Annotated in this window: 42 protein-coding genes and 2 pseudogenes (1 of these 44 running past the window's edge); 36 read left to right on the plus strand and 8 right to left on the minus strand. The window is 63.3% G+C overall.

What is annotated here, in order from left to right; all coding sequences use genetic code 11:
• From mutL to FGM15_06000, 9 genes and pseudogenes are all read left to right on the plus strand, one after another.
• A partial coding sequence (gene mutL, locus FGM15_05960) for a DNA mismatch repair endonuclease MutL (GenBank protein MBU3665408.1) occupies window positions 1-1,710 on the plus strand: 1,710 nt, incomplete at its 5' end.
• A 51-nt stretch (window positions 1,711-1,761) separates the two neighbouring features.
• On the plus strand, window positions 1,762-2,238 hold the full coding sequence (locus FGM15_05965; protein MBU3665409.1) for a GNAT family N-acetyltransferase: 477 nt from the start codon (window positions 1,762-1,764) through the stop codon (window positions 2,236-2,238).
• Window positions 2,235-3,212 (plus strand): hypothetical protein, encoded by a 978-nt coding sequence (locus FGM15_05970; protein MBU3665410.1) that lies wholly within the window; start codon window positions 2,235-2,237, stop codon window positions 3,210-3,212. Before FGM15_05965 ends, FGM15_05970 begins: the two co-directional genes overlap by 4 nt.
• Window positions 2,993-4,162, plus strand: coding sequence for a hypothetical protein (locus FGM15_05975; GenBank protein MBU3665411.1), 1,170 nt, complete (start codon window positions 2,993-2,995; stop codon window positions 4,160-4,162). Before FGM15_05970 ends, FGM15_05975 begins: the two co-directional genes overlap by 220 nt.
• A gap of 11 nt (window positions 4,163-4,173) precedes the next feature.
• Window positions 4,174-6,108, plus strand: a pseudogene (locus FGM15_05980) (DUF3416 domain-containing protein).
• A gap of 76 nt (window positions 6,109-6,184) precedes the next feature.
• Window positions 6,185-7,150 (plus strand): cysteine synthase A, encoded by a 966-nt coding sequence (gene cysK, locus FGM15_05985; protein MBU3665412.1) that lies wholly within the window; start codon window positions 6,185-6,187, stop codon window positions 7,148-7,150.
• A 3-nt stretch (window positions 7,151-7,153) separates the two neighbouring features.
• A complete protein-coding gene (locus FGM15_05990) occupies window positions 7,154-7,834 on the plus strand; it encodes a tetratricopeptide repeat protein (protein ID MBU3665413.1) in 681 nt (226 codons plus the stop codon).
• A 43-nt stretch (window positions 7,835-7,877) separates the two neighbouring features.
• Window positions 7,878-8,672, plus strand: coding sequence for a hypothetical protein (locus FGM15_05995; GenBank protein MBU3665414.1), 795 nt, complete (start codon window positions 7,878-7,880; stop codon window positions 8,670-8,672).
• Between the two features lie 9 nt (window positions 8,673-8,681).
• On the plus strand, window positions 8,682-9,602 hold the full coding sequence (locus FGM15_06000) for a carbohydrate kinase (GenBank protein MBU3665415.1): 921 nt from the start codon (window positions 8,682-8,684) through the stop codon (window positions 9,600-9,602).
• On the opposite strand, the gene FGM15_06005 is transcribed toward FGM15_06000, so the two are convergent.
• Window positions 9,535-10,689 (minus strand): class I SAM-dependent RNA methyltransferase, encoded by a 1,155-nt coding sequence (locus FGM15_06005; protein ID MBU3665416.1) that lies wholly within the window; start codon window positions 10,687-10,689, stop codon window positions 9,535-9,537. The genes FGM15_06000 and FGM15_06005 overlap by 68 nt on opposite strands.
• Before the next feature lie 55 nt (window positions 10,690-10,744).
• Here FGM15_06005 and FGM15_06010 point away from each other — a divergent pair, with 55 nt between their 5' ends.
• The 5 genes from FGM15_06010 (at window position 10,745) to FGM15_06030 (ending at window position 14,788) form a co-directional block, all read left to right on the plus strand.
• Window positions 10,745-11,176 carry a DUF5069 domain-containing protein gene (locus tag FGM15_06010; GenBank protein MBU3665417.1) on the plus strand — a complete coding sequence of 144 codons (432 nt, stop codon included), beginning with the start codon at window positions 10,745-10,747 and terminating at the stop codon, window positions 11,174-11,176.
• 116 nt (window positions 11,177-11,292) lie between these two features.
• Complete coding sequence (locus FGM15_06015; GenBank protein ID MBU3665418.1) at window positions 11,293-12,426, plus strand: MlaE family lipid ABC transporter permease subunit; 1,134 nt, start codon at window positions 11,293-11,295, stop codon at window positions 12,424-12,426.
• A 2-nt stretch (window positions 12,427-12,428) separates the two neighbouring features.
• Window positions 12,429-13,190, plus strand: a complete 762-nt coding sequence (locus tag FGM15_06020; GenBank protein MBU3665419.1) for an ATP-binding cassette domain-containing protein — start codon at window positions 12,429-12,431, stop codon at window positions 13,188-13,190.
• A gap of 9 nt (window positions 13,191-13,199) precedes the next feature.
• The gene (locus FGM15_06025; GenBank protein MBU3665420.1) at window positions 13,200-14,183 is read left to right on the plus strand and encodes an MCE family protein; all 984 of its coding nucleotides are present in this window, start codon (window positions 13,200-13,202) and stop codon (window positions 14,181-14,183) included.
• Window positions 14,180-14,788 (plus strand): hypothetical protein, encoded by a 609-nt coding sequence (locus FGM15_06030; protein ID MBU3665421.1) that lies wholly within the window; start codon window positions 14,180-14,182, stop codon window positions 14,786-14,788. Before FGM15_06025 ends, FGM15_06030 begins: the two co-directional genes overlap by 4 nt.
• Window positions 14,789-14,816: 28 nt before the next feature.
• On the opposite strand, the gene FGM15_06035 is transcribed toward FGM15_06030, so the two are convergent.
• From FGM15_06035 to secG, 4 genes and pseudogenes are all read right to left on the minus strand, one after another.
• A complete protein-coding gene (locus FGM15_06035; GenBank protein ID MBU3665422.1) occupies window positions 14,817-16,361 on the minus strand; it encodes a hypothetical protein in 1,545 nt (514 codons plus the stop codon).
• Window positions 16,362-16,493: 132 nt separating this feature from the next.
• Window positions 16,494-18,083 (minus strand): L-aspartate oxidase, encoded by a 1,590-nt coding sequence (gene nadB, locus FGM15_06040; protein ID MBU3665423.1) that lies wholly within the window; start codon window positions 18,081-18,083, stop codon window positions 16,494-16,496.
• On the minus strand, window positions 18,070-18,915 hold the full coding sequence (locus FGM15_06045) for a pantoate--beta-alanine ligase (GenBank protein MBU3665424.1): 846 nt from the start codon (window positions 18,913-18,915) through the stop codon (window positions 18,070-18,072). Before FGM15_06045 ends, nadB begins: the two co-directional genes overlap by 14 nt.
• Window positions 18,916-19,092: 177 nt before the next feature.
• A pseudogene (secG, locus tag FGM15_06050) lies at window positions 19,093-19,362 on the minus strand (preprotein translocase subunit SecG).
• Between the two features lie 167 nt (window positions 19,363-19,529).
• On the opposite strand from secG, the gene argA reads away from it, so the two are divergent.
• From argA to FGM15_06080, 6 genes are all read left to right on the plus strand, one after another.
• A complete protein-coding gene (gene argA, locus FGM15_06055; GenBank protein ID MBU3665425.1) occupies window positions 19,530-20,810 on the plus strand; it encodes an amino-acid N-acetyltransferase in 1,281 nt (426 codons plus the stop codon).
• 363 nt (window positions 20,811-21,173) lie between these two features.
• Window positions 21,174-22,637 carry a chromosomal replication initiator protein DnaA gene (gene dnaA, locus FGM15_06060; GenBank protein MBU3665426.1) on the plus strand — a complete coding sequence of 488 codons (1,464 nt, stop codon included), beginning with the start codon at window positions 21,174-21,176 and terminating at the stop codon, window positions 22,635-22,637.
• Between the two features lie 76 nt (window positions 22,638-22,713).
• On the plus strand, window positions 22,714-23,814 hold the full coding sequence (gene dnaN / locus FGM15_06065) for a DNA polymerase III subunit beta (protein ID MBU3665427.1): 1,101 nt from the start codon (window positions 22,714-22,716) through the stop codon (window positions 23,812-23,814).
• A 14-nt stretch (window positions 23,815-23,828) separates the two neighbouring features.
• Window positions 23,829-24,605 (plus strand): hypothetical protein, encoded by a 777-nt coding sequence (locus FGM15_06070; GenBank protein MBU3665428.1) that lies wholly within the window; start codon window positions 23,829-23,831, stop codon window positions 24,603-24,605.
• Window positions 24,602-26,344, plus strand: coding sequence for a DNA polymerase/3'-5' exonuclease PolX (gene polX / locus FGM15_06075; protein MBU3665429.1), 1,743 nt, complete (start codon window positions 24,602-24,604; stop codon window positions 26,342-26,344). The genes FGM15_06070 and polX overlap by 4 nt, the downstream gene beginning before the upstream one ends.
• Entirely contained in the window at window positions 26,341-27,231 is an 891-nt protein-coding gene (locus FGM15_06080; protein ID MBU3665430.1) for a polyprenyl synthetase family protein, read from the plus strand. The genes polX and FGM15_06080 overlap by 4 nt, the downstream gene beginning before the upstream one ends.
• A 26-nt stretch (window positions 27,232-27,257) precedes the next feature.
• Here FGM15_06080 and FGM15_06085 read toward each other — a convergent pair whose 3' ends face one another.
• Complete coding sequence (locus FGM15_06085) at window positions 27,258-27,563, minus strand: hypothetical protein (protein ID MBU3665431.1); 306 nt, start codon at window positions 27,561-27,563, stop codon at window positions 27,258-27,260.
• Between the two features lie 89 nt (window positions 27,564-27,652).
• Here FGM15_06085 and FGM15_06090 point away from each other — a divergent pair, with 89 nt between their 5' ends.
• The 5 genes from FGM15_06090 to aroC are packed head-to-tail and all read left to right on the plus strand — an operon-like array spanning window position 27,653 to window position 31,992.
• Complete coding sequence (locus FGM15_06090; GenBank protein MBU3665432.1) at window positions 27,653-28,627, plus strand: KpsF/GutQ family sugar-phosphate isomerase; 975 nt, start codon at window positions 27,653-27,655, stop codon at window positions 28,625-28,627.
• A 29-nt stretch (window positions 28,628-28,656) separates the two neighbouring features.
• Window positions 28,657-29,214, plus strand: coding sequence for an elongation factor P (efp, locus tag FGM15_06095; protein ID MBU3665433.1), 558 nt, complete (start codon window positions 28,657-28,659; stop codon window positions 29,212-29,214).
• Between the two features lie 14 nt (window positions 29,215-29,228).
• Window positions 29,229-30,014 (plus strand): hypothetical protein, encoded by a 786-nt coding sequence (locus FGM15_06100; protein MBU3665434.1) that lies wholly within the window; start codon window positions 29,229-29,231, stop codon window positions 30,012-30,014.
• A 44-nt stretch (window positions 30,015-30,058) separates the two neighbouring features.
• Window positions 30,059-30,883, plus strand: coding sequence for a 1,4-dihydroxy-2-naphthoyl-CoA synthase (gene menB / locus FGM15_06105; protein MBU3665435.1), 825 nt, complete (start codon window positions 30,059-30,061; stop codon window positions 30,881-30,883).
• A gap of 23 nt (window positions 30,884-30,906) precedes the next feature.
• Window positions 30,907-31,992 (plus strand): chorismate synthase, encoded by a 1,086-nt coding sequence (gene aroC, locus FGM15_06110; protein MBU3665436.1) that lies wholly within the window; start codon window positions 30,907-30,909, stop codon window positions 31,990-31,992.
• Window positions 31,993-32,046: 54 nt separating this feature from the next.
• Here the strand turns inward: aroC and FGM15_06115 are convergent, their stop codons facing one another.
• On the minus strand, window positions 32,047-33,054 hold the full coding sequence (locus tag FGM15_06115; GenBank protein MBU3665437.1) for a hypothetical protein: 1,008 nt from the start codon (window positions 33,052-33,054) through the stop codon (window positions 32,047-32,049).
• 278 nt (window positions 33,055-33,332) lie between these two features.
• Window positions 33,333-33,647, minus strand: a complete 315-nt coding sequence (gene rhaM / locus FGM15_06120; protein MBU3665438.1) for an L-rhamnose mutarotase — start codon at window positions 33,645-33,647, stop codon at window positions 33,333-33,335.
• Between the two features lie 185 nt (window positions 33,648-33,832).
• On the opposite strand from rhaM, the gene FGM15_06125 reads away from it, so the two are divergent.
• The 11 genes from FGM15_06125 to FGM15_06175 all read left to right on the plus strand — a co-directional run.
• On the plus strand, window positions 33,833-35,014 hold the full coding sequence (locus FGM15_06125; GenBank protein MBU3665439.1) for a GntR family transcriptional regulator: 1,182 nt from the start codon (window positions 33,833-33,835) through the stop codon (window positions 35,012-35,014).
• A 67-nt stretch (window positions 35,015-35,081) separates the two neighbouring features.
• The gene (locus FGM15_06130; GenBank protein MBU3665440.1) at window positions 35,082-37,862 is read left to right on the plus strand and encodes a glycoside hydrolase family 38; all 2,781 of its coding nucleotides are present in this window, start codon (window positions 35,082-35,084) and stop codon (window positions 37,860-37,862) included.
• 176 nt (window positions 37,863-38,038) lie between these two features.
• Window positions 38,039-38,770, plus strand: coding sequence for a hypothetical protein (locus FGM15_06135; protein ID MBU3665441.1), 732 nt, complete (start codon window positions 38,039-38,041; stop codon window positions 38,768-38,770).
• Window positions 38,771-38,782: 12 nt separating this feature from the next.
• On the plus strand, window positions 38,783-42,913 hold the full coding sequence (locus FGM15_06140) for a hypothetical protein (protein ID MBU3665442.1): 4,131 nt from the start codon (window positions 38,783-38,785) through the stop codon (window positions 42,911-42,913).
• 30 nt (window positions 42,914-42,943) lie between these two features.
• Entirely contained in the window at window positions 42,944-46,321 is a 3,378-nt protein-coding gene (locus FGM15_06145; GenBank protein ID MBU3665443.1) for a hypothetical protein, read from the plus strand.
• 192 nt (window positions 46,322-46,513) lie between these two features.
• Window positions 46,514-49,978, plus strand: coding sequence for a hypothetical protein (locus FGM15_06150; GenBank protein MBU3665444.1), 3,465 nt, complete (start codon window positions 46,514-46,516; stop codon window positions 49,976-49,978).
• 49 nt (window positions 49,979-50,027) lie between these two features.
• Window positions 50,028-50,258: a hypothetical protein gene (locus FGM15_06155; GenBank protein ID MBU3665445.1), complete on the plus strand. Its 231-nt coding sequence runs from the start codon at window positions 50,028-50,030 to the stop codon at window positions 50,256-50,258.
• Complete coding sequence (locus tag FGM15_06160) at window positions 50,255-52,792, plus strand: hypothetical protein (GenBank protein ID MBU3665446.1); 2,538 nt, start codon at window positions 50,255-50,257, stop codon at window positions 52,790-52,792. Before FGM15_06155 ends, FGM15_06160 begins: the two co-directional genes overlap by 4 nt.
• Window positions 52,789-55,494: a hypothetical protein gene (locus FGM15_06165; GenBank protein ID MBU3665447.1), complete on the plus strand. Its 2,706-nt coding sequence runs from the start codon at window positions 52,789-52,791 to the stop codon at window positions 55,492-55,494. Before FGM15_06160 ends, FGM15_06165 begins: the two co-directional genes overlap by 4 nt.
• Complete coding sequence (locus FGM15_06170) at window positions 55,491-56,201, plus strand: hypothetical protein (GenBank protein MBU3665448.1); 711 nt, start codon at window positions 55,491-55,493, stop codon at window positions 56,199-56,201. Before FGM15_06165 ends, FGM15_06170 begins: the two co-directional genes overlap by 4 nt.
• On the plus strand, window positions 56,194-57,671 hold the 5' portion of the coding sequence (locus tag FGM15_06175; GenBank protein MBU3665449.1) for a hypothetical protein. 1,078 nt of this gene lie beyond the right edge of the window; only the first 1,478 of its 2,556 coding nucleotides appear in the window; the start codon lies at window positions 56,194-56,196; its stop codon lies off the right edge, out of view. The genes FGM15_06170 and FGM15_06175 overlap by 8 nt, the downstream gene beginning before the upstream one ends.

Genomic DNA, 57,671 nt, shown 5'->3' on the forward strand with positions numbered 1-57,671 from the left:
GTCGTGGAGCGTCCCGCCTCGGTGCTCAAGGAACTCCTCGAGAACAGCCTCGACGCGGGTGCGCGGCAGATCGAGGTCGAAGTGCGGGGCGCGGGAACCGCGCTCGTGCGCGTGACCGACGACGGCGCCGGCATGGACCGCGAGGATGCGCTGATGGCGATCGAGCGCCATGCCACGAGCAAAATCACGTCGGCGGCCGATCTCTCCGCCGTGCGCACGATGGGATTCCGCGGGGAGGCGTTGCCGAGCATCGCCAGCGTGAGCGAGTTCCGCCTGCTCACGCGGCCCGCGCAGAGCGAGTGCGGGACGGAGGTGGCGGTGCGCGGCGGAAAACTTTCGTTCGTGCGCGATGCGGGATGCGCGGCGGGCACCACGACCGAGGTGAAGTCGCTCTTTTTCAATGTTCCGGCGCGCAGGAAATTTCTCCGCAGTGCCGCGACGGAGACGGCGCACCTCGACCGCGCGATCGAGACGCTGGCCCTCGCTTTTCCCTCGGTGGCGATCCGCTACCTGCGCGACGGACGCGATGCGCACCGCTTGCCGGCGACCGAAGATCTCGGTGTCCGCGTGAAGGACCTGTTCGGGGCGGAAGAGCGGGCCGCCATGGTCGATGTTCCGGAATTCGAGCAGGACGGGATCCGCGTCACGGGTCTCGTCTCACGACCGGGTGCGACGCGCGCCGACAGGACGCGCCAGTTCTTTTTCGTCAACGGCCGCGCGGTCGAGAGCGGTTTTCTCGCCGCGGGTTTGCGCGAAGCCTTTCACCAGATGCTCGATCCGGGGCGTCATCCCTCGGTGGTTCTTCATCTCGCCATCGACCCCGGCGAGGTGGACTGCAACGTGCACCCCGCGAAACGCGAAGTGCGGTTCCGGCGGGGCGGTGCCGTGCGTGATGCGGTGAGCGCGGCCATCGGCGGGGCTCTGCGCGCCGCCCGGGCCGAGTGGTTGAAGCCGGCCAAAGTTCACGTGATGGCGCGGATCGAGACGCGACCGCCGGCGCCGTCCGTTCCAGCCGCCGCGCCCGCCGCCCATCACCAGCCCGCGTTGCCGGTTGCTTCGGCGCCCGAGGCGCGCTCCGCGGAAATGGTGGTTTCGGGTGCGGGGCAAAGCGGCGAGGCCGCCGCGCGGGGGGGCTCGGAAAACTTCCGTCTCATCGGAGCGTTGTCGCTGCGTTATCTGTTGCTCGAGGGGGGTGAAGGACTGGTCCTGCTCGACATGGCGGCGGCGCGACGGCGCATCCTTTTCGAGCGTTTGCAACGCGGCGCCCAAGGCGTGCCGGTTTCCTCGCAGCGCCTTTTGCCGTCGGTGGTGCTCGAACTCGGACCCCGGGAGCACGAGGTCGTGGCTTCCAATGCGCGTATCCTTTGCGACTCGGGGTTTCTCATCGAGCCGTTCGGAACGCAGGCGCTGAAAGTCGAGGCGTTGCCCGATTTTCTTGCGGGGCGCGACCCGCGCCGTGTGCTCGAGGAATTTGCCGCGGAGTGCCTGCACGGCGAGTCGCGGCCGCGGGGACCGATGCCGCACGAGGCGGTGCGGCGGGCCGTGGCGCGGATGGGCGCCCGCGACGGGGATGTGCGCGACGAGCGCGAGCAGCGCGCGCTGGTGGTGCAATTGCTCGCCTGCGAGCTGCCGTATTGCGATCCCGACGGAAGGCCGGTGATGCTGCAATTTTCCTGGCGTGAGCTGGACCGCAAGTTCGGGCGCGACTGACGGACGCGTGGCGCCTTGCACGCGGGGGCATGCCTTCATTACAAACAAACGATGTCAGGTTTGCGCATAGAACCCGCCACACTCGATGATTTGCCGCTGCTGGCGGATTTGTTGGCGGATCTTTTCACCAGCGAGGCGGAATTCAGCCCCGATCAAGCCAAACAGCTGCGCGGCCTTCGCCTCATCCTCGAGCAGCCGAACCGCGGGAGAATTTTCGTCCTGCGCAACAACATGCGCATCATCGGCATGATCAATCTGCTCTTCACCATCAGCACGGCGGAGGGCGGCTTCGTCGTGCTCCTTGAGGATCTCGTGGTGCATGCCGATCACCGGGGGCAGGGGCACGGGAGTCGTTTGCTCGAGCACGCCATCGCCTTCGCGAGGGATAAAAATTTTCTCCGCATCACGCTGCTGACCGACCGGGCGGACGATCGCGTGCTCGACTTTTACCGCAGGCACGGTTTTGTCGCCTCGGGAATGTTGCCGATGCGTCTGCTGCTCGGCTCCGCGGGCGGCGGTGCGTTGTGAGCGCGAACCCGCGCACCGCTTTTCTGCTTTGTGCAGGATGGGGACAGCGGTTGCAGCCGTTGACCGATCAGATCCCCAAACCGCTCGTTCCCATCTGCGGTGTCCCGCTTTGCGAGTTCGCCTTGGCGCGGATCGCCGCGCTCGGTGTCGAACGCATCGTTATCAACACGCACCGGTTGCCCGGGGAATTTGTCCGCCTCTTTCCCGACTATCCGCGTGCCTCGCGTTATGCGCAGGCGGAGGTTTTCTTCCGCCACGAGCCGGATTTGCTCGAAACGGCGGGCGGGCTCAAGAACGTCGAGGATCTGCTGCTGCCGGGGCCCGTGCTCGTGCACAACGGTGACATACTTGCCGGGCTCGACCTCGCGAGGCTCCTGGCGGTGCATGCATCGGCAGGCAACCTCTGCACACTCGCGCTGCGTTCATCCGGCGGTCCGTTGCAGGTGGGTTTCGATGACGCGGCCGGCCGCGTGACAGACATCCGCGGCGAACTCGGATCGCCCGCGCCGCGTTTCCTCTACACGGGAATTTGCGTGGTTGATCCGGCGCTGCTCGCGCGCGTGCCGACGAAGACCGCGATTTCTTTCGTGCCCGTGTGGCTCAATGTCATCCGGTCCGGCGGGAAGATCGGCGGCGTCGTTCTGGACGAAGGTGTTTGGCGGGATATCGGCACCGTCGAGGAATACCTGCGCATTCACCGCGATCTTGCGGCGGGCACTGTGGTGCTCGATCCGCCGGCCGGCGCCCCGGAAGGATGGCCGGTGTGGAGGATGCCGGGCGCGGAAGTGTCGCCCGACGCGAGCTTGTCCGGTTGGAACTGGGTCGGTGCGGATTGCGCTGTCGGGGCGGGGGCACGGGTCGGGAATTCCATCCTCTGGCGCGGCGCCCGCGTCGCCGACGGCGCGAGTGTGGTATCGTCCGTCGTGCGCGAAGGCATGGTTGCCGAGGGCGAAATGGAAAATACCGTGGTATGAAAGAACTTTTCGATTGGGCTGCGCGGGTGTGTCCGGCGTCCGCCGGCGGGGACTGGACGGAAATCCGCCGCGGCGGGTCGGACCGCCGATTCTGGCGCGGCGCCGGCGCGGCGGCCGGCCTTGTGGCGGTCTGCTACGGAACGGAAAAAATCGAAAACGCAACATATGCCGCGTGTGCCGGGTTTCTTCTGCGCAGCGGCGTGAATGTGCCGCGGGTTCTGGGCCATGAAGCGGGACGGCGCTTCCTTCTCCTCGAGGATGAGGGGGAAGAGGATTTGTGGTCGAAGCGCGGGGCCGCTTGGGACGAGCGCCGGGGTCTTTATTGCCGCGCGCTGGAACAAGCCTCGCGTATTCACGCGGCCGATCTTGCCGCGGCGCAGGCGGCGGGAATCTTGCAGGCGCCCTTCGACGAGGCTCTTTACCTCTGGGAGCAGGATTATTTTTTCGAGTATTTCATGCGCGGTGACGAAGGCGTGCGTTCCGCGGTCCCGTTGTCCGGTCAGGCGGTCCGGTTGGCCTCGCTGCCGCGCGTGCTGCTTCACCGCGATTTCCAATCGCAGAACATCCTGCTTCGCGGCGACAGCGTGGCCTTGATCGATTTCCAGGGAATGCGCGCGGGGTTGGCCGCTTATGACGTGGCCTCGCTGATTTACGATCCCTACGTGCCGATGTCCGAAGCCGAGCGCGAAGAAATGTCGGCATTTTACGCGGGATTGGCGGGCCGGACCGGGGATCCGTCGTGGGCGGACGAGCTTCGCGCGTGCGCGCGTCAGCGGTTGATGCAGGCGCTCGGAGCCTACGGTTTTCTCGGGCGGGTGAAGGGTCGCACGCATTTTCTCGGCCACATCCCCGCGGCTGCCGAACGTCTTGCGTCCTTGTGCGAAACGGAAGCAGATTGGTATCCACTGGCTGCCGTCGCGCGTCGCGCGGCCGCAGAATACGGCACGTGAAAAAGGACACGGTCATCATCGAAAATGTGCAGCCGCTGCTCGACGGCGGACGCTACGCGGTCAAGCGCATGGCCGGCGAACCCGTGCGCGTCACGGCGGATGTTTACAAGGATGGGCACGACGTCATTTCCGTCCTCCTCAAATGGCGCAAAAGCGGCGCGAGGAAATGGCACGAGTCCCCGATGTCGCACGAGGGCAACGATGTGTGGGCCGGCGTTTTCGTTCCCGGGGAAATCTCCGACTACGAATTCACCGTCGAGGCATGGCCCGATGCCTATGCTTCATGGAGTGACGAGTTCGCCCGCAAGCACGCGGGCGGGCAGAAGGATCTGTCGTCCGAGATCGCGGAGGGAGTTCATCTGCTGCAGGCGGGTGCCCGGCGCGCGGGGAAGCGTCCGGCAGCGGCCGCGCTTCGGGCGGCGGCCCGCGCCTTGGCTGTGGCGGACCGGCAAAAAGCGGCCGCGCTGGCGGCGGATCAGCAAACAGCCAAGCTCATGGCGGAGTTCCCGAACCGTGCCATGGCGACCGAGTTCCGCCCCCACGCGAAAATCATGAGCGAGCGTCGCCGTGCGCTCTTCGCTGCGTGGTATGAGTTTTTTCCCCGCTCCGCCGGCGGGCGCGGAGACCGCGGTTCGACTTTTCGCGAGTGCGTGGCGCGCCTTGATGACGCGAAAGCCATGGGCTTCGACGTGATCTATTTTCCGCCGATCCACCCGGTCGGCGTGACCAAGCGCAAAGGCCGCAACAATTCGCTGGTTTGCGGGCCCGGTGACCCCGGTGTTCCTTATGCCATCGGAAACCGCCACCAAGGCTGCCCGCATGGCGGGGGCCACCGCGACGTCGCACCCGAACTCGGAACCCTCGAGGATTTCGAGTGGCTGGTCGGGGAGGCAAAAAAGCGGGGGATGGAAATCGCCCTGGACTTCGCACTCAACTGTTCGCCCGACCATCCTTACGTGGCCGATCATCCCGAATGGTTTTTCCACCGTCCGGACGGCACGATCAAATACGCGGAAAACCCTCCGAAAAAATACGAGGACGTTTACCCGCTCGATTACCACAACCCCAAGTGGCGGGAGCTTTGGGAGGAGTTGAGGGACGTGATCCTCTGGTGGGCGGGGCGCGGGGTGCGCACGTTCCGCGTGGACAACCCGCACACCAAGCCGCTGGCGTTCTGGGAGTGGCTCATCACCGAGACGCGCAAGAAATATCCCGACCTCATCTTTCTCAGCGAGGCTTTCACCAAGCCGAAGATGATGCGCGTTCTGGCCAAAGCCGGCTTTTCGCAGAGCTACACCTATTTCACCTGGCGCAACACCAAGCACGAACTCACGGAATATTTTTCCGAACTGACCGCGCCGTGGTCGGCCGATTACTTCCGCCCCAACCTTTTCACCAACACACCCGATATTCTTCCATTCTTCCTGCAGCATGGCGGGCGCGCTTCGTTCATGATCCGCGCCGTCCTCGCGGCAACGCTGTCGCCGCTTTACGGCATCTACAGCGGATTCGAGCTTTGCGAGAATGCGGCGCTGCCGGGACGCGAGGAATATCTCGACAGCGAGAAATACCAGTTCAAGCAGCGTGATTGGAACGCGCCCGGGAACATCAAAAGCCTGATCACGCGCCTTAACCGGATCCGCAACCAGAATCCGGCCCTGCAGCACCTCGCGAACCTGCGATTTCTTCATGCCGACAACGACCACATCCTTTTCTATGCCAAAGCCACGGCCGGCAACGTGCTCCTGATTGCGGTCAACCTCGACCCGCACAACAGGCAGTCCGCGTGGGTCGATGTTCCGCTCGGCGATTTCGGGCTGCCGTGGGAGGCGGATTACGCGGTCGAAGATCTTCTTACCGGCGAGCGCTTCGGGTGGCACGGGCGCCGCAATTACGTGATGCTCGACCCTCATGAACGCCCGGCACACATCCTGCGATTGCGGTGAGCATGCAATTCCGGCGTTGATTTCGCCAGCCCGAGCCCGTATCCAGACCGTCCCGATTCGAACCCGATAAAACATCATGGGAAAACTTTACGACAATATCGTGCAGACCGTCGGCCGGACGCCGCTGGTGAAATTGAACCGCGTGAGCGAGGGTGCCGGTGCCACCGTGGCCCTCAAATGCGAGTTTTTCAACCCGCTCGGGAGCGTGAAAGACCGCATCGGTATGGCCATGATCGAAGACGCGGAGAAGAAAGGCCTGCTGAAAAAGGATACCGTCATCATCGAGCCCACCAGCGGCAACACGGGCATCGCGCTGGCCTTCGTCGCCGCCGCCAGGGGCTACAAACTCATCCTCACCATGCCCGAGACCATGAGCGTCGAGCGCCGCACCCTGTTGGCCATGCTCGGTGCGCAGCTGGTGCTGACGCCCGGCGCGGAGGGTATGAAAGGCGCGATTGCCAAGGCCGAGGAAATTCTGAAAAACACGCCGAACGGCTGGATGCCGCAGCAGTTCAAAAATCCGGCGAACCCCGACATCCACGCCAAAACCACGGCCGAGGAGATTTGGGAAGACACTGACGGCAAAATCGACGTCTTTGTTTCCGCCGTGGGAACCGGGGGCACCTGCACGGGAGTCGGCGAGGTGATCAAAAAGCGCAAGCCGGGCTTCAAGGTCGTGGCGGTGGAACCCAAAGATTCGCCGGTCATCACGCAGACGCGCGCCGGTCAGCCGGTCAAGCCGGGGCCCCACAAAATCCAAGGCACGGGCGCCGGCTTTGTCCCCGACAATCTTCATCTGGACGTGGTCGACGAGGTGGTCACCGTTTCCAATGACGACGCTTTCGCCATGGCCCGCCGCCTGGCCAAAGAAGAAGGCATCCTTGCAGGTATCAGCTCCGGGGCGAACGTCGTGGCCGCACTCGAGTTGGCCAAGCGCCCCGAAAACAAAGGCAAGCTAATCGTCACCGTCGCCTGCTCGACGGGCGAGCGCTACCTCAGCACCGCTCTCGCCGATGAGGCGCGCGCCGCGGTTTCCTCCTGAGTTATGGACGAACACCGTCGATCGGTCCTGATGCCGGCTGTCGATCCCGCGCTGGAGATGACGGCGGGCGATTTGTTTTGGCAGGAGCATGGGCGCAAAGTGATTGTCGCGCTCGTCGCGCTCGTCGTGTTGATCACGGGAGCCGGCGTGTGGTTTTGGAACTCGGCGCGATTGCGTGCCTCCGCAGAATCTCTTTACAGCTCGGCAACCGGGCCGGACGGATGGCGCGAAGTCATCGAAAAGTATCCCGGCTCGCTGGCGGCTGGAAATGCTTCGCTCGAGTTGGCCTCCTCGCTGCGTGCCGGGGGCAACCTTGACGGCGCGGTGGCCGAACTCGAGAGATTTGTCTCTTCGCAGCCGGATCATCCTCTGGCCGGGGCAGGCGTGCTCGCTCTCGGCGAACTGCGCCGGGCCCAAGGCAAGACGGATGCCGCGCTCGAGGAGTTCCGCACCGTATCCAGCAAATACAAGGATTCGTATGCCGCTCCGCTGGCCATGTTGGCCGAGGCGGAGATTCTGTCTGTCAAAAACGGCGGGCAGGGAGAGGCCCGGGCCGTCCTGGAGTCGATCGGATCCCTCTATCCGGGAACGCCTGCTGCCATGATGGCCGGGGCGCAACTGTCCCGCTTGCTTCCGGCTGCGCAACCCCCTCTCGCAGCCCCGCCTGCACCGGCGGCGCCTTGAAATTGGGGTTTGACTGCCGGTGCTTTTGGGTCATTTGTATTCTGTGCTTATTCGCCCCCTCGTCGTCAGACTCGGCCTGCTGGCCGTGGTTTGCATTTTTGCGTCCGGATCGCTTCATGCCGCCATGCTTGCGAAGTCCGAAGGTGCGGCCAAGGTGCTGGTCAACAGCCAAGAGTCGCCGGCCGCGTCTCTGGTCAACTCCACTCTTGCTCCCGGCACAACCGTCAGCACTGGCGAGGATGGCAAGGTGATGATCGAGGTCGCGCCCGGTATCGTCATCGAACTCCAGCCCAACTCGCAAGTGACCATCGGCGAAATGTCCATGGACAAAATCACCGACGAACTGGGCAACCCGATCCCCCAATACACCATCACGCTGACTTTGGGCACGATCGTGGCAGTCCATTCCGACTCAGGCCTTGCCGACGCGGCTCTTCTCGTTGTCACGCCGCGCGGCAACATCAGTCCGGTGCTGCCCGGCCAGACGGTCATCACGGTTGATGGGTCCAATCCCGAGACTTCCACGGTCACGGTTGCATCGGTCACCGGTTCGGAGATAGCGACCACCACCGAGGGCGAACAAATTCCTGTCGCAGAGGGCACGGCGGTCATACTCAAACCCGACAACACCTACCAGGCGTTCGGCATCAATGAACTGCCTAATGGCGGAGCTATCCAGAGCTTGGCTCAAAATGTTGCCACGGAAGTTTCCAACCAATCAAATCTGACGCCCGCAGTCCCGCCGCCGATTATACCTCCTCCGCCTCCGGTTGTTCCGCCGAACATCCCGCCTGCTGAACCGACTCCTACGCCGACGCCGGCACCCGTCAGTCCGTAGCCGGCCTGCTTGCGCCCGCCCCACGTGCCGGTTGTTTGCCTCGGCGAAGTTCTGGTCGATGTCGCCCCCGATGGTGAGGAGTTTCCCGGGGGAGCGCCCGCCAACGTAGCCTTCCATGCGGCGCAGCTCGGCTTCGAGTCGGGCCTTGTCTCGCGCATCGGTTGCGATGAGCGCGGTGCAAGGCTGCGGAAATGGCTTGAGGCCGCGAAAGTCGGCGTCGGGGGAATGCGGGAGGATGAATTTCATCCCACGGGGGCGGTGTGTGTCAGGCTGACCGCCGGTGAACCCTCCTACGAAATCGGGGCTCCTGCGGCGTGGGATTTTATCGGGGATTGCGCGTCCGTGCGCGAAAGTATTCGCGGCGCCCGGGTTGTGGTCTTCGGCACATTGGCGCAGCGCAGTCCGGTCTCGCGGCAGACCATCCGGTCGCTCGTTGGCGAAGCACGCCGCTCGGGTTCACTTGCTCTGGCGGACTTGAATCTCCGCGAGCCTTTTTACGACGACGACTGTGTTCTCTGGAGCCTGCGGCACTGCGATGTCTTGAAGATGAATCGCAGCGAACTTCGCATCGTGTCGCGAATGCTCGGAGCCCGAGGTGAAGATCGGGAGCTTTTCACCGGGATGCTGGGGGAGTTTTGTATCCCGCGCGGAGTTCTCACGGGTGGTGCGGACGGGGCTTGGTTCGCCGAGGGGGGCGAATGGCACCACCAACGCGCTGCGCGGACCGAGGTCGAGGACACCGTGGGTGCAGGCGATGTTTTTACCTCGGTGCTCTCGGCGTTTCTTGCGGAGCAACGGACTCTGCGGGAAGCCGCTCCTTGGTGCGCGGAGGCCGCGGCGTTCGTGTGCTCCCGTCGCGGTGCTACGCCGGACCTACCCCGCGAGCTTGTTGCGGGGATCGGTCTGGCTCTCCGCCGGCCCTGGGGTTGACGTCGCCGGGGCGGATCTCCAGCAGCGCAGCAACTTCGATCGAGGCGGTTTGCGGGAACATGTCGACAGGCACGGCACGGCGGAGTTCGTAGGAACCGCTCACCTTCGCCAGGTCGCGCGCAAGCGTCGAGGGATCGCACGAGATGTAAACAATCCGGGGCGGTCGGAACGCGAGGATGGCGGCAATGACTTCCGCCGCCAGTCCCTGCGCCGGTGGATCGAGCAGCAACACGGCACCCTCGTTCGCCTGCAGAACCGCGGGCAGCAACTCCGCCGTGTCTCCCTCGACATATTCCTCTTTCGCGCCGGCCTCGATTCGCGCCGTGGCGATCGAGCGGCCGTCCCAATCCATTCCGATGACACGCGCGAAATTTTTGCTCAGCCTCTGCGCAAAAAAACCGGCGCCGCAATACGCATCGATGAGGATTTGTCCGGAGCCGGCCATGTCCGCCGCGATTTCCGCGAGGATTTCCGCCGCCTCGTCGTTGACTTGGCGGAAGCCCCCCGCGGCCGATGCCGTGTCCCGCAAGGTTGCCGGTCCGGGTCTCAAACGGCGCTTCGAGTGCAATGCTTCGAGACGGTCGTTGACGGCTTTGTTCGCCAGCAGGCAGCGATCCACGTCCACGATGCGGCGTGGATCGGTGCCGCGGAATCCGATCCTCGGCGGATCCACATGCACGGTGATGCGGTTGCGGTATCCGTATTCGTGCGGGGATGAACGCATCTGCTCGACCGGCGCGTCCGCGAACTTGCCGATGCGGCGCAGGGATTCTCGAACCTGCCTTGTTTTCTCGGTGAGTTGACGGGGGTAGGTGATGTGCTGATACGCGCAGCCTCCGCAGCGGGTGAAAAACGGGCACGGCGGCGCGACGCGATCGGGCGAAGGGTGGATGATCCGCAGAGCGTCCGCCTCGGCCCAAGTCCGGCGAACGTTGCGGATGCGCGCGCGGACGGTTTCGCCGGGTATCGTGAACCGGACAAAAACCACCTGCTGCTCGTGGCGTGCGATTCCCGCCCCGCCGTAAGCAAGATCAGTGACCTCCAGATCGATTTCGTCACCCGGTTTCACAAACCCATCATGATGCATCGAGGCCGTAAAGGCGATGGACTTCGCGGACTCCCGTGGCCCAGACTGCGGTGCTATGAAATTTCCGCGCAGCCCCTACGACCGCGAGCAGGACATCGTTTATTTTCCCCGCATGACGGATAAAATCCGGATGCATCAGTGCGGGGATCTGCCCTCCGATTACCACGCAAACCTCGGGCGCGGTTTCGATCAGCGGTGCTGCGATTTTCTCGGTGTGGACTACGATGATCTGGCTGTGCAGGTGGGTGCGGGTAAGTCCGACGCCGAAGTGCTGGAGTGGTGCTTTGAGCACGGCCGGCGCCCGGCAATGGCGGATATTTTCATGTGGAACGAATTTCTGCGCAAATGCGGGTGGAACGACGACCTCAGCTCACGCGTGCGTGAGCGTCTGGCCGGCCTTGGTCTCTCGGACCGCACGGATATCGTGACCATTTTCGACCTGATCGAGGTGGATGAGGGCCGGTCACCCCGAGGCGGCAAGCTTTGACCGCTGGTAGTGACGCCCGCCGGGCTGTGTGGCGCGGACGGATCGCCCTTGCTTCCAAGGAGCCCGCGTGAAACTGCTCGCCCGCGTGGGGGTGTGGTGCCAAGTTTGTAGGTGTCATGTCCGCGCACGCTGCAGAGCAATCCGCAGGCTGGCGAGTGGAGCACAAAGCAGGTGCCCCCGTGATTCATTTGCCCCCGCGGTTGGACGATCGCGCCGTGGCCGGCTGTTGGGACGAGGTGTTGGCTGCGGCGCGGTCCGCAGACGGTCCTGTGACCGTCGAATGCGCCGGCGTGCAGGAGTGCGGCGGTGCGGGCTTTGCGTTGCTTGTCGCGTTGGAGGAGGCGCGCAGTCGCACGGGGGCAACATGCAGGATCGAGGGTCTGGCCCCGCATTTCCGCTCGGTGATCGACGCGGTGGACCGCGCCGGGATGTCCGGCGCCCGTGTCGGGGATGTCGGACGCTTCGCGCGCATCGAGGACATCGGGCGCGCGGCCGCGGAGCGGGCCGCGGACTGGCATGACGAAGCTTCGTTTGTCGGGGAGGTCGGCGCGGGTTTGCTTTCCTTCGGACGCAGGCCGCGGGTGCGTTGGCGCGAGTGGTGGATGATCGTCGAGAAGGCCGGTGCCAACGCCTTGCCCATTGTGGCGCTCATCAGTTTTCTCATGGGAATGATCATGGCCTTCCAAGGGGCAATGCCGATGCGCCAGTTCGGGGTCGATATCTTCGTGGTTAATCTCGTGGCGCTGGCCATCACGCGCGAACTCGGTCCGATCATGACCGCGATCGTTCTGGCCGGCCGCTCGGGATCGGCCTTCGCCGCAGAGATCGGGACGATGAAAGTCAACGAGGAGGTGGCGGCACTCACCACGATGGGACTGAGTCCGGTGCGCTTCCTTGCCGTGCCGCGCGTGCTTGCGGGCGTTGCGGTGACTCCCGTGCTGACGATTTATTCCATGGCGATCGGCGTGGCCGGGGGCCTGTTCGTCATGCTGATGCTCGGGTTTCCCCTGGCTACGCTCTTCCACCAGCTCTCCGGAGCCCTCACGCTCAAGGATGTGGCGGCGGGCTTGATCAAGTCGTTTTTCTTCGGTGCTGTCGTCGCCGGCGTGGGATGCATGAGGGGTCTGCAGACGGGTGCCGGTCCTTCCGCCGTCGGCGATGCGACCACGCGGGCGGTCGTGACCGGGATCTTTCTTATCGTGCTTCTCGATGCCGTTTTCGCGGTGGTTTACTACCAGCTGAAATTCTGACCATGGATCACGTGGAAATCATCGAGGTGCGGCATCTCAAGGCCGGTTACGCCGGGAATGTCATCCTCGAGGACGTGAGTTTTTCGGTCCGCCGGGGAGAGGTTTTCATGATTCTGGGCGGCTCGGGATCGGGGAAAAGCACCCTGCTTAAAAACATGATCGGGCTTTATCCGGCCATGGCCGGCGAAGTCCTGATCGGCGGCGAAGACATCGTTGGCGCGACCGGTGCGGCGCGCGAACGCATCCTGCGCAAGTTCGGGGTGATGTATCAGGGCGGCGCGTTGTTCGGATCGATGACATTGGCGGAAAATGTGTCCCTTCCCCTCGAAGAGTGGACGAATCTTCCATCGTCCGCGCGGGGCATGGTGGCGCGTCTCAAGCTCCAGCAAGTCGGCTTGGGTGCCTTCGCCGGCTATCTGCCTTCGGAAATAAGCGGCGGCATGCAAAAGCGGGCCGCTGTGGCACGGGCCATGGCCTTGGACCCCGGCATACTTTTTCTCGATGAACCTTCGGCCGGCCTTGATCCGATCACATCGGCGGGCCTCGACGACCTCATCCGGGCGCTTTCGAGGGACTTCGGCATCACGTTTGTCATCGCGAGCCACGAGCTGGCCAGCATCTACGCCATCGGCGACCGTGTGATCATGCTGGACCGCGGAGGAATCGTCGCCGAGGGTAAACCGGAGGAGTTGCGGGACCGCCCGCAAAACCCCTACGTGCGCGCCTTTTTCCGGCGCGAGCCGGAGAACGCACGCGCAGCCTGAACGCAAGCCATGGCAAGCCAAGCACGCTATTTCAAGTTGGGGCTCTTCATCATCGCCGGCTTTTTCCTGCTGGCCGCGACGCTGGTGTTCCTCGGTGCCGGGAATCTCTGGAAGCCGCGCATGTATTTCGAGACCTACGTGGACGGGACCGTGCAGGGACTCGATCTCGGCTCGGCGGTGAAATTTCGCGGCGTGCCCATCGGTCGCGTGTCGCGCATCGACTTTTGCTTCAACCGCTACGGTCCGCCGCCCGAGGGGGGCGGGCGCAAGGACTACGTCTATCTCGAGATGGAAATCAACGTGCCGGTCTTCGAAGGGATGTTCAACGAGGACCTCACGCCGCTGCTCGATCAAGCTGTGCGGCAGGGGTTGCGCGTCATGCTCCAGCCGCAGGGGATCACGGGTCTGAATTTTCTCGAGCTGAACTATGTCTCCAACCCGGCCCAGGCGCCGCCGCTCGGTATATGGTGGACGCCGCAGCATCATTACATCCCGTCCGCGCCCGGAACGCTGACCAGCATGCTTGAGTCGGTGGACAAGCTCATGGACACCTTCAGTTCCATGGACCTTCGCAAGACGTTGGATCAGCTCGAGATTTCGCTGAAAAATTTCGACGGCACGCTGCAGAAATTCGGCGCCAATATCGAGAAGATGGAACTGGCCAAAGTGAGCGTGGAATTGCAGGGCCTGCTTGCCGACCTCAAAGCGAAAGTCAACCAGCTGCCTGTCGAGCAGTTGACGAAAGAGGGACAGCAGATGATGGGCAGCCTCACCAAACTGGCTGGCGACATGGACAGGGTGGCCGCGGCGCTGCAGACAAGTCCGCTGCTCAATGCCGATGCGGTGGGAAGTATCATCAGCGATTTCCAGGCCACGGCGGAAAATTTCCGCGTCCTGAGCGAGAACATCCGCGAGTATCCGTCGCAACTCCTGCTCGGCGAGCCGCCCAAGCGCTCGCCTTTCGATCCGGCCGGCCGCAAACAGCGAAGATGAGGGTGTTCCGCGCCAATTGTGTCCTTCCGGCCTTCCTGCTCGCCGGAACGCTGCTCTGCGGCTGCAGCCTGCGCCAGCCGGCGGTGCTGACCGACAATTTCGCTTTCGACATTCCCGCGCCGGCGCCCGGCATGCGCGGCGGGCGGACGATTTCCGTGCTGCCTTTCTCGGCCGCTCCGCAGGCGGCGGGCCAGATGTTTCTCTACCGGGCGGACGAATCCCGCTACGAGCGCGACTATTACAACCGCTTTCTGGCGCCGCCCGCGCAGATGCTGGGAGGTCAACTCCGCAAGTGGCTGATGCTTTCGCGGGCCGGTGAGGTGCTGCAGCCGGGCGGACCGCTTGCGGCGGACCTCGTCGTGCAGCCCCGGCTCGTGTCCCTCTACGCGGATTACCGGGACACTTCGAAGCCGCGCGCCGTTGTCGCGGTGGTCATGGTGCTCGTGGATCGCGGGTCCGACGGCGACAGGCAACTCTTCGAAAACATTTACCGTCGCGAAATTCCCATGCGCGAGGTGTCCCCCGCGGCGGCGGCCGAGGGATGGAGCAAGGGCTTTGCGGAAATTTTCGCGCAGTTCACGCGCGATCTGCGGGCAGCCGGCTGACGCAAGTGTCGGCCTGGCCGCATCGCCGTCACAGATCGATTTCCGTGCCGATGTAAACGATGTTCTGCGTGTAATCCTGCTGCTGCGCCGTGTTACCCGACATCAGCGTGGTGAAAGTGTAACCGGCGAGCACGGACCAGATGCGGTTGATCTGGTAGCTCGCATTGACACCGGTGTTGAAGATGTCGTTGCTGAAGCTGGGCGACTGGTTGTTTATCTCGCCCGGCTGGTTGTAGTAGTTGTTCTGGTAATTGAAGAACGCATTCGCCGCGATGCGGGCGGTGAACTGGTGGGCTAGGTTCAGTCCGAGAAGAACCTGCTGCCCCTGGTTGTAGTTGGTGAGCCCCGATGCCGAGGTTCCATAGCGCGCCTGCAGGCCGACGACGGTGTCCGGACCGGGGGCATAGTTGAGATTCAGCTGGCCGAACGGACCGATGTAGCCGTTCGAACCGCCGTAGGGGTTCTGATTGACGCGTTGCTCGGCGCCGGCGCGGAACGAAGCGGACGAGCGGGGATTGAGCGTATAATCCGCCCCAAGAAGCGCGTAGTTGCCCCAGCTGTTGAGGTCAGAGTCATAAAAATAGTTCCGCGTGTTGAAGCGGTATTCCGCAACGAGGGCGGTCGTGGGTTTCCAGAGGAAAAGGAATTGCTGGCTGATCGTCTGCTCGAAGCGGCTCAAGTCCGAGTTGTTGGGCGCATCGATGTAATAGAAAAGCAGGGGGTTGTAAGTCGTCTCGGTCGCGAACTTGGGCTTCCACAGATACTTGGCCCCGATCTGCGTGTCGCTGATGATATACATGTTCTCGTATGAGTTCGGCGCGCCCGAGACGGTGAAATTCGGCTGCGAGAGGAGGGAGGTGACGGTCGAGAACGAGAGGTCGAGCCGCGGGGTGGCGGCGTAATTGGCGCCGAGCACGAAATTGATCGTGGGGAACAGGCCGTCGTTGGCGAGTTCCCCGTTGTTGTAATAGAAGGCCAGCGCGGCGGAGAGGCTGGTGTTGAGTTGCAGTCGCGAACTGCCGAAATCGTAGCCGATGCCGGCGGAAACCAGCGTATACATGCTCTGCACGCCGCCGTCCTGCCTGGTATTCACGTTGCTGTTGTAGCCTTCGTTGATCGCGAAGCTGTAGCGGAACGGACTGCGTTGGAAGATGCCCTCGCCGATGTCCGGACTGTTGCTGCCGGTGGTCGCGCTTGCACCGCCGGAGACGGCGCTCTGCGGAGGTTGCGGGGTTAGTAGATTGCCGTCGCGGTGTCGGCGCGGTGGAGGAGGCGCGTCAAGCGGCGCGGGAACGTTTTCCGTGGAGACTTGCGTGGACTCCGCTTGCTCGGTGACAAGTTGGTTGGATTGCGCGTCGCGGACGGGGTAGGTGAAACGGAAACCCGCGGAGCCGTTTTCGCCGCCTGCAACCGGTTGCTCGAAGGACTCAACGGCGGGCGGACCGGGCTCGTTTTGCGACGGTGCCTGTTCTTGCGCCTGCACAGTGATGCCGCCGGCGATAAAAAGAAGCGCGACAGCGCAGCGTCGTTTGAATCGGGCGGGCAACATGGGCAAAGGTAATGGGGCGAGCATGGATTATCGGAGGAGATGGCCTTCCTTACCATCACAAACTTGCGCTGGATGCCCGTATGTGGTCGCGCGCGTCCGCGATGCTTTTTCCCATTGCAAGTTGTTGATCGGAAACGGGTAGCAAATGCCGCCGCTTCATGCTCTTCGCATCACGGTGTCGCGTGCAAAGGGGCTGCCCGTTTCCGGATAGTCGAGAGTGTAGTGCAGTCCGCGGCTCTCTTTGCGGCTCAGGGCGCAATCAACGATGAGGGCGGCGACAGTCACCAGATTGCGCAACTCCAGCAAGTCGGTCGTGACTTTGAAGTTCCAGTAAAACTCCTGGACCTCCTTCTGCAGGTTGCGCAGGCGCGTGGCGGCGCGTTGCAGGCGTTTATCGGTGCGGACGATGCCGACATAGTCCCACATGAGCCGGCGGATCTCGTCCCAGTTGTGGTAGATGACAACGAGTTCGTCCACGTCGGTGACGCTGCCGGGGCGCCACTCGGGCAGTTGTATGTCATCGGCCGGTTTGTGGTTTTTCGTCGCCTTGAGAACGGCGCGGTTGGCGAAAACCAGCGCCTCCAAGAGCGAGTTGCTCGCCAGACGGTTCGCTCCGTGCAGCCCGGTGCAGGCAACTTCGCCGACCGCGAAGAGTCCGCGCAACGTCGTTTCGCCGTGCTCGTTGGTCTTCACGCCGCCGCACTGGTAGTGCGCAGCCGGAACAACCGGTATCGGTTGCTTGGCGATGTCGATCCCGAGACCGGCGCAGGTTTCGTAGATTTTCGGAAAACGCGCCTGCAGGAACTCGCGCGGTTTGTGCGTGATGTCGAGAAAGACGCACTTGGCGCCGGTCTTTTTCATCTCCGCGTCGATGGCGCGGGCCACGATGTCGCGCGGGGCGAGCGACTTCAAGGCGTGGTAGCGGTCCATGAACGGCTCACCCTTTTCGTCCACCAGCACCCCGCCCTCGCCGCGCACGGCTTCGCTGATGAGGAACGATTTGGCCTCGGGGTGAAAAAGGCAGGTCGGGTGGAACTGCACGAATTCCATGTTGCTCACGGCCGCACCCGCGCGCCATGCCATGGCCACGCCGTCGCCCGAGGCGATATCCGGATTCGTCGTGTATAAATACACTTTTCCGCAGCCGCCCGTGGCCAGGATGATCCGGTCGCTGCGCAGGGTGAGGACTTCCCCGGATTTCTCGTCGAGCACATAGACGCCGACCACGCGGTCCTCGATGGCGTAGCCGAGTTTTCCCGTGGTGATGAGATCGATCGCCATGTGGTCCTCCATCACGCGGATCGAAGGGTGCTTGTCCACCGCCGCAAGCAGGGTGTTTTCGATTTCCAACCCGGTGAAGTCCTGCGCGTGCAGGACGCGTCGCTTCGAATGGCCGCCTTCGCGCCCGAGATCCAGCTCGGTAATTCCGTCCGGCCGCTCGCGCAAATCGAAAGACATCCCGAGTTCGATGAGTTCCTTGATGCGATCGGGTCCTTCACGGACGACTGTCTCCACAATGTCCCGGTGGCAAAGACCGGCCCCTGCGTCCAAGGTGTCCTTGATGTGCAGCTCGAACGAGTCTTCGGGGCTGGTCACACAGGCTACACCGCCTTGAGCCCATGCGGTGTTGGTCGCGGCCTTGGAGCGCTTGGTCACGAGCGCGACAGTGCCCGATCCGGCTGCCTTGAGGGCATACGTCAGCCCGGCGATGCCGGAACCGATGACGATATGGTCAAATTTTTCCATGCGACGGCGCCAGGCGCACGTTGTCGATGAGGCGTGTTTCTCCGATTTTGACCGCCGCCGCAAGCACAGCCGGACGGTCGAGCGTGCCGACGGGCTCGAGCGTCCCGGCATCGACGACTTCGACATATTGCGGCCTGCTGCCTGTCCCGTCCTCTATGAGACGCGCTGCGGTGGCGAGGATTTCCGACGGCCGCCGCTCCTTGGCCGCCTGCTGCAGTGCCGCCGGGAAACGACTCGCCCGTTCGCGTTGGTCGGGCGCGAGGTAACGGTTGCGCGAGCTGAGCGCGAGTCCGTCCGCTTCGCGCACGGTCGGGTGGGCGATGATTTCGATGCCGAAAAACAAATCGCGCACCATGCGGCGGATAATCGCGAGCTGCTGGTAGTCTTTTTCGCCGAAGATGGCTGCATCCGGGCGCAGGATGTTGAAAAGTTTCGCCACCACGGTGCAGACGCCGCGGAAGTGGCCCGGACGCGCGGAACCGCAGAGTCCGCGGGAAAGCGCGGTCTCGTCCACGAAGGTCGAATCGCCCGGCGGATACATCTCCTCCGCGGATGGCGCGAACACCGCATCGGCGCCGTGTCCTTGGCACAACCGTAGGTCTTCCCCGGGCGTGCGCGGATATTTCGAGAAATCCTCCGCGGGCCCGAACTGTGTCGGGTTGACGAAAATGCTCACCACCACCGTGCCCGAGGCGCCGGCGTGCCGGCGTGCGGCATCGACCAGCGCCGCGTGCCCTGCGTGCAGCGCACCCATGGTGGGCACAAGAACGACCGGTGGACGACAGGTGCGGCGGAATTCCACCGTCTCCGCGATCGTGCCGAGGGTGCGCATGAAAAATGCGCCGTCCGGTCAGTTGCCGGAAGGCGCGGCGGAAGCTTCGGGGGTCGATTGCGTCGCGGCAGGCGAGGTGCCCGCTTCGGGCGCGGCGGTCGAAGCCGCCGGGACGGCGGTTGGTGACGGCGCGGCAGCGGCCGGAGTGGCGGAGGCCTGCGGCACGGGCTGGCTGAGAAGCTCCTTCTGGATGATCGTCTCGCCGGTGCCGCGTTTGGCGTAAAGTATCGCCAGCAAGAGGGTGAGGACGAAAAACACCACGCCGAGCCACACGGTGAACTTCTGAAGGACGTGCGTTGTCTGCGCGCCGAAAATGTTTTCGGTCATGCCTCCACCGAAAGCCGCTCCGAGGCCCTCGTTTTTGGGCCGTTGCATCAGCACGATGCCGACCATGAGCATGCAGACAAGCACATGGAAGGCGATGAGGACGTTGATCAAAATCGACATGAACCCCGCATACTGGCAGCCCGCACGCTGCTTGTAAAGTTCGTGCCGGCGCCCGGGGCGCACGTGCGCGGCTGACCTGCGCGGAACGCGCGCCGACTTGCCGCAATGGTTCCGACGTTCGGTTTCCGCGTTGATATTTCTCCGCGGAAACCCCTAACTCTGGAGCTGTGAACGTCAGCGATCTCAGGGAAATTTTGCAATATGTTCCGCGCTTCCGCGAAAAGATCTTCGTGGTGTCCGTGGACGGGGAAGTTGCGGCTTCGCCGAACTTCGCCAATATCCTTCTCGATCTCGCGGTGCTCCGGTCGCTGAGCATCCGCGTCGTGTTGGTGCATGGCGCCAGTCACCAGATCCAAGAGGCTTCGAAAAAAGCGGGCTTCGCACCGAGCAATACCGACGGCACGGGGATCACGGACGAGGCGACTTTGGATGTCAGCATCGACGCCGCCATGCGGTTGACCCACGAGATTCTCGAAGGGCTGGCCTCGGTGGACCTTCGGGCTGCTTACGCCAACGCTGTCATCGCCCACCCGGCGGGAATTCTGGGCGGCATTGACCAAGGTTTCACCGGACGCATCGAACGGGTCGATGTGAAGTGCCTCCACATGCTGCTCAACGAGGGGATCATCCCCGTGATGCCCCCGCTCGGGTTCGACGGCGAGGGCCACACTTACCGCGTCAATTCCGACCACGCCGCCTCCGAATTGGCCGAAGCATTGCAGGCCGCCAAGATCATTTATTTGTCCGCGGACGCCAAGTCGCCCGCAGGCAGAGCCCTGCCGCGGCAGCTCAGCATTGCCGAGGCGGAGGAACTTTCCAAAAAACGCAAGGCCGGCGAGGCGGCGAACCTTTATTCGAAGATCGACTATGGCGCGAAGGCCTGCCGTCAGGGCGTGCCTCGCGTGCACATCCTCGACGGCCATGCCAACGAGGCCTTGCTCGACGAGGTCTTCAGCAACGAGGGGATCGGCACCATGATCTACTCGAACGAATACCAGCAGATCCGGAAAATTTTCAAAAAGGACGTCCGGGCGATCATGGCGCTCATCCGGCAATCGATGGCCAACGAGGAACTCGTGCGGCGGACGCGGACGGAAATCCTCGAGCAGATGCAGGATTACTGGGTGCTGGAGATCGACGGCAAGCTGATGGGGTGCGTCGCGTTGCATGTTTATCCCGAGGAGGGGTGCGGCGAGCTGGCTTGCCTCTACGTGCTGAAGGACCACGAAAACGAGGGGCACGGACGCAAGCTCATGGCTTTCACGGAAAATCTCGCGAGGGAAAAAAGCCTCAAGAGGCTCTTCGCGTTGAGCACGCAGGCTTACAAATACCTGCAGATCAAAGGCGGCTTCCAGGAGGCGTCGCCTGACGATCTTCCCGCCGCGCGGAAGAAAAAATATGACACCGCCGGCCGGCAATCGAAGGTGCTGGTCAAGGATCTCGGCTGATCGCGGCGTTGCATTTTATGACTTCGAACCGCGGCGTGCGCCGGCGCACGGACTGCAGCGGCGCTTCCGCCGGGGATGCGCGGTCAAGTGCATTTCCAAAAAATTTTCCGAAGCTCGCAAAATTCTTGAGCGCGATTTTCTGCGCCGATACGCTCGCGCTCGTGTCGCCGCAAGAGATCCAGACCCGTTGTGAACAACTTGTGAGCAAATTCGGGTCTGTTTTTCCCCCACGGCGCGCTTTTGGGTGCGGTCGCTTTTTTGCCGTCCTCCCCGCTCGCGCGGACTGCTTGCTGTTTGCTCGCGGCGCCGCCTCCAGAGTTTTGCCCACTGTAAATGAAAGATTTTATGCCCCGTTCCGCTTCAATGCGCTCCGCTTCCAAGTCAGCGTTCCCCCGCTCGCGTCGGCCCAAGCCTGAGTCCGTCCCTGCGTCCAAAAGAGACGCCGGAGCGGACGTGAATAACTCCGCTACCGCCGGGGAGTTGGACGCTGTCTGGGAACAAGTTGCTTCGGCACTGAAGGCCGAATTGGGCGAGGGCGTTTACGACCGTTGGTTTTCCTCGCTGCAACTCACCGGTCTGACTTCCAAAGCGCTGACCCTGGCCATCCCCAACAGCATTTATCAGGTGTGGATCGAGAGCAACTACGCCGCCCAAGTCCAAGCCGCATTGCTCACAGTCTTCGGCAGCCGCCGGGCCGTGGAGTTCGTTGTGGATAACTGCGGCTCCAAGACTGAGCCGGCCGCGCCCGCGTCGGAGGCCTCCGTGGCGGCGGCTCCGGAAAGCGAGATCGAGGAACCTCCGGATGCCAAAGGTCTCAATCCGCGCTACGTGTTCGACACCTTTGTCGTGGGGACCAATAGCGAGTTCGCCCATGCCGCCGCGCTGGCCGTGGCCAAGGCCCCCTCGCGCACCTACAACCCTCTTTTCATCCACGGCGGCGTCGGTCTGGGCAAAACGCACCTGCTGCACGCCATCGGTCACCACATCGCACGCAGCAAGCGCGGCGCCCGCATCGCCTACGTCCGCAGCGAGACCTTCACCAACGACTTCATCCAGGCCATCCAGACCAACGCGCTGGTCAAGTTCCGCAAACGCTACCGCCAGGCCGATGTCCTCCTCATCGACGACATCCAGTTTCTTGGCGGCAAGGAGCGCTCCCAGGAAGAGTTTTTCCACACCTTCAATTCGCTTTTCGAGGGGCGCAAACAGATCGTCCTCTCCAGCGACCAGCCGCCGAGTGAAATCGCCCACCTCGAGCAGAGGCTGGTTTCGCGCTTCGAGTGGGGCCTCACCGCGGAGTTGCAGCCCCCGGACATGGAGACGCGCCTCGCCATCCTGCGCCGCAAGGCCGACATGCTGCAGGTCAAACTGCCCGCGCATGTTTTCGAATACCTGGCCCACCGTGTGAAATCGAACGTCCGCCGTTTGGAGGGCGCCCTCCTGCGCGTGGCCTCGTTCGTCTCCCTCAGCAGCCGCCCGCTCACCGACGAGTCGGTCGAGCACCTGTTGCGCGACATTCTGCAGGAGGAAGCCCGCCGCGCCGTGAGCATCGACCAGGTGCAGCGGAAAGTCGCCGAGCATTACGACGTGCGGTTGGCCGACATGACCAGCAAACGCCGCCCGGCCAACATCGCGTTCCCGCGCCAGATCGCCATGTTCATTTCGCGCCGCATCACCAAATCGTCGCTGCAGGAAATCGGCGAGGCTTTCGGCGGCCGCGATCACGGGACTGTGATCCACGCCTGCAAAACGGTGCAGGCGCGCATGGACAACGAGGAGAGTCTCCGCCAGGTGATCCGCTTCCTCGAGACTTCACTCCAAAGGTGAAGAAGGCTTTGACAGCCGGCAGGAATTTTCGGACATAGAACGCTCCGCCAACCGGCGCGGGAACTCCATCCAACCCATGAAATTCACCATCTCGCAGGAAGCTTTCGCCGAAGGGCTGCAAAACGCGGTCAGTGCGGTCAATCCCCGCAGCACGCTGCCCATCCTGTCCAATGTCCTGCTGCAAGCCGACGGCGACGAACTGACGCTCACCTCGACCGATCTGGATTTCACCGTGCGCACGAAGGTGCCCGCCAAGGTCGGCAAGTCCGGCGCGACCACGCTGCCGGCCAAGCGCCTGAGCACTCTGGTGAAAGATCTCCCGAAGACGGACATCGAGGTGGAGGTCGATCCCAAGAGCCTCGCCACCCTCAAGAGCGGTGCGGGCGTTTATAAAATTTTCGGTCTGCCCGAGGCGGAATTTCCCGGGATGCCGGCGTTCGACGGTTCGGTCGAGTTCAAGCTCAAGTCGGCCGACCTGAAAGACGGCTTGCGCAAAACGCACTACGCCATTTCCCTCGACGAGACCCGCTACGTCCTCAACGGCATCTTTTTCTCCTTCAAGGGCGACAAGCTCACCCTCGTGGCCACCGACGGGCGCCGCCTCGCCCTGGCCGAGGTCAATGATCTCGAGATACCGCCCAGCCAGGAGCGCGAATTCATCGTCCGCACCAAGGCGATCTCCGAGTTGATGCGCGCCCTCAAAGACGACGGCGACGTTGTCGTGCGCCTGGCGCAGAACATGGTGCAGTTCGATTGCGGTCCTACGACGCTGATCTCCAAACTCGTCGAAGGCAATTACCCGAACTACGTGCAGGTGATCCCCACGAAGGTCAACGAGCGCGTCACTGTGGAGCGCGAGTCGCTGCTCAACGCCGTCCGCCGCGTTTCGTTGCTCAACACCGAGAAAACGGCTTCCGTCCGCCTCAGCTTCTCCAAGGGCAATCTCGACATCACATCGAACACTCCCGAGGTCGGCGAGGCGCGCGAAGCGCTGGCCGTGAGCTACAAGGGCAAGGACATTTCCATCGCATTCAATCCGGAATTTCTCATGGCCCCGCTGCGGTATCTCAACGAGGACGAGGTCCATTTCGAGCTGATCGACGACATCAGTCCCGGCGTCATCAAGATCAACGCGCCCTTCGTTTACGTGCTCATGCCCATGCGGGTGGGGGCCTGACTCATTTGCGGCGCGTGAAACCGCGTTTTTTCGCCGTCGCTCTGCTCGTTCTTTGCGCCTCCGGCGCGCACGGGGAAGGCGTGAAGCTGGATGATGCCGAAGCCGCGCGCATCGGCCAAAGGATCTGGCGCAACGAGTGCGCCGGCACACGCGACGGGCTGACCTCCTGGAACAAGGGCGAGGATTTCGCCTCGCTCGGCATCGGCCATTTCATCTGGTATCCGCAGGGCAAACGCGGTCCCTTCAAGGAAAGTTTCCCCGCGCTGCGCGATTATCTCGCCGCCAACGGCGTGAAACTTCCCGCGTGGCTCGCCTCGGCCAAGTCTTGCCCGTGGCCCGACCGCGCGTCGTTCATGGCCGACTTCCGGTCCGATCGAATGGAACAGCTCCGCGCTTTGCTTGCATCGACGGTCGGACAACAGGCCCGCTTCGCCGCGCTGCGCCTGGAATCGGCCCTGCCGCAAATGCTTTCCGCAGCGCCCGCGCCGGAGCGCGAAAAAATCCGCGCGAACTTTTACCGCGTGGCCAATGCGCCCGGTGGTCTTTATGCGCTGATGGATTACGTGAATTTCAAAGGCGAGGGAACTTCGCCGACCGAGCGTTACCAGAGCGAAGGGTGGGGTTTGCTCCAGGTTCTCGCGGGCATGCCCGACAGCGGATCGCCGACCGCCGCCTTCTCGCAGAGCGCGGACCGCGTCCTGACCCGCCGCGTGCAACTCTCGCCGCCGGCCCGCGGTGAAAGCCGCTGGCTTCCCGGTTGGCGCAACCGCGTCGCCACCTACGCGCCGTGACCCGCGACGAGGTTGTCGATATCCTCGGGCGCATCGGTTTGCTCCTCGAGTTGCAGGGGGAGAATCCCTTCAAAATCCGCGCCTACCAAAATGGCGCGCGCGCGCTGGAAATGCTCGAGGGAGATCTCGGCACGCTCGTCCGCGAAGACAAACTCAAAGGCATCCCGGGCATCGGGGAGGCCCTGCGCGAAAAGATCACCGCTCTCGTCACCACCGGCAAGCTTCCCTACTACGACGATCTGCGCGCACAGTTCCCGCCGAAGTTGTTCGAGTTGTTCGATGTCCCGGGGCTCGGACCGAAGAAAATCAAAGCCCTCTACGAGAGGCTCGACGTCGCGTCTTTCGCCGACCTCGAAAAAGCGTGCAAGGACGGCAAAGTGGCCGGCCTCGAGGGTTTCGGCGCCAAGACCCAGGAGAAACTTCTCCATGCGCTCGACACGCTCAAACAGGGGGCGGGGCGCCATCTTGCCGCCGTCGCGGCCTCGGCATCCCGGGAACTTCTCGATGATCTCCGCGCGCACCCCGATGCCATCCGTTTGTCATCCGGCGGCAGCACGCGCAGGCGGAACGAAACGGTGCATGACATCGACATCATCGTTTCGACGAAAAATCCCGACGCCATTTCCCGCGCTTTCCGCGAGCATCCGCTGGTCGAGCGGGTCCTTGCCGCCGGCGACACCAAGTCGAGCGTGATGCTGAAAGGCGGTTTGCAGGCCGACCTGCGCGTGGTGTCCGACGACGAATATCCTTTCGCGCTGATGTATTTCACCGGCAGCAAGGAGCACAACATCGTGCTCCGCGGGCTCGCGCAGGACCGGGGATGGACCCTCAACGAGTATCGCCTCGCGCCCGCGAAGAAAGGTGCGCCGCGGATTCCGGAAATCTCCGAGGAGAGCGACATCTACAAGCTGCTCGGCTTCGATTACATCGAACCGGAATTGCGCGAGAACCGCGGCGAATTCGAGGCGGCAAAAAACCACAAGCTGCCGGATCTGGTGAAACTGGAGAACATCCGCGGGACGTTCCACTGCCACACGCGTGCCAGCGACGGACGCAACACCCTGGCCGAAATGGCGGCTGCCGCGCAGGAACTCGGGCTCGAATACCTCGGCATCGCCGACCACAGCAAGGCGTCCTTCCAAGCCAACGGCCTCGATGCCGCGCGATTGAAAAAGCAGGTCGCCGAAATAGAAGCGCTCAACGCCGACCTCGACGGGTTCAGGATTTTCAGCGGGACCGAGTGCGACATCCTCAAGGACGGCAAGCTCGACTTCCCCGATCCGGTCCTCGCGCGCCTCGACTATGTCGTGGCCAGCGTCCATTCGTCGTTCACGCTCGGCGAGGCCGAGATGACCAAGCGTCTCATCCGTGCCATGGAAAATCCCCATGTCACCATGCTCGGGCATATGACCGGACGCCTCCTTCTCCGACGGGAGTCGTATGCGGTCAACATTCCCGCTGTGCTCGACGCCGCCGCGGAAACCGGCACATTCGTCGAACTCAATGCCGATCCGCACCGTCTCGACCTTGATTGGCGCTGGTGGCGCTTGGCCGTCGAGAAGGGTGTGAAATGCGTTATAAATCCGGATGCCCATTCGACCGAGGGTCTGCAAAATCTTTGGTTCGGCGTCGGTTCGGCGCGGAAGGGCTGGCTGACGAAAAACGACGTGGTCAATTGTCTGCCGCTGAAAAAAGTCATTCCCGTGCTTGAAGCCAAACGAAGGGGCAATCGTCCATGACCGACCAAGGATTCAAACTCTGGCTCAAGCGCACGCGTGCCGCCGTGGAAAAAGCCTTGCGTGCCTCCGTGCCCGCCTCCGCGACCAAGCCGGTGACGATCCATCGTGCCATGCGCTACAGTCTGCTCGCCGGCGGCAAGCGTCTGCGTCCCGTTCTTTGCTGCGCCGCTTCCGAGGCTTGCGGCGGCACGACGAGCGATGCTCTCCCCGCTGCGTGTGCGGCCGAGATGGTCCACGCCTACTCTCTCATCCACGACGACCTTCCCTGCATGGATGACGACGATCTGCGCCGCGGCAAACCGACATCGCATAAAGTTTTCGGCGAAGGTGTCGCCGTCTTGTGCGGCGATGCACTCCTTACCGAGGCCTTCGCCGTGCTGGCGCGGTCCGAGCCACGCGCGCGTTTTACCGCGGCGGACCTCGTCGGCGAATTGTCGCACGCCGCGGGATCGCGCGGGTTGATCGCCGGACAGGTCGCTGATCTCCAAGCGGAAGGGAAAAAGCCGTCCGAGGCTCCGCTTTATTTTATCCACGCCGCCAAAACGGGGATGCTTCTGCGCGCCGCCCTCAAGCTCGGCGGGATGTGCGCCGGCGGAAGCAAAAAACAAATCGCCGCGCTCGATCGTTTCGGATTCGCCCTCGGCCTCGCGTTCCAGATCCAAGATGACATCCTCGACGCGACGCAAAGCGCGAAGAAGCTCGGCAAGTCCGCCGGCAAAGACGCCAAGGCGGGCAAGATGACATTTCCTGCACTTTACGGATTGGATCAGTCGCGGGAGCTATCTGCACATTGGACGCGGGAAGCGATCCGGTCCCTGCGCGTCTTCGGGGTCAAGGGGGAGAAGCTGCGGCACCTGGCGGAGCTGATTCTCCAACGGCAGCGCTGACTTGGCGGTGGAGTGCCGCCCGCGGGTCACCAGAAACGGAAGCCGAAAACGATGAAGCCCTTGGGCTTTCCTTCGTCGTTCGGGTCCCAAGAAGTCATGTAGCGCCCGTCGCCGTAACCTTTGGCGGCAAGCGGATTGACCAGTTGCCACGGTTGCTTCATTTGGAATGCGGCGGCCACGACGCCCTCGAGCGTCGAGTCGGGATCCAAGGGGGAGACGGACTTCGGGGGAGGTGCCACCTCGCGACGCGGTTGCTTGGGGGCGACGAAGTCTTGGGCCAGACAACTTCCCGCGGAGAGAACCGCGATCAAGATCGGAAGGGTTGCGCGCATGTATTTCCTTTAGATCCGAGGAGGCTTGCCGGCAACCCAGAAAATCACTCTCGCTTTTGCGCTGCGGACTGCGGAATCATCATCTTTTCATGGATTACCTGTCGAAAGCCCGCCGGGTCATCGAAGTCGAGGCGGCGGAATTGCGCCGATTGGCGGAAAACCTTGATGGCAAAGCCTTCGGGCGGGCCGTGGAGACGTTGAGGGCGTGCGTGGACAAGCGGGGCAAAATCGTCGTCTGCGGAGTGGGCAAGTCGGGGCACATCGGCGAGAAAATCGCCGCGACTCTCACCAGCACCGGATCGACCGCTGTCGTCCTGAATTCCCTCAATGCCCTCCACGGTGATCTCGGCCTCGTTGCCGATGGGGATGTGGTGCTCGCCATCAGCCACGGCGGGGAAACCGCGGAACTCCTCAACATTCTCCCGCCGTTGGCGCGCTTCGACGTCAAACTCATCGCCATCACCGGACGTCCGGACTCGACGCTCGGCCACGCCGCCGACATCTGTCTCAAAGTCGATGTGGGCCAGGAGGCTTGCCCGCTCAATCTCGCGCCGACCTCCAGCACCACGGCCATGCTCGCTCTCGGCGATGCGCTGGCCATGGTCCTGCTCGAGGCCCGCGGGTTCCAGGCGGACGATTTTGCGCGCATTCACCCCGGTGGGAGCCTCGGCCGGGTTCTCCTTAATCGCGTGAAACAAATCATGCGCAAGGCCTCCAAAATGGCGGTTGTTTCACCCGATGACAACGTGCTCGACGCGCTCAAGCGCATGACCGAGCGCCGCAGCGGAGCGGCGGCGGTCGTCGGTGCCGACGGCAAGCTCTGCGGCGTGTTCACCCACGGGGATCTGGCGCGCCATTACCAGACGCATCCCGATCTCGGGTCGCTGCCGGTCGTGAGATTCATGACCAAGTCTCCGGTCACCATCGAAGGCGACAAGCTTGCCGCCGAGGCCCTGCACGTGCTAAAGACCCACCGTATTGACGACCTCATCGTGGTGGACAAGGAGAACCACCCGATCGGCGTGATCGATTCGCAAGATCTGTCCCGTCTGCAAGGCGTCTGACCGCAATCTTCAACCAACACGATCAATCTATGCCCGCCGCCAACGACCTCCGCAAAGGAATGGCCATCAAATACAACAACGACACGTATGTTGTCCTCGAGGTGCACCATCGCACTCCCGGCAACCTGCGCGCGTTCGTCCAGGCCATTATCCGCAGCATCAAAACCGGCAAGTCGAGCGATGTGCGCTTCGGCTCCACCGAGAAGGTCGAGCTGGTCGATTTGCAGCGGCGTCCGTTGGAATTCAGCTACAAGGACCATGAGGGATATCACTTCATGGATCCCGAGACCTACGAGACGCTCGAACTGGACGAAGCTCTCCTCGCCAGCGTCAAGAACTACCTCGTGGAAAACCTCAAGGTCGATGTGCTCTACGCCGAAGGCCGCGCGGTCGAAGTGGAAATCCCGGCCTCGGTCACGCTGAAGGTCATCGAGTCGCCCGAGGGTCTGCGCGGTGACACCGCCAGCAACGTGCAAAAGCCCGCCACGTTGGAGACCGGTCTTGTGATCAACGTCCCGCTCTTTATCAAGGAGGGCGAGACGGTGAAGATCGATACGCGCACCGGCGCGTATATGGGTCGCGCCTGACGCGGCTGCGAGTCATGGCCCGACGCGATCGCCGCCGAAAAGCCGCGCCGCGGGTCAGGCGCCTCAACGCTTCGTTTGCGGCTTCGCCGGATGCCTTCACGGTGCCCGTGCGCTGGGTCAAGGCGATCGTCGGTATTTTTCTCCTGCCGCCGTGCTACATCCTCACGGCCGCGTTTTTCAGCGCGCTTTTCCGCGCGGCCGATCAGGACTTCCACCGCACGGCGGAATTCCTTTTTTTCGCCGCTGGTTCCGCGATCTGGCTGTTTGTCTTTTTTGTCCTTCCGCGTCCCCTGTGGATCTACGTGTTCGGGCACGAATTGACCCACGCCTTGGCGGTGCGTCTGGCCGGCGGACAGGTGCTCGACTTCAATGTGAGCCGCGAGGGTGGACACGTGGTGACGGACAAGATCAACACGTGGATCGCGCTCGCGCCGTATTTCATCCCGATCTACAGCGTCATTGTCATCGCGCTTTACGGGTTGGGATCCGTTTTTTACGACCTCGAACCCTACCGTCCTTTGCTCTACGTGCTGCTCGGGTTCACCTGGACCTTCCATGCGACGTTCACCCTTTCCATGATCCCGAAAGGACAGACGGATCTGGCTTATGGCGGGCACTTTTTTTCGCTGCTCGTCATTTATCTGATGAACCTGCTGGTCCTGTCCTTCATGCTTCTGCTCGCGTTGCCGCAACAGGGCGGGTTCCGAAAATTCGCCCGTGATATCCTCCTCTTCAGTGCCGACTTCGCTGTCGGTGCGAAGCATGTTTTCGATCTGCTTGTCCGAGCCGCGGGTTATTGAGCCGCAAACTTTCCTCGGGGCAGGCATTCTGCTTTGCTCGCGCCATGAGCATGACCGTCTGGCACAAAATCAAGGAATACACGGATCTGAAGTTCGAGAAGACGGAGGACGGGATCGCCAGGATCACGATCAACCGTCCCGAGGTGCGCAACGCCTTTCGCCCGCAGACGGTCGGGGAAATGAAGGATGCGCTCGACCATTGCCGCGACGATGCGTCGATCGGCGTGATCATTCTCACCGGCGAGGGTGACAAGGCTTTCTGCTCGGGCGGAGACCAGAAGGTGCGGGGTGACGGCGGCTACATCGGTGCAGACGGCGTTCCGCGTCTCAACATCCTCGACGTGCAGAAACAAATCCGCAGCTTGCCCAAACCGGTGGTCGCCATGGTCGCGGGCTATGCGATCGGCGGCGGTCATGTGCTCCATGTCGTCTGCGATCTGACCGTTGCCGCCGACAACGCGCGCTTCGGCCAGACCGGTCCGCGCGTCGGTTCGTTCGATGGCGGCCTCGGCGCAAGCTACCTCGCGCGGGTGGTCGGACAGAAAAAAGCGCGGGAGATCTGGTTTCTTTGCCGTCAGTATGACGCACAGCAGGCCCTCGAGATGGGCTTGGTCAACACCGTGGTCCCGCTCGCGCGTCTCGAGGAAGAGACTCTCAAGTGGTGCCGCGAAATCCTCGAGCTTTCACCCATGGCCTTGCGTTGTCTCAAAGCCGCGCTCAACGCCGACTGCGACGGACAAATGGGTCTGCTCGATTTGGCCGGCAATGCGACGCTGCTCTATTACCTGAGCGAAGAAGCAAAAGAGGGCAAACAGGCCTTCGTGGAGAAGCGCAAACCGGACTTCTCCAAGTATCCTCGCTTCCCCTGACCGCGCGACTATAATAGCCGCCTATGTCGAGCTTCGCCGGGCAACTTTTCCGCATCGCCACCTGGGGAGAATCCCATGGGGGTGGCGTCGGTGTTGTCATTGACGGATGCCTGCCGCAGATCGAACTGAGCGAAGCGGACATCCAGAAAGAACTCGACCGCCGCCGCCCCGGGCAGAGCGACATCGTCACGCCGCGCAAAGAGGCCGACCGCTGCGAGATTTTATCCGGCGTTTTCCAAGGCAAAACCCTCGGAACGCCGATTGCCATCCTTGTGCGCAACGAGGACGCGCGTCCCGAGGCCTACAAGGAAATGGAGACGATGTTCCGCCCTTCGCACGCCGATTTCACTTATCAGGCGAAATACGGCATCCGCAATTGGCAGGGCGGGGGACGCGCCTCCGCGCGTGAAACCATCGGACGTGTCGCTGCCGGTGTCGTGGCTCGCAAGGTTCTCGACGCGCTTCATCCCGGCATGGAGGTGCTGTCATGGGTCGGCCGCGTGCACCAAATCGCATCAAGCGTCGATCCGTCGAAGGTGAAATCCGCCGATATCGAAGCGAACGCCGTCCGTTGCCCCGATGCCGCCGCGGCGGAAAAGATGATCGCACGCATCAAGCAGGCGCGTTCGGACGGCGATTCGGTCGGCGGACTCGTCGAGTGCGTTGTGCGGAATTGTCCGCCGGGCTTGGGCGAGCCGGTCTTTGACAAACTCGAAGCGGACCTGGCCAAGGCCATGCTCAGCTTGCCGGCGACGAAGGGATTTGAAATCGGATCCGGTTTCGAGGGAACCAAGCTTACTGGACGCGAACACAACGATGCTTTCGAGATGCGCGGAGGACGCACTCGCACCGTGACCAACCGCTCCGGCGGGGTGCAGGGCGGTATCAGCAATGGCGAAGACATTGTCTTCCGCGTCGCCTTCAAGCCCACCGCGACCATCGCCAGCGCCCAGCAGACCGTCACCGGCTCGGGTGAGAACGCCGAACTTGCGGCGCGCGGACGCCATGATCCGTGTGTCGTCCCGCGTGCCGTGCCGATTGTCGAAGCCATGGTCTGGCTCGTGCTGGCCGAGCATGCCCTGCGCCAACGCGCGCAAAGTGCGGCTTGAGAAAATTGCCGATTCGGCCCGGAGACGGCGGACTTGGGCTTTGCTTGCCGGCTGTCAGGGATTTGGCGGCTGGAGCGGGAGTTCGAGCCATGCCAACCCGATATCCCGTCCCATGTGGCTGATGCTGTCCGAACCGGGCGCATCGTAGAACAGCGCGAGCCGCCCTTCGATGGGCACGACGGATGGCATGCCAATGCAGGCGTGGCTCCAAGAGCAGTTCTGGCCGTCCAGAACCACCGCCTTTTGGCTGGCGTCCCAGCGGCGCGGGTCCCTGCTCCAGTAAACCCAGATCGCATCGGTGAACTCCGCGCGATGGTCTATTCCCACATGGTTGGTGAAGAGAAACCAGAAGCCATTCCGCGGCTCGAAATAGAGCGAAGAGTTTTCAATCTGCTCGGTCACGGGCAGGAGAGGTTCCGGCGAGACCGCCCAAGGGCCATCCGGATGATCAGCCTGCAAGAGGCCGAGAGTCCGATGGATATCGCAACGTCCCTCGGTCACGGTTCCGCTGGCTGCACTGAAAAATTGACAGATTTTTCCATCATGCTCGAAGACGAATCCCGGGCTGGCCGTTTCCCCGTAATACGTTCCTTCGACGGGGTGAACGATCTCGACATCATAACGCTTCGTCCAGGGACCGCTTAAATCCGCGGCCTCCGCTTTGCAGCTCAAGTAGGGGACGTGTGGGATGCAGTCCGGTGCCGGGGTGGTCTTTTGACACCCCACGTAGTAGGCGTGCCAGCGGTCGCCATGGCGGAAGAACCATGGGGAGGCCGCGGTGTGGGAGTCCGGACGGCCGGGTTCACCAAGTTCGAGAATCGGGCCGTGGCGGCGCCAGTTTTTCAAGTCCGTGGAGGTGGCCAGACAGGCCCTCCAGCCGACACCCGGCTCGGCGCCGTCATAAAAAAGATAATAGGTGCCGGAATCATGGACGACACTGGCTTCCCGTGCACCGCCCGCATCGCACCGCCCCGGGCCTTCCCCGTGACGGAAGATTCGCCCGGCGTCCGTGGCATTCATCCGCAGACGGGCGGTGGGTCGGTTGTCGATATAGGTTTTCATGGAGAAATCTTCATTGTTCAACCCTCGCCGGCTCGTGCCCCGACGATGCTGATCTCAGCAAGGCGTGCAGATACTTTCAACGAGGGAAATTTTGCGGGGCCGATGATTCGATTTTTTTCAGACGGAAAGTCCGGGCGCAATCGTTTTTCGCCTCTGCTGCCGGAGACGTGAAGAGAATTTTTATTTGCACCCGGAGCGGTTTGAATTTTGCCGCAGCCGCAGCCGCGGCGCGGTGACCGGTGCCGGGACCAACGGGTGGCGCCTTGCCACCGGAAAAATCAATCAAGGTGGAAGACTTCCCGCAGATCGCGCGACCATGGTGAGCCGTCTGCATGGTATTTCATGAGCGGCTTCATATGGTCCCACCAGCGCCGGCATACGTCGGTGGATGCGATGGAGGCCCATGCGACTTCATCCTCGATCTCGACATAGCCGAAAAGGAGATGCGTGTCCTTGTCGTGGAAGATCGAGTAATTGTGCACGCCCTTCGACGCAAAAAGGTCGGCGAGTTCCTGCCAGATCGGGCTGTGTCGCTTTTCATATTCTTCCACCTGATCGGGGAAGACCTGCATGAGGAATGCTTTGCGGATCATGATTTTGGTCAGTTTCCCGCAAAAAGTTCGCGTTGGAAATGTTCGACTAAGGTGACCACAAAAAGATTGGTCACCGGCTACTGCAGCAAAACCTGCTTGCCGCGCTCCGAGGCCGCCCCGGTCTGCGCGTGGTGCATGTTGGGCGTGGTGGCGACGGCCGCGGCGGCGATGCGCGCTGATACGGTATGGTCGATGGTCGACAGGGCAAAAAGATAGCGGACGGGGTTCCGGCACGGCATCGGCAATTTTTCGCGGCTTCCTTGTCTCCCGGGAATTTTTTAGAACGGGTCCCGCCGATGAAAAAACACGAAAAAATCGCGGCGATGCTCCAGGAGAGAATTGTCCTGGGCGACTACACGCTGATCGGCGTTCCCGGGGTGCGGCAGTTGGCGGCGGAGTGCGGGGTCGCGGTGATGACCGCGCACCGCGCGGTGCAGTTGCTCAAGCAGCGTGGTCTGCTGGAAAAGCGCGGCCCGGGCCGGCGCAAAAGTTCCGTTCGCCGGGTGTCCAAGCAGCCTTTCACCGTGGGATTGCTCATGCCGGTCAGCACCACAGCTTACGCATGGACATGGCAGAGTGCGGTTCTGGCGTCAGCTTCGCGGCGGGGGATCGTGGTGCGCGAGGTTGTCTGCCGGCATTGGACAGACACGATGGTCTCCGAATCGCTCAAGGGATTCGACGGCGTGTTCGCCTTGCAATTTCCGCCCGAACTGCCCGGCCATACGCGGCAAATTCTGACGGCGAGCGGCACTCCGATGATCTCGCTGGACCAGGATTTGACCGGGTGCGGCATTCCTTCGCTCCTTGCCTTTCCTCCCGCCTGTTCAACCGTCCTGCTCGACCACTTTTACCGTCTCGGCCACCGGCGCATCAGTTGCCTGAACACCTTTCCCCTCGTGGCCGACATTCCCCAGCGCATCGCGCAGTGGAGTGACTGGATGGGCGAAAAAGGGCTCGAGGCGCACATCATCGGCCGTCCGCCACCGTCCTTCTTGGGAACGGAGGTTTATTTCCGCCGCGCGCACAAGCTGGTTTACGAAATGGCGAGGAAGAAGAAGCTGCCGGCCACGGCGTTTTTCTGCCCGACGGTCTGGTCGGCCTTGGGTGCGATGCGCGCGCTGCAGGAGGCGGGGCTTCGTGTCGGAAGGGATGTCTCGGTGGGGGCCGTCAATGACGAGGGCATGGCGGAACTTGTCTATCCCGCGCTCACGTCGGTCCGCATGCCGGATCTCGGCCCCCAACTCGGCAGGTGCCTGGATTGGATGCTCGCCGGAGGAAAGCGCCAAGGCGATCTGCGCCTGCGGCCGCCCCGGACCTGCTTTTTCGAGGGCGGTTCCAGCGGACGGGTCGTGCGGTCCGGCCGCTGACGGACCGCGGCGGCATTTTGCCGTTGACGCCGCCTCCAAAAGTAGAACAAAAACGTCTAATTTCTTTATGAGCAAAACCTCCCGTTCGTCAAAGCCGCGCGCTTCCGCCCCCCGCAAAGTCCATTATGTCCTCAGCACGCACTGGGACCGCGAGTGGTATCAGACTTTCCAGGACTACCGCCACCGCCTGGTGAAATTGATGGACCGCACCTTGGATGACATTGCCTCGGGCGCGCTCCGGGGGTCCTTCACCACCGACGGCCAGGCGATTATTTTGGACGACTATCTGGAGGTTCGTCCGGAGCGCAGGGAGCAGGTTTTGCAATACGCGCGGAACGGAAAGCTCAAGATCGGTCCCTGGTTCGTGCTGCCCGACGAGTGGCTGGTTTCCGGCGAGTCGATGGTTCGCAACCTGCGGCTAGGACGCGATATCGCGCGGCAGTTCGGCGCAGTGCCGTCGGACGCGGGATTTGTCTGCGACTTGTTCGGTCATGTCGGCCAGCTGCCCCAGATTCTCGCCGGGTTCGGCATCAAAGGGGCTTTTCTCTGGCGGGGTCTGGAACCGCAGAAGGAGGCGAATTTTTTCTGGGAGGGAAGCGACGGCACCCGCATGCCCTGCTACCAGTTCGGGCGGGCGGGCTACTGCGATTACACCTATGACGTGAGGCGCAGCACGCAGCCGGACGTTGTGTTCGATGCGGAGCGGGCGTTGAAGGACCTGAAGGGGTTCCTGGCCAAGGAGTCCGCCCGGACTAACCTCCCGCCGATGATCGTTTTCGACGGCGGCGATCACCTGGAATATGACGCCGAGCATTACGGGGTCCTGTTCGGGCGGAAGACCGGGGCGGATTTTCCCTACGAGATCGTTCACAGCACACTCGACGAGTATCTCGACGACATGATCGCGCACGCCGGGAAGATCACCCGCGTCGTGCGGGGCGAACTCCGCGATCCGGGCCGGCGCCCGCACGTCGAGGACTTCGGTTATCTTATTCCCAGCGTTCTTTCCAGCCGGGTCTGGATCAAACAGGCGAACGCGGACTGCCAGGCGCTGCTGTGCCACTGGGCCGAGCCGTTCGGGGCGATGGCCGACGCTTTGGCCGGACTTCCGTATCCGCAGGCGTTTCTCGACACCGCGTGGCGCTGGCTTTTGATGAACCACCCTCACGATTCCATCTGCGGGTGCAGCATTGACGCTGTCCACGAGGACATGAAATACCGCTTCGCGCAGAGCCGCCAGATTGCCGACCGGCAAACCGCGGAGTCGCTCAGAACCCTGGCCGCCGCGGTGGAAGGAGAGATCGGACCGAAGGAGTTCCGCGTGCTCGTGGCCAATCCGCTGGCCACCGTTCTGGACGAACCGGTCGAACTGACATTGAAGATCCCCGCCGAGTGGCTGAGTTTCCAGGAGGGCTTCGGCTTCGAGCCCAAACCGGGGTTCCGGATTTTCGACGCCGCGGGCAAGGAGGTTCCCTACCAGCGTGTCGCCCAAGCCCTCAATCGCACCAAGGTCCGCATCCGCCGGACCAAATACCCGCAGGCCTACAAAACGAACGACGTCACGGTTTGTCTCCCGATGCAATTGCCTGCGCTCGGTTACACGACGCTCACCGTGCGCGAGGGCGAGCTTTCCCCGAAGGACGAGATTGTGCCCGAGGCCATGCTGCCGACCCGGTATCCGGAGTGGCCCGGCTTGGCCACCAGCGCCCAGTCGATGGAGAACGAATTTCTCGCCGTGATGGTGGAAAGCAACGGAACGCTGACCTTGACCGACAAGCGCACGGGCCAAATTTATCCCGGCTTGCTGGCCTTCGAGGATATCGCGGACATCGGCGACGGTTGGTATCACGGGCAGGCGTTGAACGATCAGGCATTCGTCTCGACCGGGGCCGCCGCCGACATCGCGCTCGAGCACAACGGGCCGCTGCTCTCGCGCTTCCGTGTGCGCACCGTTCTGCGCGTGCCGGCGGAATTCCGCTTCGACCGCATGGTGCGGGCGGCGGAATTTGCCGAACTTGTGATCGACAGCCGGATCACCCTGAAAAAAGGGTCCGATCGCCTTGAAATCGAGACCACTGTCGGAAATGCGGCGAAGGACCACCGGGTCCGTGTGCTGTTTCCCTCGGGAGTCAAGGCCGCGACCTATCTGGCCGATGGCGCGTTTGATGTCGTCGAACGCGACATCGCCCTGCCCGGGGACAATCACCTCGGGCGCGAAACCGCCGTCGAGCCCCGTCCGCAGCAAACGTGGACGGCCGTGTCCGATGCGCGGCGCGGCCTCGCGGTCGTGTCCAGCGGCCTGCTCGAAACCTGCGTGCGCGATTTGCCGGGGCGTCCGCTCGCCCTCACGCTTTTCCGCTCCACGCGCCGCACGGTCATGACTGATGGCGAGCCGGAAGGGCAGTTGCTGGGTGATCTCCGCTTCCGCTACTGGGTGGTGCCGTTCCGCGGCGCGGCCAACCGCGCGCGGCTTTCCAATCTCGGAGTTCTCCTCGGTGCGGGGCTGCGCGACGAGCAGATGACCGCGGTCGATATTTCCCTCCACAAAGAGCAGGGCCGACCCGAACTGCCGCCCTCCGCCTCCTTCCTCAAGGTTGGCGGGGATGTCGTGGTCACCAGCGTGCGCGAGGTGGATGGAGCCCTCGAAGTCCGGCTGTTCAACCCGAACGTGAAAACCGCTGCGGCGACCCTCGATTTCCGTGGCCGTCCCAAAGGTGCCCCGACGCCGCGCCGTGCGCAGGCTGTGAATTTCGAAAGCCGGCCGGCGGGCAAGTCCTCTGCCTTCACCGGTATTTTCAAGACATCGCTCAAGCCGAAACAAATCCTCACCGTGAGTTTTTCCCCATGAACGCGTGACGAACGCGGCGGCAGCCCGCCCGCTCCGGCCCGGAGCATCCTTGTCATGAACCCATTTCCCCATTCCAGAACCGCCCCCATGAACTCTCCCTTCCATCGATTGTGTCCCGATCACCGGGACCAAGCGGCTGTCACGGACTCGATCACCGAACCAAAACCAGATCCACAATGAAAAACCCAACACTCCGATTCACCGTTCGCGGCATCGTCGCGGTCTTCTTCCTCACCACTTTCGCGCCTGCTCAAGATCAGGCCAATGCCCCCGCTTCCCGTGACGACCTATTCGTGGAATACCTTTTCGAGGGCAATGCCAACGACACGTCGGGCAATGGCAACGATGGGGAAATGCAGGGGCAACCCGGCTTCGTCGGGGGCCGGCAAGGGGAGTGTCTATCGTTGAAAGGAGCGGGCGATTACATCGACACCCTTATCCCATCGGCCGCTCTGGGCGACACGTTCACCGTCGAATGCTGGGTGAAGCCGGACGCGCAGCAGAACCCCTACGCCAACATTTTCGGCAACCATGCGGATCAGGGGTATGGATTCGTGATGCAGCAGGACGGCGCAACCCTCAACCGCTACAGCGTCTCGTATGGGGCGCAAACAGAAACTGTCAGTTGGGTCACGACGCCTCCGGTGCAGTTGGCCGCGAACAAGTGGCAGCACGTGGCGCTGGTCAAGACGCCGGAAACCCTCTCGTTCTACCTCGACGGCAAGGAGGTTGCCTCGGTTCCCGCCACGCCGCCGGCCGCCCCTGCACCGACAACGATCCGTATCGGACTCGGATACACGGATCCACAGCGTTGTTTCCGCGGCTTGATCGACGAATTCCGCATCTGGAACAAGGCGGTCACCGATTTCACCGAGAGTCTTTCGCCGGAAAAGCCGGCGAAGCCATAAACAAGTTCCACCATGAAAAACCAAACACTCCGATTCATCGGCTACGGCATCGCCGCAGTTTTGCTCCTCGCCACCGTTGCGCCAGCGGAAGATCAGCCCAACGCCTCCGCCCCGCGCGACGGCCTTCTTTTGGAATACCTTTTCGAGGGTGATGCCGGCGACACGTCGGGCAACAACCGTCAGGGGGAACTGCGAGGGCAGCCCAAGTTTGCCGGGGGCAGACACGGGAAGTGCCTGAACCTTGATGGCCGCGCCGATTATGCCGACAGCAAACTCCCATCAACAGACTTGGGCGACACGTTCACCGTCGAATGCTGGGTGAAGCCGGATGCGCAGCAGAACCCCCACGCCAACATTTTCGGCAACCATGCGCACGGCGGGCTGGGCTTCGTGCTGCAGCAGGACGGGGCGAATTCAAATCGCTTCATTGCCTCGTATGGGGCTGGAGCAGACAGGTGGATTGCGACGCCTCCGGTTCAGTTGGCCGCTGGCAAGTGGCAGCATGTGGCGCTGGTCAAGACGCCGGAAAGTCTCTCGTTTTTTCACAACGGGGTGGAGGTCGCGTCGGTTCCCGCGTCGGCCCCGATGGCAGCTTCGCCGACGACGTTGCGCGTGGGCCTGGGCTTTGATCGCCCGAACGATGGAGCCTATGTGCGCTGCTTCCGCGGGAGCATCGACGAGTTCCGTGTGTGGAACAAGGCGGTCACCGATTTCAACCTGACTCTTTCGCCGGAGGAAAGGGTGATGCCTTTGGTCGCACGGCTGGACTTGAAATGGCAGCGCGTGGCCGGAGCAGACGGGCGTTCCCGCTGGGAGTTCGCGTTGCCGTCGCTGGTCGCCGGGAAACTTCCTCAGGGCGTGTCGGGGGTGGAGGTTGCCATCGCGGCCACACCGTGGGATGGCGGGCTGCCCATCGAGATGCCCGCTGTCGCGATCGCTGAATCCGCCGGATTCAAAGCGGTTGTCGATCCCGGGTTGCCGCCGGGCGCCTACACGGTTTCGGCCCGCTCGCGGTTTGTCACCGATGCGGGGCGGGTTCCCGGCGAGGCGCGCGTATTCAATTGGATTTCCAGCCCGCCGCCGGCGGTGTTGAAGGAAGGGAATCCGGAGATGAAGGGACGGGAATCCCTCGCGTTGACGCTCTCGCAAACGCTCTCCCTCGACGGACCGGACTGGAAAATCGCGGTGGATCCGAAAAACGAAGGCCGCGAGAAGAAGTGGTTCGATGCTCCGCCCGCCGACACGCGGCCGACGAAGGTGCCTTGGGTGATCCAGGATATTTTTCCGGGCTACCACGGCGTGGCCTGGTATTGGCGGGAGTTCGACGCCCCGGCCAACCCGCACCGCGGCGGCCGCAGCCTGATCCGGTTCGAGGCGGTGGATTACCTGGCGGAGGTTTGGGTCAACGGCCGGAAGGTCGGCAGCCATGAAGGCGGGGAAACGCCGTTCCAGCTCGATGTGACCGACGCCCTGCGGCCGGGCGCGAAAAACCTGCTGGCGGTCCGCGTCCTCAACCCCACTCACGATCCGATTGACGGCATCCGGCTCAAGCAGACGCCATCGGGGGTCAAGAACACGCCTATCACCGGCAACATGTCCTTCAATTCCGGCGGCATCGTCGATTCGGTATCGCTGGTCCTCAATCCCGCGGCCTCCATCAAAGACGTGTTCGTATTGCCGGACTGGAAAACCGGACGCGTCCAGCTCCGCTTGGATATCAACAACACGCAGCCAGCCGCGGCGGAGTCGGTGGCGCGGATCACCATCACCGATGCGCGTTCCGGCGCGGTGGTGTCACAAGGCGCCTATCCTTTGGCACCCGCTCCGGGTATCAGCCGTCATGAGGCCGCGCTCGAGGTGCCAAACCACCGGCTCTGGGAACTTGCCGACCCGGCGCTCTATCGCGCGACCGTCGACCTGGCCGATGCCAAGGGGCTGTCGGGCGACCAGCATTCGGTCCGCTTCGGGTTCCGGGATTTCCGCTTCGAGAACGGGTATTTCCGGCTGAACGGCAAAAGAATCCTGCTCAAGGGACCCGGTTACCTCGCTCATTTTCCGGCCGGCTACACCGTTCCGCTGGATGAGGACATGCTCCGCCGTGATGTGGTCAACATGAAGGCCCTGGGGTGCAACTTCGTCCGCCTGGCCTTCGGCGGCGTGCCCGCCCGGATGCTGGACATCTTCGATGAAATCGGGCTTCTGGTTCATCAAGAGCACTTTGGCAGCTGGCAGCTGGAGCCCTCGCCGTTGATGCTCTCCCATTGGGAACGCTCGCTCGGGCAGGTCGTGCTGCGGGACCGCAACCACCCCAGCGTCGTTGAATGGGGGCTTCTCAACGAAACGATGGGCGGACCCCTGCACGATCATGCGGCGGAATCGATCCCGTTTCTCCACGAACTGGATTCCACCCGGGTCCTCTCCATCAACAGCGGGGGGTCGGTCCGCGGGGTGACGCTCAGCAATCCGGGCAGCGAGACATGGGATGTGGGCGTCCGCGACCTGCTGAGCCTTCACCTGTATGTGCGGGTGCCCTTCCCGCGTGAGCAACTGGACGTGCTGCGCACGGGCAACCATCCCGAAAGGGTCTGGGGTATTTATTCGGAACTGATCAAGGAGCCGACCCCGAACGCCGGGATCTACATCGGGGAATACGGGCAGTCCGGCTCGCTGAACCTTCCGGACATTGTCGCGCGATACGAACGGGCCGGTCACTCCACCTCCGATGAGGCCCGCTACTTTCAGAAGCAACTCGCGCTCTTTCTGGCGGATTGGAAGGGGTGGAATCTGAGCGATACCTGGCCGCGCACGGAGGATTTCTTCGACGACGCCAACCGCGAGTTCGCTGAAATCCGCAAGACCGGCGAGACGGCCGTCCGCTCGAACCCGCGCGTCGTCGCCTACACTCCCTCGCACCTGGTGGCTGACTCAACTTATAACGCTTCGGGCGCGACGGACCTCTTCCGGGAGATGAAGCCGTATGTGCCCGATACCTACCTTCTGGCCAATGCGCCGCTGCGCTGGTGCCTCTTTGCCGATCCGGTGAGCATCTACCGGGGCGGTCGCGTCCGATTGGACGCCTCGATTGCCAATGAGGACCGGCTCCCGCCCGGCAAATATCCGGCGCGACTGCAGGTCATCGGGCCGGATGGGAAAGCCGTGTTCGACAAAACGGTGGAGGTCCGCATCCCGCCCGCCACCGGTGGCAAGGAGCCGCCGTTTGCCCAAGCGGTGCTGTCGGAGGAAATCGTCATCGATGGTCCTCCGGGCGAATACCGGTTTGTCGCCTCGCTGGCGCAGGGCGGGATGGGCAGGGGGGGAAACATCGGCTTCCATGTCACTGATCCGGCCGCCATGCCTGGCCTGCCCTCCTCGGTGGTGCTGTGGGGCGAGGATCCGGCAGTCGCGAAATGGTTGACCGATCACGGAGTGAAAGTGCTTCCGTTCGATCCCGCCAATCAGACGAAGCGACACGTGATCGTGGCTGCAGGCAAGCCCCCGGCACCGGGCGGCGCGGCGGCATTCCGCGACCTTGCCGCCCAGATGGCCCGCGGCAGTTCCGTCGTGTTTCTCGACCCGGCGGTCTTTGCCAACACAGCCGGCGCGGATACCGCCACCCTTGCCGAACAATACAAAGTCACCCAGGTTGTCGGCACCCGCTGGTTGCCCCTTGCTCGCAAAGGCACGGTGACCGAGGCCGACTGGGTGGGTGGATATTATCGCGGCGCTCGCTGGGCCAAGCGGCACCCGATCTTCGACGGCCTGCCCGGCGGAGGCATGATGGATGCACGGTTCTACGCCAATATCATTTCACCGCTGATCCTCGCGCAGGACTACACGGTGTATGGCGGGGGCGTGCTGATGAATCCCGCCACGGCGCCGCTTGACCGCCCGGCTGAGGCGGTCTGCGGTTCGATCCGCACCAACTCCGAGTATGTCTCCGGCCTCCACGTCGGCGTTTGGAACTTCGGAGCGGGCCGGTTCATCGTGAACACCCTGCGCATCCGCGAGAACCTCGGCCCCGACCCCGCCGCCGAACGCCTGCTGCGCAACATGCTCACCTACGCCGCGCGCGGCACCGACCAGCCGGCCGCCGAGCTGCCCGCCGATTTCCAGCAACAGCTCAAGGCGATCGGATACGAGTAAGAGATGAAACACCTGAAACAACCAACCACGATGAAACAACCTCCACGCGAAGTCTGCTCAACGCTGGTTGCTTCCTTCATCCTGTTGTCCGGCGTCGCCACGCTTGTGGCTCAACCGCCATCCGACGGCACCATCGTTGAAGGGAATTTCGGGCGCGTCGAAATCGACGTCAACAAACCCGCCATCACGTCGCTGACCTTGCGCCGTGCGGACGGGTCGCTCGAGCCGCATTCGCTGCTTTCTCCTGCGGGAACGCCATGGATGCGCTCGATGCCGGCTTGGGCGACCCAGGCGCTCACGTTTGCGGTGGATGAAACCGGCCGCCGCTTCGAAAGCCGCCACCGCGCCCCTGCATCCGTGGAGAAAACCGCAAACGGCGTCACCCTGCGAGGGGTGGTCCTGTGTGACAGCGAAGGCGGCGAACCGGTGGCGCGGGAGGATTGGACCTTGGAAACCTCGGGCGACGAACTTGTCTGGACGGTTGATCGCACGTGGCTGCGCGGGCTCACGACCACCAGCACGGGGATACCGGCGATGTTTTTCAGCATTCGCCCGATCAACAACAACCCCTCCACAGTCCTGCCCAACGCGGTCGCCACGACGTTCTGGATCGCACCGGACAAACTCGAAGGTTGGTTCAATCCGTTCTACCGCCCGGGCTACGACGGCAATGATTTTTCGAAAGGCCTGCCGCTGGCAAAAAAAATGGCGTTGCAAAACAACGTCGTCGTCACCGAACCCGGCGGTTGGGCAGTGCTGAAAATCTTCGCGACATGGCCGCACGAAACCGAGCCGCGCCTGGCCGCCGAGGGCGGGCACCTCTACCGCCGGGGCCAGTTCGGCTGGCTGAGCGAAGCGGGGATCGTGTCGCATCCGCAAGCCATGCGGGCCTATACAGCGGGGGAAAAGGAAAAAGCCAGCCTTCGTCTCTCTGCCGTGCCCGCCACGGCGAGCGGACACCAACTCGCCGTGCAGGCGGAAGATCCCAGTGGCACCATCGCCGCCTTGCGCAACTGGTATGGGGCGCTCTTCAACGGCGGCTGCATCAACGACCAGTTGCACTACGCCTTCGGCAACGAGCCGGACGGCTGGTATTACGGCGGTGCCTCGTGGATGAAGGGCCTGCCGATGCTCGCGGGTTCCCCCGCACCGGATGCACCGGCGCATCATCCCATCGGGATGCCGCGCGCCTTTCGCGACAACTTGCAGATGATCATCGGCACGGAATTCGAGCCGGGACTCACCCGCTACGGCTACAACACGTCGGGCGCGTTCACTGACGACAACATCATCCAGGTCATCGGCGGACGCGCCTACCATCTCTACTCCGGCGACCGCGCATTCGTGCGACAGCACCTGCCCTTCTATCGGCGGGCCGTGGCATGGTATCTGGATCGCCGAAATGCCGACGGGCTCGTCTCCCTCAATCCCGCGCATTGGTATTACGACGCGATGGGCGCCCGCGGCGTGACCACCTATCACAACGCGTTCCTCTACCGCGCGCTCGTCGATCTCGCCGGGATGGAGCGGGCGGCGGGCAACGCCGCGGAAGCCGGCCAGCACGAGGCCGCGGCCGCGGCGCTCAAGGACGCCATCAACCGCGTGCTGTGGTGGGAGGATGCCCCGGGCGGTCCGCGCTATGTGGATTGGATTGAACCCGATGGCACAAAGATCGCCTATGCGGCCGACCTCTGCCAGTTCCCGCCGGTGGCCTTCGGGATCGCCTCCCCCGAACAGGGCAAAAAGCTGATCGCCACGATCGACAACCGCATCGCGGAACTCGAGCGCGACAACGGCTATGCAGGCTACGCCTCGCTCTCCGCCTACTGGCCGGTGCCGGCCAGCGTGAACACTCACCCGGTCAACCAAGGTTTCGGAAGTTACATGAATGGCGGCTCGTTCCTCTGCATGACCTATTGGGAAATCATGGCCCGCGCGGCAGTCGGCGACGCCGAGGGTGCATGGAACCGCCTGCAAAAGTTCGCCGAGGGCACGCGGCTGACCGGCGAGAAAGGCTACATCGGGAACAACTGGGTGATGAACGACGGACGCATCGGCTTCGGCGCAAGCGACGAGCCGTATCTCTCGGATGCGATCGCCGTGCCGGGCGCCCTTGTGCAGGGCATCCTCGGCATCCGTCACACCAACGACCAACTGGAGGTGAAGCCAGTCCTGCCCGCCGCCCTGCGGAAAGTCACCGCCGAGGTCGTGCACCTGGGCGTGCGCAAGAGGGTGACCATCGATGGCAAAGACGTAAAGATCGAGGAACTCGGCCGCGCCTTCACCCCACCGCACGAGCTGACGTGGCACGTCAACGCCGGCAGCCCGCCAGAAGCGCGGTTGTATATCGACCGCACCTTCGAAGCGGGCCGAGGCTGGACCGCCACTCCCGAAATCACCATCCGCAGCGGCCAAGGCCTCGGCCTGCAACGCGCGCCGACTTCCACGCTGACCGGCCTCTGGAAATTGGACGACGAGCCGGGTGGCACGGTCGCCTCCAGCAGTGAATACGACGTTCCCGGCACCTGCCTGGGGAGCGTCATGCAGCGGTCGCGCGACCGTCACGGCAAGCCGGCCGCCGCGCGGGTCGAAGGCGGAGCACAGATTGTCGTTGCCAACATCGAGCCCTTTGCCTTCAAGGCCGATCAGAGCTTCACCATGCAAGCGTGGTTCCAGACCTCCTCCCGGGACAATCAAGTCATCGCCGCAAGACCCGGCGCCTTTTCGTTGGGCGTGAAGGGTGGGAAACTCTCCGCGTGGATCATGCAGGACGGTGGCGGGTTCGTCGAAGCCACCGGCACGACGGATGCCGCCGACGGGAAGTGGCATCACGCGGTCGCGGTGTATGACCGGAACGCGCAGACTCTGACAGTCCATCTCGACGGAAAGCCGGATGGCGAACCGAAAAGCATCGCCGGGATCGGCGGTTCAACCAGCGACGCCCCACTGACCCTCGGAGCGTTGGGCAACGGGTTTCCCTTTTCCGGTTCGCTCGATGAGATCGCGATCCACCGAGAAGCCCTGGCGCCGGGCGACTTTGCCTTCCGCGCTGATTATCCCGCCCTCCCTGCGGCCGGATTGGGCGCCCAGACCGGCCGCTACACCACCGCGATCTGCGACTGGGGCCAGCCGGTGCGCATGGCGAAACTGCAGACCACCGCCGCCCTCCACGACGGCACGATCAGCGTGCTCGTGGAAACTTCCCACGATGGGTTCAAGACCGTCGCCGAGACGCGCGGAATCCAAATACAATCCGGTGATCAATCCACCGCGATCGACGGTCTGCGCCCTGCGACCCACGCCCGCCTGACCTTCACCCTTGCCGCGCCCGAATCGGCCCTGCGCGGCCCACTGCTTTCCTCCGCCGGGCTGGCCGGAGACAGCAAAACAAATGGTTCGAACCACTGAAAAAACGCACCCATGAAAAGCGCACATCTTCCCATCGCAGCCCGCCCGCTCCGGCCCGGAACATCCTTGTCATGAACCCATTTCCCCATTCCAGAACCGCCCCATGAACTCTCTCTTCCATCGATTGTGTCCCGATCACCGGGACCAAGCAGCTGTCACGGACTCGAGCACCGAACCAAATCCAGATCCACGATGAAAAACCAAACACTCCGATTCACCGGCTGCAGCTTCGCCGCGGTTCTCTGCCTCGCCACAATGGCGCAGGCGGAGCGGGTGGAGTTTTCCCGTGAGTTCGCGCCGGTTCCGGGTTGGGTTGCCGGCATGGAAAAACCGTTTCGCGATGAGCTGTGTCTCAACGGGCGCTGGCAGTTCCAGCCGGTGCCTACTCCCGCCGGTTGGACGGCGGGCAAGGACGCGCCGCCCGCGCTGACGGAGCCTGCGGCGGACGGTTGGGACGCCGTGCCGATCAAGATCCCCTCGCCGTGGAACATGAACGCGCTCGATTCGTTTCAGGCGGCGGATGGTGCCGACTACCGGAGTTTTCCGAGCTACCCGGCGGCGTGGGAAAACGTGGACATGGCCTGGCTGCGGCGCACGTTCGAGGTGCCGGCGGGTTGGGAAGGGTGCCGGCTGGTCCTGCGGTTCGAGGCGGTGGCCGGCGATTGCGAAGTGCGGTTGAACGGGAAAGTCGTGGGCCGCAACTTCGACAAATTCCTGCCCTTCGAGGTGGATGTGACCGATGCGGTGCGGCGCGACGGTCCGAACGAACTTCTCGTCGGGGTCCGCTCGGTGCGCTTCTTCAATCAGCCGGGACGTTTCGGTAGCTTCACGTATCCGAGCGGCGCCTGGTGGACGGGGCAGGGAAACGCGGCGATCGACGGGATTCGCGGCATCTGGCAGGACGTCTTCCTCGTGGGGCTGCCGCCCGCGAGGGCGCAGGATGTGTTCGTGCAGCCCTTGGTGGCGGACGACCTGCTCCGCGCGGATGTCGAGCTGCGCAACGATGCGCTCGAGGCCCGCGAGCTGACGGTGGAGGCGAAAGTGGTGCCGTGGATTCCCGCTGCGGAGGCCGACCTCCTGGCCGCGCCCGAGCGGCGCGGGAAGTTCGGCGACAACGTGGTCGTCGCGTTCGCGCATCCGGCTTCCGCCCGCGTCGAACCGGGTGCCACGGCCACCGTGCAGCTCGAGCAGAAGATCGGCGACAAGCTCGCCCTCTGGAGTCCGGATTCGCCGAACCTCTACGGCCTCGTCGTCGAGGTGAAGTCCGGCGGCAAGGTCGTGGACCGGCGCGTGACGCGATTCGGCTGGCGGCAGTTCGGATTCGACAAGGACCAGCGGTTCACGCTCAACGGCCGGCCGATGCGGCTGAACATCGAACTCTGCCACTTCTTCGGCGTGGCGCACCTGAGCCCGCGGCACGCGCTCGCCTGGTATCGCATGCTCAAGGACTGCAACATCAACGCCGTCCGCCTGCACGCCCTGCCGTATCCGCGGTTCTACCTCGATCTCGCGGACGAGCGAGGGATCCTCGTGCACGACGAGACCGCCATCTACGGCAGCCATGCCAATTTCAACCTGGACGTGCCTGTCACTTGGGAGCGGTTCGCCGACCATCTGCAACGACTGGTGCGGCGTGACCGCAACCACGCATCGGTGTTCGGCTGGAGCGTGGAGAACGAGACCTACAATGCCTTGAAAATCCGCACGATGGACAAGAAGGAGCACGACGCCGTGCGCGACCGCTTCGTGCCCATGATCGAAAGCGTAAAGCGGCTCGATCCCACCCGGCCATGGATTTCCTCGGATGGAGGGTATGAGTGGGCCAATATTTATCCGGTGGTGCTCGCGCACTACGGCCCGGGTGCCGGTTACTACCGCAACTACGAGCGGACCGGGAAACCGTGGGGAGTGACCGAGGCCACCTACCTCTGGGGCCGGATGCCTTCCGAGGTCAGCCGTTACAATGGCGAGCGTGCTTACGAGAGCTGGCGCGGGCGGCTCGAGGGCATGGCGTTCGAGGTCTGGGACGAACTGGTCGAGAGGCAGATCAAGCCCTTTCCCAACATCAGCGTCGTCTCGGTTTATGACGTGACCTACTACGGCCTCTGGCCGCAGCCCTTGGGCCTGGCGGACCTCGCAAAGCCGCCGACGCTCGACGACGGCGTCCACTTCACCGCGCCCTATGTGGAAGGCAAGCCGGGCATCCAGCCGGAACGGCTGGGCCCCTATGCCACGATGTTCAACCCGGGCTACGATCCGCGGCTGCCGGTGTATCAGCCGACGCCGGTCTTCGATGCGGCCCGTGCCGCTTACGCGCCGGATCGCCCGCAGGATTTCCCGCGCCGGCTGTTCGAAAAGCCTGATGAACCGATCCGGCCCGGGCCGCCGCCTCCGCTGGTGAATGACGGCAAGATCACGCGCGTGGTTTTTCTTGGCGATCCTTCCGGCGTGCTATGCCAATCCCTCGTGAAAGCGGGCGTGCCGTTGGCCCCGGACACGGAGGCCAACGCTCCCGTGCTGGTGGTGGACGCCGGCAGCCTCAAGCAGCCGGCCGCGGAAGTGCGGGCAACCATCGACAAGACGCTCTCTGCCGGCGGGACAGTGCTCGTCTGGGGTCTGAGCCCGGAAACGCTCGATGCGGCCAACGCGCTTTTGCCCGCGGCGGTCAGCCTCGCTCCGCGCTCCGCGAGTTCGCTCCTGCCGGAAGGCAACGGACCCCTGGCCGCCGCGCTGCCTCCCAGCCGGTGCTATTTCAGCGAAGCTCCCGAGGGATCGATCGTGATGAAGCATGCGCTCGGAGGGCCGCTGATCGAGCAAGGCCGCACGGTGCTGCGGGCTGCCGACATCAACTGGCAACTCTGGCGCGACCGACAGGAGCCGGTGAAAGTCGCAGCCGCCGTCCGCTCGGAACGCGAGGCCAAGCCGCCGTCCGCAGCGCTGGTCGAGGTTCCCATCGGCTCGGGCCGCCTCATCGTCGGCAGCTTGGAATCCGCTGCACCCACGCCGGCCCATGTGATGTTCTTCCGGGCGCTGTTCGTCGGGCTCGGCGTGCAGGTGCAGGAACCCAAGGCGGTGGCCGGCGGAATTCTGGACTCCAAGGGCTTCGTCTCGCGGGCGCTGGTGGCCGGCCCGTTTGTGGCCTCGAGCTACGAGGAGGCGCTCGACGGGGACTTCGTCGTCGCCCAAGCGCTTGCCAATCCGCAGCCCGGCGCTGCCGCAGGCGACAGCGCGTGGCGGGAAATGCAGGCCTCCTCCACCGGGGTCTTCGAGTTCAACTCCCTGAAAAACGACGCCGAAGCGCGCAACCAAGCCGTTTACCTCAGCTTCTGGCTCTTCAGCCCGCGCTCCGACAATCTGCTCGAGGGCGGCGTCCTTCTCGATCATTCGCAGGGCGCGAAAGTGGACTTCCTCGCCGGCAGCGACGACGGCGCGAAGATCTGGCTCAACGGCAAGCTCATCCTGGAAAATCGCGGCAAGAATCCGCTCCAGGCGGACCATTACAAGCTCACGGGGCTGTCCTTGAACAAGGGCTGGAACCACTTCCTGGTCCGCGTGGCAAATGACCGTGGAGACTGGAAGTTCCAAGGGCGCATCGAGTGCCGCTATCCGACACTGGCCCCGCTCCTGCGGACGGACGTGGCCCGCCCTGAGTCATAGACGCCCACACCGGCACCCGAACCCATGACCTCCCGCAGGAGATTGCGCCATGAAACCGCCAATCCTCACCACCACACGCCGCCAGGCAATGGCCACCACCGGACTCGGCTTGTTCGGCTCTTCCTTGTCCTCGACTGCCCGCGCCGAGGAGCCGCCTGTAGCTCCTTCCCCGTATTCCCCGGATGTCCGGGCCTTTGGCGTGCGGAAAACCATGCGCAAACCTCCCGCCGCCACCAAACGCAGTTTCGAAAACGCTGAGCCGGCACCCTCCAATCCATGAACACGCCATCCACCAAAGACAGCGGATTGACCCGTGCCTGGACCGTCTATCTGATCCACCATACCCACACCGACATCGGCTATACCGAAACGCAGGGGCGCATCGCCCGCTATCACCTGCAATTCCTTGATGATGTCGTGGCCCGCTACCGGGATTGGAAATCCGGAGACCGTTCGCTCGACGGCTTCGTCTGGACGATCGAGTGCTTCTGGTCGGTCGAGCAATGGCTCGCGTTGCGCGGGGAGGCGGAGCGCGAAACGCTCGCAGCCGCCATCCGCGACGGATTTGCCGCGCTATCGGCCACGTATCTGCATTTCAACGAAATGATCGACTACCCGCTGGTGTGCGAGGTGCTCGCGCGTGCGGCCCGCTACGCCAAAGCCAACGGCTTGGTGGCCGATACGGCGGTCAGCGCCGACATCAACGGGCATTCCTGGGGATACGCCCAGGCGCTCCACGACACCGGCGCGACGAACTTGGTCGACTTCCTGCATTCCCACCACGGCATGTCGCCGCTGGGTAAACGCCAGGTGCCGTTCTGGTGGGAGACGCCCAAGGGGGATCGCGTGCTCGTCTGGAACGGCGAGCACTACATGCTCGGCAACGCGCTCGGCCTCGTGCCCGCCGCCATGATTACATATGTCTTCGCCGACGAACTAACCCCGTGCACGGCCGATTCCGACAGCCTCTCCGTCGCAAAAATCCGCCTGCCGCGCTACCTGCGCCAACTCGAACGCGACGGCTATCCGCAAGATTTTCTCGTCGTCGGTCTCGGCGGCACGTTGTCGGACAACGCCCCGCCGCACTTCGGGCTTCCGGAATTCATTCGCGCATGGAATGCGGCGCACGGCCACTCGATCCGCCTCGAAATGACAAGCCCCTCCGCGTTCATGAAAAAGGTGCGCGAGGAATGGAAGGATATCCCGGTGCACCGCGGCGATTGGCCGGACTGGTGGTCGGACGGTCTCGCCAGCATGCCGGACGAGACGCGTTTTTGCCGCACCGCGCAGCGTGGACTTGAGCGTCTGCGCGCGGCGCGCGAGACGCAGAGGTGGAATTTCGATGCCGCGGTCGAGAGGCGCATCGAACAGTCCATCGCGCTCTACTGCGAGCACACGTTCAACCATTCGGACTCCATGAAGTCGCCGTGGGACGGTGTGACCAAGCACATTGCCGCCGGCAAAACGGTCATCGCCAGCAGCGCCCTCTCCGAAGTGTGCGAGGCCGAGGACGAACTGAAGATCGCGCTCGGCGAAGCCCCGATGCGCCCGGGCAGGCCGTTTCTCTACCGCATCGTGAACCCTTTCCCGCATGCCATCGAGACGCTGGCCCCGCTCTATCTTGAATACTGCGACTTCCATGTGCGCGAGCTCGCGCCACGCCTGATCGACCATGAAACCGGAGAGGAGCTGGAGGCGCAAAAAACCGCCGCGCCGCGCGGCTGGGACTTCCTCATACCGCTCCGCCTCGATGCCGGTCAGTCGAGGGTCATCGAGCTGGCGGAAGGCTTCCCGACCGCCCGCTTCAACCGGATGCTAACCAACGATTCCATCCGCCCCGAACTGGCGAAAATGGACGCCCGCTTTGCCGGTGAGGAGTGTCCCGTCAGCGACCTGCGGTTTTCCTCTCCGCATGCGGAGGTCGCGTTCGACAAGGACACCGGTCTGGCGGCATGGAAAGACGCCTCCACCGGATTGAGCCTGCTCGCCGAGGGCGTGGCCTGGCCGCCGTTCACTCCGGTTTACGAACACACGCCGGTGGACAAACCGGATGATCCCGACACCCAGATGATGACGCGCACGCGGATGGGACGGAATCGCAAAGGCGCGAACGTGGAGCGGCATGCGGGCAATGTCCGAACGATCCGCCTCCTGGACAACGGCCCGCACCTCGCGGTTTACAGGATTGACTACGAACTCGCCGGCGCGCGCATGGCCGTGGTCGAGTTGCGCCTTTCGAAGCACCAACCGGTGGCGGATGTTGTTTTCCGCATCAACAAGGAATCGCTCTGGGATCCGGAAAATCTTTATCTGTCGCTGCCCTTCGACTGCGGTGAGGACAGCCAGATCTGGCTCGACAAGGCCGGGGCGGCGGTGCGCCCGGTGATCGACCAGCTCCCCGGCACGCTCACCGATTGGTATTGCCTGCAAAGCGGCTACGCGGTCTGCGGGAAAACTTTCGGCATCGCCATCGCCTGCCTCGATGCCCCGCTACTGCAGCTCGGCCCGCTCGAACCCGGCACGCGCCTGCTTGCCAACGGCAGCCTCCCGCAACGTCGGCCCGCCGACGCCCTCGGCTGGCTCATGACCAACTACTGGGAGACCAACTTCGAGGCCTCGCTCGGCGGATTCCACGAATTCCGCTACCGCATCCGCTGGGGCAAGGATCTCGCCGAGCCGCGACGCGCCCTCGACGTCTGCCGCAAGCTCGGACACGAACCCTTCGTCTTCCGCTGCACCGGGCCCGCAGAGCGGGAAGGCGCGCTTCGCCGGCTGCAGACTCATCGACCCCACGAAAAAAACATAACCTCATGAAAAACACACTGGTCATGACCGCAGCGTCATTGCTCCTGGCTACGCCGCAGGGTTGTGTGCCCGCAAACCATCACCCGCAGCCTCCCGCACCCGCGCCGATTTTCACCTACCCGATCCACGCCGATGGCGGCCTGGTTTATGACCCGCTCCGGCGGGAGGCGGAAAAAACCGGACAGCTCGCCCGCGATGCGAATGTTGAAGCGCGCGAGGTGTCGGTGCAATTGGGCGGCCTTGAGGCGAAATTCAAAGTGCCCGTCGCGGCGCGCGCCTATGACGTGGTCCCGGTGGGCTACGTGCTGCGCAATACCGCGGCGGAGGCCTCCGGTCCGGTGCACGTGTCGGCGACGGCGTTCGAGGATCCCGAACGTCGTGGCGGGCGCGATCTGGCGGACCTGTCGCTGCCGGCGGACATCGGTGTGAAATTCGATTTCCTCGGGTCCGTGACGGCGACCATTCGTCCGGGCGCTCCGCACCTGATGGCTGCGGATCTCTCCGACAAGCCATCCGACAAGTATCCGAACTATGACGCGGGCCCCTTGGTCCGGAGCGGCGTCGTCCAAGCGGGCGACTTGGTCTGGTTCAAATTCCGCATTACCAACACCGGCAACACCATCCTCGATCCCGAAGGCGTCGGCGCGTTTTTCCTCAAGCCCGCCATTTTCCGGCAAAAATACGACGGCAACTGGGAGCAAACCGGCATCCCTTACAATCGCTACATCCGCATTCTCGATTACCTCTACCCCGGCGAGAGCACCGAGGTCTGGATCAATTTCATGACCGACGCCAAGGAGACCCCGCAGGGCTTCGGTCTGCTTCCCGGGCGCTATCGCATCGGGATCGAAGGCCTCGCGCGCTTTGAAAAAGACCACGACTGGCTCGTCAATCTTTGGGAGGGCAGGACGGTTGCGCGCATGGAATGGGATTTCACCGCAGCCAAAGAGGCGATTGCCGTCGAGCCGTCATCCCCCCGGGTGACCTTCGAGAACTTCGGCGGCCAGCCGCGTTTGAACAAGTGGCTGCACACGTTCGAGGAATTCATGACTTCCTTCGAGAGCCAGCTCGGTGGCATTCCCCCCGGCGGTGAGGTCCGCGGAACCCTCCACCTGCAGATCGCGCCATGGACCAAGGATGTGGTTGTGAAGCTCCTGACCGGCGACCCGCCGCAGATCGCCACCGCCGCTTCGCCGCTTTCGGTTTCGGACGAAACCCTCGAGGTCGCCTTGATGCCGAACGCGAAGAACCTCGTTTGGAAAGGCGGGCGCTGGGTGCCGATGGTTGTCACGCAAACGATGGCGGACATGCGCGCCAACATCCAGCTCGGGCCGGATGTCGAAGGCAACGCGCGCGCCGACATCGCCAGGATGGAGGAAAGCGGGATCAGCGTCGTCACCACCACCGGCATGCCGTGGCTCTACGAATTCATCCGCTTTCCCTACATCCACAGCCAGCCGACACCCGAGTCGAACCAGAACGGGGATGCCTGGAAGTTTTTCCTCGATCTGGCGCGCGCCGACGGGATGCCGGTGGAAGGCTGGGGCAATTATCCGTTTGCCCGCGTGACCATAGGCGAGGTCGCCACCTGGCTCACCGGGAAACCTTTTGCGTTCGACACGGCTTGGCCGATGGAGGCCAGCCATGCGGACCCCAAGCTTCCGGAGGCGAATGCCCTTGTCTGGCTTTATCACTTCCGGCGCTGGGGCGACGTCTTCGCCCGCAATGCCGCCGGCCAGACGCCTTTTTCCGTGGAGGACACCCGCGGCTGGCTGCGCATGGACCTTCACATCCGCTATCCGCACGGCCCGGCCACGATCGCCGCCTTCCGCGACTGGCTGAAAAAACAATACAGCTCGCTCGACAAGGTCAATGCCGCGTGGGGCACCCGGTTCGCCGCATGGGAGGAGATCGACCCCGAGCGCGGACAGGTCGTCAACCGCTGGGACCATCGCTGGGAATACTCCGATTCCAACAACCCGTTCCACGACTGGTCGCCCGCCGTGCTGGATTTCGACAGTTTCCGCACGGAGTTGCGCGCGGAAAACTATGCGCGAACCCTGGAGCACCTGCGCAAGGAGGTTCCCTCGTCGGCACTCACCCTGCGCACCGAGGGGTCAAATGCCCTCGTCGCGGGAATCAATCCCGCCAGCCCGGATCCCCATCTCCGGCATGTCTATTACAGCCAGCGGCGGAATGCCATGATCGCCGAGATTCTGCAGAAGGCCGGAGTCCTCGCCTACCACTCGGACTACACAACACTGCCCTACACTCCGAGAGAAGTCCGCGAGCTCACCCGTGCTTGCGTCAAGCAGGGCATCACGCCCGCGTGGCTGCCGCAGTTCGATCACATGCGCGACATCGCCCTCAACGACAAATTCGGCACCGACGACTACACCCGCGCCTACAACGTGGACCGCCCGGTCAAGGCCACCATGATGCATGTGCTCACTGCCGTTTATCCGTGGTGGCAGGCCACCATCGGGGAGGGAGGCGTGCCGGGTATCACATGGGCCGATTACGAGTGCGACGGGTTCGTGACCACCACCCAGGCTCGCGAAATGAAGCTGTTCGAAAACCATCTCGCGATCGCCGCGGCAAGCCCCGAGGTGCGCAAGGCCGTCGATGCGTTTCCCCCGCCGCCGCCCAATCCTCCCGCCGCCGCCAAACGCAGTTTCGAAAACGCTGAACCCAAACCATCCAATCCATGAATTTATCACTCTCGAGAGCAACAAAGGCCACCGCCAGGGCCGGTCGTGCCAAATCCTTCCTCCAGCGTCTGACTCTGCTGGCTGTTGGCGCCTTGATGGCCCCCGGCGCGGTTCCGGCTTTTGCCGCAGAGCCCGCGGCGGCTGGGCATTCAGCAAATGCCACGACCTGGTCGATGCCTGGCGATTTCGACTCCCTCGGGAAATCGGACAGCGCGTGGAGTGCCGGACGTGCAGACATCCTCGACAGCAGCAGCTTCCGCGCTTTCACGGATTCCCAAGACGACGGGCAGTGGAGGATGCGGAACTTCGGAGACGTTGATCTATGGGAAAACGGCCTTGTTTGGTTCGCAACCAAAACGGCTTTTGGATTCGAGGCGGGCGAGATGGTGATCCATCCGGGAAATTCTCCCGATAAGGCCACCGCCATCCGTTGGACCGCCCCGGCAGCCGCGGAGAATACGACTTACCATGTGACCGGTTCATTTCGCGTCCCTGCCGACTCGGGTGACCGCGATTTCGTCATCCGGCTCGGAGACGAGATTCTTTTTGAAGCGCGGGGCTCCACGGCGGCGCAGGATTTCGATTTTGAGTTCACCGCCTCCGCTGGCCGGATGCTGGATTTCGTCATCGGCTGCGGCAACACATGGACAAACGAAGGTGCCGGCTTTGCCGTGACCATCAGCGAAAAGAAGGGGGCCAATGATTGACAACCCAACACTCCGATCCACCGTTTGCGGCATCGCCGCGGTTCTCTGCCTCGCGACGATGGCGCATGCGGAGGATTTACCGCTCGAGAATCCCGATTTCGCCCAAGGCCTTGCCGGGTGGACCCAGATCGGCTGGGGCAATGACAATCCCGGCATGGTCTATTCCACCAGCCCGGGAGCCCACATCTATCAAACTGTGCCGTCCCACACCATCAGCGCGGACAAGCTGAAATACACGGTCAGATATCGGATCGGCTCGATGGACCCGGCGCGCGGGTGGGAGTTCCCCGAGATGACGGTCAATCTGGTGACGCACGTAGGCGGTGAGGGGTATGCGAACAAGGGGGGGCGGACCATTGAGGCACCCACGGAGTATTCCGGCGAGTGGCAGGAGAAAACCTGGACGCTGGATGCCGACACCGCAGGGAAAAGCCTTGCGGTCTCGTTCAACCTTGGCGACCGGCAGGAGGGCAATGTCGCCGTTCACCTGTATGAGGTGCAGATCGCCTGCGAGGCCAGACCTCCCCCTTTGTCCCTTCGCGCGGAGCGCCGCTGGCCTGCGGCTATGGTGCCGCAACCGATCAAGGATGGCCCTTTTGCCGGGCTTTATCGCGAGGGCCCTCCCGGTGATGCCTCGGCGATGCGCGTGGATTTCGACGCCGAAAGCGGAGCCTTGATCCACCTCGGCTTGGATACCGAAGGCGGCGGACGCGAGAAGATGAACCTGCTGCGCGAGCCGGCGTCGGTTTCTGCCGGCAAGCTTGCGGACGGCAAGGTGGCTTCGTCCGCGCCAGGCCAGGTGAAGGTGGATGCCGCGGGCACGGAACTGGATTGGAAGGCGGGAGTGCCCGAAGGGGGGCTGACCCTGACCGTCGCCGCTCCGGCGCAATCGACGGACGATGTGGAAGTCCGGCTGCCGCTGCGCCCCGCGCTGTCCGCTGTCACAGTTCTCGGCGGGCGGTGGGAGAGGGACGGCACGGTGCACCCGCCGTTTCTGCTCAACGCCCCCGACCTCGGTCTGGTGCTGGTCAAGGCCACGCCCGCCGATGCCGGCACCGCCCGGATCCAGGGGATGCGGGATGGAAGCCACGGAAGCCGCAACAACAAGCTCGACTTATCCCTGATCTCGAAGGCGGCCGCCGGCAAGCCTGTGGTCTGGAGCTTCGAGCCCGTGCAGCTTCCGCCTCCTGAGGGTTTGAAGGAAACCGCGCTCTGGCCGGCCATCCGTCGCGGCTGGCTCAACGCGCTGCAGGCGACCGCCCCGTGGGGCGAAGCCTCCAGCACCGTCTCGGCTCCGCCCGGCCTCTATGCCAACAACGTGCTGAGCGACCTCGTGAGCGGCCTGATGCACTATTGGGGCGACGCGGTGCTTCTATCGCCGGCTTTGCCACAGGGCATCGAACTCAACGAAGCGATGCGCCGGACAGTGGACCATTTCCTGACCCGGACTTTTCCCATGGCGGCAACCAA

The sequence above is a fragment of the Chthoniobacterales bacterium genome, assembly GCA_018883245.1.
GTDB lineage: Bacteria > Verrucomicrobiota > Verrucomicrobiia > Chthoniobacterales > JACTMZ01 > JACTMZ01.

Bases quoted from the DNA above. Each gene is read 5' to 3' on its own strand.
- FGM15_05965 (MBU3665409.1), top strand. From the start codon at position 1,762: ATGTCAGGTTTGCGCATAGAACCCGCCACACTCGATGATTTGCCGCTG.
- FGM15_05975 (MBU3665411.1), top strand. From the start codon at position 2,993: ATGGCCGGTGTGGAGGATGCCGGGCGCGGAAGTGTCGCCCGACGCGAG.
- cysK (MBU3665412.1), top strand. From the start codon at position 6,185: ATGGGAAAACTTTACGACAATATCGTGCAGACCGTCGGCCGGACGCCG.
- FGM15_05990 (MBU3665413.1), top strand. From the start codon at position 7,154: ATGGACGAACACCGTCGATCGGTCCTGATGCCGGCTGTCGATCCCGCG.
- FGM15_06005 (MBU3665416.1), bottom strand. From the start codon at position 10,689: ATGCATCATGATGGGTTTGTGAAACCGGGTGACGAAATCGATCTGGAG.
- FGM15_06010 (MBU3665417.1), top strand. From the start codon at position 10,745: ATGAAATTTCCGCGCAGCCCCTACGACCGCGAGCAGGACATCGTTTAT.
- FGM15_06015 (MBU3665418.1), top strand. From the start codon at position 11,293: ATGTCCGCGCACGCTGCAGAGCAATCCGCAGGCTGGCGAGTGGAGCAC.
- FGM15_06020 (MBU3665419.1), top strand. From the start codon at position 12,429: ATGGATCACGTGGAAATCATCGAGGTGCGGCATCTCAAGGCCGGTTAC.
- FGM15_06025 (MBU3665420.1), top strand. From the start codon at position 13,200: ATGGCAAGCCAAGCACGCTATTTCAAGTTGGGGCTCTTCATCATCGCC.
- FGM15_06030 (MBU3665421.1), top strand. From the start codon at position 14,180: ATGAGGGTGTTCCGCGCCAATTGTGTCCTTCCGGCCTTCCTGCTCGCC.
- FGM15_06035 (MBU3665422.1), bottom strand. From the start codon at position 16,361: ATGCTCGCCCCATTACCTTTGCCCATGTTGCCCGCCCGATTCAAACGA.
- nadB (MBU3665423.1), bottom strand. From the start codon at position 18,083: ATGGAAAAATTTGACCATATCGTCATCGGTTCCGGCATCGCCGGGCTG.
- FGM15_06045 (MBU3665424.1), bottom strand. From the start codon at position 18,915: ATGCGCACCCTCGGCACGATCGCGGAGACGGTGGAATTCCGCCGCACC.
- dnaA (MBU3665426.1), top strand. From the start codon at position 21,174: ATGCGCTCCGCTTCCAAGTCAGCGTTCCCCCGCTCGCGTCGGCCCAAG.
- dnaN (MBU3665427.1), top strand. From the start codon at position 22,714: ATGAAATTCACCATCTCGCAGGAAGCTTTCGCCGAAGGGCTGCAAAAC.
- FGM15_06080 (MBU3665430.1), top strand. From the start codon at position 26,341: ATGACCGACCAAGGATTCAAACTCTGGCTCAAGCGCACGCGTGCCGCC.
- FGM15_06085 (MBU3665431.1), bottom strand. From the start codon at position 27,563: ATGCGCGCAACCCTTCCGATCTTGATCGCGGTTCTCTCCGCGGGAAGT.
- FGM15_06090 (MBU3665432.1), top strand. From the start codon at position 27,653: ATGGATTACCTGTCGAAAGCCCGCCGGGTCATCGAAGTCGAGGCGGCG.
- efp (MBU3665433.1), top strand. From the start codon at position 28,657: ATGCCCGCCGCCAACGACCTCCGCAAAGGAATGGCCATCAAATACAAC.
- FGM15_06100 (MBU3665434.1), top strand. From the start codon at position 29,229: ATGGCCCGACGCGATCGCCGCCGAAAAGCCGCGCCGCGGGTCAGGCGC.
- menB (MBU3665435.1), top strand. From the start codon at position 30,059: ATGAGCATGACCGTCTGGCACAAAATCAAGGAATACACGGATCTGAAG.
- aroC (MBU3665436.1), top strand. From the start codon at position 30,907: ATGTCGAGCTTCGCCGGGCAACTTTTCCGCATCGCCACCTGGGGAGAA.
- FGM15_06115 (MBU3665437.1), bottom strand. From the start codon at position 33,054: ATGAAAACCTATATCGACAACCGACCCACCGCCCGTCTGCGGATGAAT.
- rhaM (MBU3665438.1), bottom strand. From the start codon at position 33,647: ATGATCCGCAAAGCATTCCTCATGCAGGTCTTCCCCGATCAGGTGGAA.
- FGM15_06125 (MBU3665439.1), top strand. From the start codon at position 33,833: ATGGTCGATGGTCGACAGGGCAAAAAGATAGCGGACGGGGTTCCGGCA.
- FGM15_06130 (MBU3665440.1), top strand. From the start codon at position 35,082: ATGAGCAAAACCTCCCGTTCGTCAAAGCCGCGCGCTTCCGCCCCCCGC.
- FGM15_06135 (MBU3665441.1), top strand. From the start codon at position 38,039: ATGAAAAACCCAACACTCCGATTCACCGTTCGCGGCATCGTCGCGGTC.
- FGM15_06140 (MBU3665442.1), top strand. From the start codon at position 38,783: ATGAAAAACCAAACACTCCGATTCATCGGCTACGGCATCGCCGCAGTT.
- FGM15_06145 (MBU3665443.1), top strand. From the start codon at position 42,944: ATGAAACAACCTCCACGCGAAGTCTGCTCAACGCTGGTTGCTTCCTTC.
- FGM15_06150 (MBU3665444.1), top strand. From the start codon at position 46,514: ATGAAAAACCAAACACTCCGATTCACCGGCTGCAGCTTCGCCGCGGTT.
- FGM15_06155 (MBU3665445.1), top strand. From the start codon at position 50,028: ATGAAACCGCCAATCCTCACCACCACACGCCGCCAGGCAATGGCCACC.
- FGM15_06160 (MBU3665446.1), top strand. From the start codon at position 50,255: ATGAACACGCCATCCACCAAAGACAGCGGATTGACCCGTGCCTGGACC.
- FGM15_06165 (MBU3665447.1), top strand. From the start codon at position 52,789: ATGAAAAACACACTGGTCATGACCGCAGCGTCATTGCTCCTGGCTACG.
- FGM15_06170 (MBU3665448.1), top strand. From the start codon at position 55,491: ATGAATTTATCACTCTCGAGAGCAACAAAGGCCACCGCCAGGGCCGGT.